General features: G+C 47.5%; 52 protein-coding genes, 7 tRNA genes, 1 other RNA gene and 2 pseudogenes (1 of these 62 running past the window's edge). 53 read left to right on the forward strand and 9 right to left on the reverse strand.

All coding sequences use genetic code 11. The features are described from left to right. The first annotated feature begins 154 nt into the window (after window positions 1-154). From FJQ58_RS12765 to FJQ58_RS12790, 6 genes are all read left to right on the forward strand, one after another. Window positions 155-231, forward strand: a tRNA-Met gene (locus FJQ58_RS12765). Between the two features lie 24 nt (window positions 232-255). Beyond that, window positions 256-331 (forward strand) — tRNA-Val (locus tag FJQ58_RS12770). Window positions 332-366: 35 nt separating this feature from the next. Then, window positions 367-443 (forward strand) — tRNA-Asp (locus FJQ58_RS12775). Between the two features lie 16 nt (window positions 444-459). Continuing rightward, window positions 460-535, forward strand: a tRNA-Phe gene (locus FJQ58_RS12780). Window positions 536-576: 41 nt separating this feature from the next. Then, window positions 577-661, forward strand: a tRNA-Tyr gene (locus FJQ58_RS12785). Between the two features lie 15 nt (window positions 662-676). Continuing rightward, a tRNA-Lys gene (locus FJQ58_RS12790) sits at window positions 677-752 on the forward strand. A 156-nt stretch (window positions 753-908) separates the two neighbouring features. Here the strand turns inward: FJQ58_RS12790 and ssuE are convergent. Then, the gene (ssuE, locus tag FJQ58_RS12795; protein ID WP_139993951.1) at window positions 909-1,460 is read right to left on the reverse strand and encodes an NADPH-dependent FMN reductase; all 552 of its coding nucleotides are present in this window, start codon (window positions 1,458-1,460) and stop codon (window positions 909-911) included. Between the two features lie 189 nt (window positions 1,461-1,649). On the opposite strand from ssuE, the gene FJQ58_RS12800 reads away from it, so the two are divergent. From FJQ58_RS12800 to FJQ58_RS12920, 25 genes are all read left to right on the forward strand, one after another. After that, on the forward strand, window positions 1,650-2,597 hold the full coding sequence (locus FJQ58_RS12800; RefSeq protein WP_139993953.1) for a glycosyltransferase family 4 protein: 948 nt from the start codon (window positions 1,650-1,652) through the stop codon (window positions 2,595-2,597). A gap of 115 nt (window positions 2,598-2,712) precedes the next feature. After that, complete coding sequence (locus tag FJQ58_RS12805) at window positions 2,713-3,852, forward strand: PucR family transcriptional regulator (protein ID WP_139993955.1); 1,140 nt, start codon at window positions 2,713-2,715, stop codon at window positions 3,850-3,852. Between the two features lie 89 nt (window positions 3,853-3,941). After that, window positions 3,942-5,063, forward strand: a complete 1,122-nt coding sequence (locus tag FJQ58_RS12810) for an ABC transporter ATP-binding protein (protein ID WP_139993957.1) — start codon at window positions 3,942-3,944, stop codon at window positions 5,061-5,063. A 149-nt stretch (window positions 5,064-5,212) separates the two neighbouring features. Then, entirely contained in the window at window positions 5,213-5,806 is a 594-nt protein-coding gene (locus FJQ58_RS12815; protein ID WP_139993959.1) for a sigma-70 family RNA polymerase sigma factor, read from the forward strand. Beyond that, window positions 5,751-7,121: a DUF4179 domain-containing protein gene (locus FJQ58_RS12820; RefSeq protein WP_139993961.1), complete on the forward strand. Its 1,371-nt coding sequence runs from the start codon at window positions 5,751-5,753 to the stop codon at window positions 7,119-7,121. The genes FJQ58_RS12815 and FJQ58_RS12820 overlap by 56 nt, the downstream gene beginning before the upstream one ends. Window positions 7,122-7,239: 118 nt before the next feature. Beyond that, the gene (hprK, locus tag FJQ58_RS12825; RefSeq protein ID WP_139993963.1) at window positions 7,240-8,178 is read left to right on the forward strand and encodes an HPr(Ser) kinase/phosphatase; all 939 of its coding nucleotides are present in this window, start codon (window positions 7,240-7,242) and stop codon (window positions 8,176-8,178) included. A gap of 21 nt (window positions 8,179-8,199) precedes the next feature. After that, window positions 8,200-9,204, forward strand: a complete 1,005-nt coding sequence (lgt, locus tag FJQ58_RS12830; RefSeq protein WP_139993965.1) for a prolipoprotein diacylglyceryl transferase — start codon at window positions 8,200-8,202, stop codon at window positions 9,202-9,204. Window positions 9,205-9,221: 17 nt separating this feature from the next. Further along, on the forward strand, window positions 9,222-9,887 hold the full coding sequence (gene ppaX, locus FJQ58_RS12835; RefSeq protein ID WP_139993967.1) for a pyrophosphatase PpaX: 666 nt from the start codon (window positions 9,222-9,224) through the stop codon (window positions 9,885-9,887). Continuing rightward, window positions 9,880-10,413 carry an acyltransferase gene (locus FJQ58_RS12840; RefSeq protein WP_139993969.1) on the forward strand — a complete coding sequence of 178 codons (534 nt, stop codon included), beginning with the start codon at window positions 9,880-9,882 and terminating at the stop codon, window positions 10,411-10,413. Before ppaX ends, FJQ58_RS12840 begins: the two co-directional genes overlap by 8 nt. A gap of 193 nt (window positions 10,414-10,606) precedes the next feature. After that, entirely contained in the window at window positions 10,607-11,830 is a 1,224-nt protein-coding gene (locus tag FJQ58_RS12845) for an ATP phosphoribosyltransferase regulatory subunit (RefSeq protein WP_139993971.1), read from the forward strand. After that, complete coding sequence (gene hisG / locus FJQ58_RS12850) at window positions 11,827-12,471, forward strand: ATP phosphoribosyltransferase (protein ID WP_139993973.1); 645 nt, start codon at window positions 11,827-11,829, stop codon at window positions 12,469-12,471. Before FJQ58_RS12845 ends, hisG begins: the two co-directional genes overlap by 4 nt. Window positions 12,472-12,544: 73 nt before the next feature. After that, window positions 12,545-13,831, forward strand: coding sequence for a histidinol dehydrogenase (hisD, locus tag FJQ58_RS12855; RefSeq protein ID WP_139993975.1), 1,287 nt, complete (start codon window positions 12,545-12,547; stop codon window positions 13,829-13,831). Window positions 13,832-13,894: 63 nt separating this feature from the next. Beyond that, a complete protein-coding gene (hisB, locus tag FJQ58_RS12860; RefSeq protein ID WP_139993977.1) occupies window positions 13,895-14,494 on the forward strand; it encodes an imidazoleglycerol-phosphate dehydratase HisB in 600 nt (199 codons plus the stop codon). Between the two features lies 1 nt (window position 14,495). Continuing rightward, a complete protein-coding gene (gene hisH, locus FJQ58_RS12865; protein WP_139993979.1) occupies window positions 14,496-15,095 on the forward strand; it encodes an imidazole glycerol phosphate synthase subunit HisH in 600 nt (199 codons plus the stop codon). Between the two features lie 272 nt (window positions 15,096-15,367). Further along, window positions 15,368-16,126 carry an imidazole glycerol phosphate synthase subunit HisF gene (gene hisF / locus FJQ58_RS12870; RefSeq protein WP_139993981.1) on the forward strand — a complete coding sequence of 253 codons (759 nt, stop codon included), beginning with the start codon at window positions 15,368-15,370 and terminating at the stop codon, window positions 16,124-16,126. Next, complete coding sequence (gene hisIE / locus FJQ58_RS12875) at window positions 16,123-16,815, forward strand: bifunctional phosphoribosyl-AMP cyclohydrolase/phosphoribosyl-ATP diphosphatase HisIE (protein ID WP_139993983.1); 693 nt, start codon at window positions 16,123-16,125, stop codon at window positions 16,813-16,815. The genes hisF and hisIE overlap by 4 nt, the downstream gene beginning before the upstream one ends. A 41-nt stretch (window positions 16,816-16,856) precedes the next feature. Continuing rightward, window positions 16,857-17,663, forward strand: coding sequence for a histidinol-phosphatase HisJ (gene hisJ / locus FJQ58_RS12880; RefSeq protein WP_139993985.1), 807 nt, complete (start codon window positions 16,857-16,859; stop codon window positions 17,661-17,663). Between the two features lie 118 nt (window positions 17,664-17,781). After that, window positions 17,782-18,732, forward strand: a complete 951-nt coding sequence (locus tag FJQ58_RS12885) for a ribose-phosphate diphosphokinase (protein WP_139993987.1) — start codon at window positions 17,782-17,784, stop codon at window positions 18,730-18,732. A gap of 165 nt (window positions 18,733-18,897) precedes the next feature. Further along, the gene (locus tag FJQ58_RS12890) at window positions 18,898-20,649 is read left to right on the forward strand and encodes a tetratricopeptide repeat protein (protein ID WP_139993989.1); all 1,752 of its coding nucleotides are present in this window, start codon (window positions 18,898-18,900) and stop codon (window positions 20,647-20,649) included. Between the two features lie 20 nt (window positions 20,650-20,669). Beyond that, a complete protein-coding gene (trxB, locus tag FJQ58_RS12895; RefSeq protein WP_139993990.1) occupies window positions 20,670-21,617 on the forward strand; it encodes a thioredoxin-disulfide reductase in 948 nt (315 codons plus the stop codon). Between the two features lie 183 nt (window positions 21,618-21,800). Beyond that, window positions 21,801-22,751, forward strand: a complete 951-nt coding sequence (locus FJQ58_RS12900; protein ID WP_139993992.1) for an ROK family glucokinase — start codon at window positions 21,801-21,803, stop codon at window positions 22,749-22,751. 99 nt (window positions 22,752-22,850) lie between these two features. Next, a complete protein-coding gene (rapZ, locus tag FJQ58_RS12905; protein ID WP_139993994.1) occupies window positions 22,851-23,738 on the forward strand; it encodes an RNase adapter RapZ in 888 nt (295 codons plus the stop codon). A 12-nt stretch (window positions 23,739-23,750) separates the two neighbouring features. Then, window positions 23,751-24,737, forward strand: a complete 987-nt coding sequence (locus tag FJQ58_RS12910; RefSeq protein ID WP_139993996.1) for a gluconeogenesis factor YvcK family protein — start codon at window positions 23,751-23,753, stop codon at window positions 24,735-24,737. A 6-nt stretch (window positions 24,738-24,743) separates the two neighbouring features. Next, on the forward strand, window positions 24,744-25,673 hold the full coding sequence (whiA, locus tag FJQ58_RS12915) for a DNA-binding protein WhiA (protein ID WP_139993998.1): 930 nt from the start codon (window positions 24,744-24,746) through the stop codon (window positions 25,671-25,673). 208 nt (window positions 25,674-25,881) lie between these two features. After that, a complete protein-coding gene (locus FJQ58_RS12920) occupies window positions 25,882-26,151 on the forward strand; it encodes an HPr family phosphocarrier protein (RefSeq protein ID WP_028609180.1) in 270 nt (89 codons plus the stop codon). Window positions 26,152-26,958: 807 nt separating this feature from the next. Here the strand turns inward: FJQ58_RS12920 and clpP are convergent. After that, a complete protein-coding gene (gene clpP, locus FJQ58_RS12925; RefSeq protein WP_169091151.1) occupies window positions 26,959-27,543 on the reverse strand; it encodes an ATP-dependent Clp endopeptidase proteolytic subunit ClpP in 585 nt (194 codons plus the stop codon). Between the two features lie 192 nt (window positions 27,544-27,735). Beyond that, a tRNA-Arg gene (locus FJQ58_RS12930) sits at window positions 27,736-27,810 on the reverse strand. A gap of 333 nt (window positions 27,811-28,143) precedes the next feature. Here FJQ58_RS12930 and FJQ58_RS12935 point away from each other — a divergent pair. The 10 genes from FJQ58_RS12935 (at window position 28,144) to FJQ58_RS12980 (ending at window position 40,188) form a co-directional block, all read left to right on the forward strand. After that, complete coding sequence (locus FJQ58_RS12935) at window positions 28,144-29,193, forward strand: sugar-binding transcriptional regulator (RefSeq protein WP_139994007.1); 1,050 nt, start codon at window positions 28,144-28,146, stop codon at window positions 29,191-29,193. An 88-nt stretch (window positions 29,194-29,281) separates the two neighbouring features. Then, on the forward strand, window positions 29,282-30,286 hold the full coding sequence (gene gap / locus FJQ58_RS12940) for a type I glyceraldehyde-3-phosphate dehydrogenase (RefSeq protein ID WP_076270744.1): 1,005 nt from the start codon (window positions 29,282-29,284) through the stop codon (window positions 30,284-30,286). A gap of 169 nt (window positions 30,287-30,455) precedes the next feature. Further along, a complete protein-coding gene (locus FJQ58_RS12945) occupies window positions 30,456-31,640 on the forward strand; it encodes a phosphoglycerate kinase (protein ID WP_139994009.1) in 1,185 nt (394 codons plus the stop codon). 40 nt (window positions 31,641-31,680) lie between these two features. After that, the gene (tpiA, locus tag FJQ58_RS12950; protein WP_139994011.1) at window positions 31,681-32,439 is read left to right on the forward strand and encodes a triose-phosphate isomerase; all 759 of its coding nucleotides are present in this window, start codon (window positions 31,681-31,683) and stop codon (window positions 32,437-32,439) included. Window position 32,440: 1 nt separating this feature from the next. Beyond that, window positions 32,441-33,982, forward strand: a complete 1,542-nt coding sequence (gene gpmI / locus FJQ58_RS12955) for a 2,3-bisphosphoglycerate-independent phosphoglycerate mutase (protein WP_139994013.1) — start codon at window positions 32,441-32,443, stop codon at window positions 33,980-33,982. 26 nt (window positions 33,983-34,008) lie between these two features. Beyond that, window positions 34,009-35,301 carry a phosphopyruvate hydratase gene (gene eno / locus FJQ58_RS12960; RefSeq protein ID WP_139994016.1) on the forward strand — a complete coding sequence of 431 codons (1,293 nt, stop codon included), beginning with the start codon at window positions 34,009-34,011 and terminating at the stop codon, window positions 35,299-35,301. 131 nt (window positions 35,302-35,432) lie between these two features. Then, window positions 35,433-36,200, forward strand: a complete 768-nt coding sequence (locus FJQ58_RS12965) for a sugar phosphate isomerase/epimerase family protein (protein ID WP_139994018.1) — start codon at window positions 35,433-35,435, stop codon at window positions 36,198-36,200. 97 nt (window positions 36,201-36,297) lie between these two features. After that, entirely contained in the window at window positions 36,298-36,534 is a 237-nt protein-coding gene (gene secG, locus FJQ58_RS12970) for a preprotein translocase subunit SecG (RefSeq protein ID WP_053373228.1), read from the forward strand. Window positions 36,535-36,707: 173 nt separating this feature from the next. Continuing rightward, window positions 36,708-39,728, forward strand: a complete 3,021-nt coding sequence (rnr, locus tag FJQ58_RS12975; protein WP_420799834.1) for a ribonuclease R — start codon at window positions 36,708-36,710, stop codon at window positions 39,726-39,728. A gap of 259 nt (window positions 39,729-39,987) precedes the next feature. Continuing rightward, on the forward strand, window positions 39,988-40,188 hold the full coding sequence (locus FJQ58_RS12980; protein ID WP_028609190.1) for a cold-shock protein: 201 nt from the start codon (window positions 39,988-39,990) through the stop codon (window positions 40,186-40,188). Window positions 40,189-40,266: 78 nt separating this feature from the next. On the opposite strand, the gene FJQ58_RS12985 is transcribed toward FJQ58_RS12980, so the two are convergent. Beyond that, a complete protein-coding gene (locus tag FJQ58_RS12985; RefSeq protein WP_139994022.1) occupies window positions 40,267-40,989 on the reverse strand; it encodes a copper homeostasis protein CutC in 723 nt (240 codons plus the stop codon). A gap of 136 nt (window positions 40,990-41,125) precedes the next feature. Between FJQ58_RS12985 and smpB the strand changes: the two genes are divergently transcribed. Together smpB and ssrA are read left to right on the forward strand one after the other, a co-directional pair. Beyond that, complete coding sequence (gene smpB, locus FJQ58_RS12990) at window positions 41,126-41,605, forward strand: SsrA-binding protein SmpB (protein WP_139994024.1); 480 nt, start codon at window positions 41,126-41,128, stop codon at window positions 41,603-41,605. Between the two features lie 261 nt (window positions 41,606-41,866). Continuing rightward, window positions 41,867-42,231, forward strand: a transfer-messenger RNA (tmRNA) gene (gene ssrA, locus FJQ58_RS12995). Window positions 42,232-42,774: 543 nt separating this feature from the next. Here the strand turns inward: ssrA and FJQ58_RS13000 are convergent. Continuing rightward, the gene (locus FJQ58_RS13000) at window positions 42,775-44,085 is read right to left on the reverse strand and encodes an amidohydrolase family protein (protein WP_139994026.1); all 1,311 of its coding nucleotides are present in this window, start codon (window positions 44,083-44,085) and stop codon (window positions 42,775-42,777) included. A 164-nt stretch (window positions 44,086-44,249) separates the two neighbouring features. On the opposite strand from FJQ58_RS13000, the gene FJQ58_RS13005 reads away from it, so the two are divergent. The 4 genes from FJQ58_RS13005 (at window position 44,250) to FJQ58_RS13020 (ending at window position 47,807) form a co-directional block, all read left to right on the forward strand. Further along, entirely contained in the window at window positions 44,250-44,678 is a 429-nt protein-coding gene (locus FJQ58_RS13005) for a MarR family winged helix-turn-helix transcriptional regulator (protein ID WP_139994028.1), read from the forward strand. A gap of 962 nt (window positions 44,679-45,640) precedes the next feature. Beyond that, window positions 45,641-46,228, forward strand: a complete 588-nt coding sequence (locus FJQ58_RS13010; RefSeq protein ID WP_139994030.1) for a TetR/AcrR family transcriptional regulator — start codon at window positions 45,641-45,643, stop codon at window positions 46,226-46,228. Between the two features lie 386 nt (window positions 46,229-46,614). Further along, window positions 46,615-47,130, forward strand: coding sequence for a hypothetical protein (locus tag FJQ58_RS13015; protein WP_139994032.1), 516 nt, complete (start codon window positions 46,615-46,617; stop codon window positions 47,128-47,130). A gap of 35 nt (window positions 47,131-47,165) precedes the next feature. After that, entirely contained in the window at window positions 47,166-47,807 is a 642-nt protein-coding gene (locus tag FJQ58_RS13020) for a peroxiredoxin-like family protein (RefSeq protein ID WP_139994034.1), read from the forward strand. A gap of 835 nt (window positions 47,808-48,642) precedes the next feature. Here the strand turns inward: FJQ58_RS13020 and FJQ58_RS33190 are convergent. After that, window positions 48,643-48,768: a hypothetical protein gene (locus FJQ58_RS33190; RefSeq protein WP_274382324.1), complete on the reverse strand. Its 126-nt coding sequence runs from the start codon at window positions 48,766-48,768 to the stop codon at window positions 48,643-48,645. 20 nt (window positions 48,769-48,788) lie between these two features. After that, window positions 48,789-49,439: an IS110 family transposase gene (locus tag FJQ58_RS13025; RefSeq protein WP_139994036.1), complete on the reverse strand. Its 651-nt coding sequence runs from the start codon at window positions 49,437-49,439 to the stop codon at window positions 48,789-48,791. Window positions 49,440-49,730: 291 nt separating this feature from the next. Here FJQ58_RS13025 and FJQ58_RS13030 point away from each other — a divergent pair, with 291 nt between their 5' ends. The 3 genes from FJQ58_RS13030 to FJQ58_RS13040 all read left to right on the forward strand — a co-directional run bounded on the left by FJQ58_RS13030 (window position 49,731) and on the right by FJQ58_RS13040 (window position 53,628). Further along, window positions 49,731-51,344 carry a xylulokinase gene (locus FJQ58_RS13030; RefSeq protein ID WP_139994039.1) on the forward strand — a complete coding sequence of 538 codons (1,614 nt, stop codon included), beginning with the start codon at window positions 49,731-49,733 and terminating at the stop codon, window positions 51,342-51,344. 738 nt (window positions 51,345-52,082) lie between these two features. Then, a complete protein-coding gene (locus FJQ58_RS13035) occupies window positions 52,083-52,376 on the forward strand; it encodes a hypothetical protein (protein WP_139994041.1) in 294 nt (97 codons plus the stop codon). A 799-nt stretch (window positions 52,377-53,175) separates the two neighbouring features. Then, window positions 53,176-53,628 (forward strand): hypothetical protein, encoded by a 453-nt coding sequence (locus tag FJQ58_RS13040; protein ID WP_139994043.1) that lies wholly within the window; start codon window positions 53,176-53,178, stop codon window positions 53,626-53,628. A 744-nt stretch (window positions 53,629-54,372) separates the two neighbouring features. Here the strand turns inward: FJQ58_RS13040 and FJQ58_RS13045 are convergent. Further along, window positions 54,373-55,266, reverse strand: a pseudogene (locus FJQ58_RS13045) (IS110 family transposase); the annotation flags it as partial. A gap of 6 nt (window positions 55,267-55,272) precedes the next feature. On the opposite strand from FJQ58_RS13045, the pseudogene FJQ58_RS32935 reads away from it, so the two are divergent. The 3 genes and pseudogenes from FJQ58_RS32935 to FJQ58_RS13060 form a co-directional block, all read left to right on the forward strand. After that, window positions 55,273-55,560 (forward strand): annotated as a pseudogene (locus FJQ58_RS32935) (hypothetical protein); the annotation flags it as partial. A gap of 232 nt (window positions 55,561-55,792) precedes the next feature. Continuing rightward, window positions 55,793-56,266 carry a DUF2975 domain-containing protein gene (locus FJQ58_RS13055; RefSeq protein ID WP_139994045.1) on the forward strand — a complete coding sequence of 158 codons (474 nt, stop codon included), beginning with the start codon at window positions 55,793-55,795 and terminating at the stop codon, window positions 56,264-56,266. Beyond that, the gene (locus FJQ58_RS13060; protein ID WP_139994047.1) at window positions 56,263-56,466 is read left to right on the forward strand and encodes a helix-turn-helix domain-containing protein; all 204 of its coding nucleotides are present in this window, start codon (window positions 56,263-56,265) and stop codon (window positions 56,464-56,466) included. Before FJQ58_RS13055 ends, FJQ58_RS13060 begins: the two co-directional genes overlap by 4 nt. A gap of 361 nt (window positions 56,467-56,827) precedes the next feature. Here the strand turns inward: FJQ58_RS13060 and FJQ58_RS13065 are convergent, their stop codons facing one another. Next, window positions 56,828-57,452 carry the 3' portion of a DNA-primase RepB domain-containing protein gene (locus FJQ58_RS13065; RefSeq protein ID WP_139994049.1) on the reverse strand. Its footprint extends 230 nt past the window's final position, so the window shows 625 of its 855 coding nt (coding positions 231-855); its start codon lies beyond the right edge, outside the window; its stop codon occupies window positions 56,828-56,830.

Below are 57,452 nucleotides of genomic sequence, written 5' to 3' on the forward strand. Positions count from 1 at the left end.
CTAAACACGTTTACTGTGACCCATACATCCGGTAGACAGCAGCAACAAGGCTTCAGCAAGCCTGATCTTTCGTATCCAGTTTTCAGGGCGTAATGTTCTGACTTTGCTAGCGTCCCCGAACGCTGCAATCGACAATCATTCGGGGGACAAGCGTGGCGGTGTAGCTCAGCTGGCTAGAGCGTACGGTTCATACCCGTGAGGTCGGGGGTTCGATCCCCTTCGCCGCTACCATTACCTTTTTTTATCGTAACATCTGGAGGATTAGCTCAGCTGGGAGAGCATCTGCCTTACAAGCAGAGGGTCGGCGGTTCGATCCCGTCATCCTCCACCATAAGTACTTATTCGGTTTTATGACCGGATCCACTTGGAGCTGTGGTGTAGTGGCCCAACATGCCTGCCTGTCACGCAGGAGACCGCGGGTTCGAATCCCGTCAGCTCCGCCATTTTTCTTTAAAGTAAGGCTCGGTAGCTCAGTCGGTAGAGCAGAGGACTGAAAATCCTCGTGTCGGCGGTTCGATTCCGTCCCGAGCCACCACTTTATTTTTCGTTTAATCGACGGAAAATAGGTAATAGTATGGAGGATTAGTGAAGTGGCTAAACACGGCAGACTGTAAATCTGCTCTCTCTGAGTTCGGTGGTTCGAATCCATCATCCTCCACCATTTCCTTTACATCAAGAGCCATTAGCTCAGTTGGTAGAGCACCTGACTTTTAATCAGGGTGTCGTAGGTTCGAATCCTACATGGCTCACCATTTTTTTTCTAAAACAACCATAGCAACCGAGGATCCTAGGATCTTCGGTTTTTTTGATGGATACAGCGCAGGAATGTTAAGTTCATTTTATATAAAAAGGTGCAGACCCCAAAGCAATCCATTGCTTTGGAATCTGCACCTTTTTTTGATTTCGCTCTATTTTGAACGAACCGACAGCTCGCGTACAAGCTCATTGACCGTTTCTGATAGTCGAAGCGTCAATTCTTCATTAATTTCAAATATCGGTGCCTCGTTCGGCTCTTGCGTGCGATTGATTTGTGAATCTACCGCATATACGCCGCCGGCATAAATTTTAGCACCCATAGAAGCCAGTACCGGTTTAAGTGAGTAGTCAATGGACAGCAAGTGGGCAATCGTACCGCCAATAAATAGAGGCGTAATGATTTTCCCGTCAAGGCCTTTTTGCGGGAGCAGATCTAGGAAAGTTTTCAGTACTCCGGTGTAAGAAGCTTTGTAAACCGGGCTTGCAATGACGACGGCATCTGCCCCTTCCACTACCTGGTTAGCTTCAACAATGGCTGGGCTGCCAAAACGGGCGTGAATCAAATCCTCAGCGGGCAAATCAACGACCGTAATAACTTTGACCGTATGCTCTTTAGCAATCAAATTGTTCTCCACATACTGTGTGATCGCATTTAAACGGGATGATGCATTAGGACTACCTGAGATAATAACGATATTGGCCATGGTTACACTCCTCTTTCGCATTCAAATAGTAACTGATTAATATACATTAATCCGATAAATAAACTTTGATTAAATCCTACCACGCCTAAGCCATTTTGGTCAAACTCATATCCTGTGTTTCTTGTATTTTATCGATTTAAGGGAACAATGTATAGATACAGACAAAAATGCGAAAAAGGGGTAGCTGCAATGGTATACGGACTAGCAGCATTAATCAGCTTTGCAATAGTATTTGCTATCGTTCCACCGCTTCGGATGTTGGCGCTGCGGCTGGGCTTTGTGGACCGTCCCAATCATAGGAAAATTCATAATAAGCCGATACCTCTAATGGGAGGAGCGGCTATTTTTGTTGGCTGCGTTGTAGCCATGTTTATTTTTATTGGTTTTACCCCGCTGACCTGGACCATCGTTTCGGGAGGCACCGTGCTTGTTATCGTTGGGCTTATGGATGACGGCGCCAAGGCTAGGGGCAAGGACTTTCCCGTATGGCCACGAGTTATTCTTTATATAGGAGCAGCATCGATTCCGACTTTGTTTCATATCAAAATAGCAGGCATCGCCAATCCGTTCACCGACCAGTTTGTCTCCTTTCCGGATTGGTTTTCGTGGCTAACCACCATGCTATGGGTATTCGGTTTAATCAATATGATCAACTTTATCGACGGGGTAGATGGGCTGGCCTCAGGTGTCTGCACGCTTTCGGCGCTAACGCTCCTTGTAGTGGCCCTCATTAAAGGACAGCCAAGCACAGCGATTCTAGCTGTCATTTTAGCAGGCGTTTGCTTTGGCTTTTTAGTGCATAATTTTTATCCTGCCCGAATTTTCATGGGAGATGCCGGAGCCACTTTTTTGGGCTATACGCTCGCGGTTATTGCTGTAGACGGAACATTCAAGAGAGCGACCTTCATTACACTGCTCGTTCCGCTGCTGGCGCTAGGCCTTCCTATTTTTGACACTGCATATGTTATGCTGCGAAGGCTAATCAGCGGCAAGGGGCTGCATAAGGCAGATAAGCTGCATACTCATCATATTTTGATGAAATGGGGACTTAGCCAAGTACAGACCGTATCGTTCCTGTATTTAATTGCAGCACTGTTCGCGCTGCTGTCAATTATCCTTTTACTAGCGATAAGCTGAATTCGCTTGGCGCTTATGGTACAATGACGGAAAAAAGCGTTATTCTACATAGAAGTGGAAATAAGCTTTTTGTCTTATTCTGCCGCTAACGCTTGAGGAGATTGGAGATAGAGAAATGAGCACGACAGACTGGTTGAAACCGCTGCAGCACATTTTGAACTGTCCGGTACATGCGGTTACGAAATCGATAGCAGAGTGGAGTGAGCTCGTTGGCTCGGCTGCTGGAGCATGGCTGGATGAAAGTACACCATCACCACTGGCAGTAGGACAAAGCATTGAGCAAGGAGACAAAACATGGATGGTTATGGCCATTCACGAAACGGCGGTAGAGGTATTAGAAATTGGGAGCCCCTCGCTGCAAGCAACGGAAAAAGAATTGATCAGCTGGACGCTGCAGTTAAATTTAGGAACAAAGGATAAGAAAGGGCCGGCTATATCCGAGACGGAGAGACATGCGCTTAAGCTGGGGGAATGGATACAGAAGCAGTTGGAGTCGAATGAGCCTGCGTATTCCCTGCCTGATCATTTAACGGTCGGCAACCGTTTGTTTAACGAGATGATTCCTTTTTTGCTGGTTACCGAGCAGCCTGGGACGAAGCAAGCAACGTACACTGAGCTGGAAAAGCTACTTCGTTCTTTCATGTCAGATGATGTTTTATTGATTCCGCTAAAAAGCCAGGAATGGCTCATTTGGGGCTCCATATCCTTGTTAAGGGACGAAGATTCAGACGCCTTCGATGATCAAGAGGAAGAGACGCTTGAGGACAGTTTGGCATCAATCGGATTTGGCTTGCACGAGATGCTGGCTAGCGAATGGATTGGAGAATGCCACCTTGCCGTTGCGGCCCCGACTTCGCCAGCTAAAGGCATGATCGAGACGACAATGCTGCTAAGGGAAACGATCAATCTTGGCCGGAAATTTCATATCGGAACCAACATCCATTTGCCATGGATGCTGCAGTTGGAGCGCTTATTAAATGCTATTCCGGAAGTGCAGCGTTCCAAATATCTCGAGCAGTCGCTCAAAAGGGCGGACCTATTCGTAGAATCGGAAATGCTCAGCACATTGGAAACGTTCTTCTCGCTTGATTGTAATGTTAGTGAGACGGCTAAGAAATTATACATTCATCGTAATACATTATTATATCGGCTAGACAAGCTAAAACAGGAGACAGGCCTTGATGTTCGCCAGTTTAGGGATGCCGTTTTAGTTAAAATTATATTACTATTGTACAAAGTTACGAAAAGAAATTAGTTTTTTTGTAAAGTATGTGCATAGTCACAAGCTCCTGAGTGGGATAAGATATAGGCATATCGAAATTTCTTTCTAGGGGGAAAATTATCATGGCAGGCGTACGTTTAGAAGGCATTTACAAAAAATACCCGGGTACTGACAAAGCATCGGTTACTGACGTTAACTTAGATATTAAAGACAAAGAGTTTCTCGTATTGGTCGGACCATCCGGTTGCGGTAAATCGACAACTCTTCGTATGATTGCAGGCCTTGAAGAAATTTCGGAAGGCAAATTGTTCATCGGCGACCGCCTTGTGAACGACGTTGCTCCTAAAGACCGCGACATCGCGATGGTATTCCAATCCTACGCGTTGTACCCGCACATGAACGTTTACCAAAACATGGCCTTCGGCCTTAAACTTCGTAAATTCAAAAAAGCAGACATCGACAAACGCGTTCGTGAAGCTGCTAAAATTCTAGATATCGAGCATTTGCTTGACCGTAAGCCAAAAGCGCTTTCCGGTGGTCAACGTCAACGTGTCGCTCTAGGGCGCGCAATCGTACGTGAGCCGCAAGTATTCTTGATGGATGAGCCGCTTTCCAACTTGGACGCGAAACTTCGTGGACAAATGCGTGCGGAAATCAGCAAGCTTACAAAACGTCTTGAAACAACAACAATCTACGTAACGCATGACCAAATCGAGGCCATGACGATGGGTGACCGTATCGTTGTTATGAAAGACGGTTTCATTCAACAAACAGCTTCTCCAGAAGAGCTTTACAATCACCCGGTAAACATCTTCGTAGCTGGCTTCATCGGCGCTCCATCGATGAACTTCATCAGCGGTTCCCTTGCAGAGCAAGGCGGCGCGCTTCGCTTCAAAGCAAGCGGCGTTGATGTAGTTGTTCCAGAAGGCAAAGCAGCAGTGCTTCGCTCGAAAGGTTACATCGGCAAAGAAGTGGTTTTGGGTATTCGTCCAGAGGATCTTCACGAAGAGCCAGTATTCCTAGAAGCATCCCCACAAACAATCGTTAACGCGAATGTAGAGGTTGCTGAGAACCTTGGTCACGAAATGTACCTATACCTGAATGGTATCGGCACTGACACAGTTATCGCTCGTGTTGATGGCCGCTCTGGTCTACGTGATGGCACAAGCGTTAAGCTTGCGCTTGACATGAACAAAGTACATTTGTTCGACAAAGCAACTGAACTTAACATTTTCGAAGCTTAATTCATAGTATGGAAGTAGAACGGTCGGATTATCCGACCGTTCTTTTTTTCGTTTTTTGAAAACCGTTTCGCTGCTTTGGCTGTCTAATTCAAAAGAGATGAAGAAACTAGTGAAACAGGCAGTGGGCTGCACGGGGGGAGGAGTCGGAATTGAGCAAGGAGGAGTGGGCCAAGGCAGCAATACAAGGGGATGAGGCAGCATTGCTGCAGCGCATAGAGCTGGATAAGCTCCAATGGTATGCGATTGCTTACTCTTATATGAGAAACGAGACGGATGCGCTCGAGGCCATTCAAGAAACGGTGTGCCGCATATGGATCAAGATTCGTACTTTGCGCGAGCCGCGTTTCTTTACCACATGGTCGATAAAAATATTGATACGTGTATGCATGGATACGAAGAGAAAGCAAAAGAGGGAGCGTCCAACGAAGGTAATAGCAATGCATGACGAGATAAACACGATAGGGTCGGAATCCGCGATTGCAGCGGAACGGCTGGATATGGCTGCACAGGTAAAGCTTCTTCCGGCTAATTATCGAATGGTTATTACGCTTAAATATTATCGGGATATGACAATTCCGGAGATAGCAATGCTGTTGGAGAAGCCGGATGGAACGGTCCGTACTTGGCTTAATAAAGCTTTAAAGCTATTGCGAATGGATATGTCTGCAGCAAAGGAGGAGCTATGGGATGAACAAGCCAAAGGACACAATGCGGGAGCAGTCCCTTTCCGCACTACAAAATGAAAAAGTACAGCTCATTAGGGAGCTTGAAATGATGCCTGAAGCCGCACTCGATGCTGCGATACGCGGAGGTATGGAGAAAGGCAAGAAGCGATCGCTGCGCATTAGAAGGAAAAGATGGAGCATGTCGATGTTTGCGGGCGCATTATGCATGTTTATGCTGCTAACTGGTTTCGTCCGCGTATCTCCTGCTTTTGCAGCGGTCATAAAGGATATTCCGGGACTTAGCGGTTATGTGGATTTGATTCAAGGGGATCGCTCCTTGATGTCCGCGATCGAGAATGAGTTCATACAACCGGTGAATATTTCTGTGGAGGAGAATGGTTATACCTTTACGGTAGAAGGCATTTTGGCCGATCATCAACGTTTGGTCATCTTGTACACGGCGGAAGGGCCGGATATAAATAGGGATACAGAATTGATGAACTACGATTTGAAGACTGGGGAGGGTGGAGAGGTGGCAGCTGCTATCATGTCCTCCCATTATCCTAGTAACAAACAAGTAGCTGAAAGCGAACCGGTACATGATTATTTGGATGTGTTGATGAGTGACGGTATTCCCATGCCGGAACGAATACAATTCAGCCTTCAGTTAGGCGGGCAATGGCTGAAGATCGAGTTTCCCATTGACCATGAGCGCTTTGCGGACATGAGGGAAGATATCAAGCTAAATCAGACGATTATGGTGGGAGGCCAGCGCATTACGGCCAAGGATGCCATTATCACACCGCTGCAAGTATCGATCAGCTTTGAGGCGGACCCGGCTAATGATAAACGCGCCAATCATTTTATCCAGTTACAGTTGGTTGACGAGAAGGGGAGAAGGTATGAAACCAACTCCGGTTTTGGTGATTTGGACCCGCTATTAACTCGCCATTTCAAAAGCAGTTACTTTAAGCGGCCCAAGAAGCTTACACTAGTAGCGGATGGTCTTTACCTCTCTGACTTAAACCTTAGTGTAACTGTAGATACGGATCAAATGAGCACGATTACTTCGCCTGACAACAGACTTAAGCTGATCAGCAAAGAAGAAACCGCAGATGGAATTGATCTGAAGTTCGATCTTCAAGGATTGGATGAAACGAGACAGCAACTGATATATACGCTGTTTAAACATCAAGGACATTTTAGGGACGCCAGCGGGAAAACCTATCCGATTCTCGATACTAGAGGAACCCAGGCGATGTGGAGTGCTTCTGACAATAAAATCAGTTATTTTTACCGAATACCGAAGGCGGATTACAAGCAGCCGCTTACTTTCGACATTATTCAATATCCAGGTTATGTGATGGAGCCGATTAGCATACCGATTAAATGATAAGCAAGGCGCTGGGCAGCGGAGGAAACGTTGCTTTCGGCGCCTTTTTCATTTACGATGAAGACATTGGAAAAAAACATACATACACAAGCCGTTGTCATATGAGGGAGGCCCTACGATGCCGAAGAAAGTGAAAGTGTCTGAGCTCGTCAAGCAATTTCAGCTTGAGATTATAGCTGGCGAGGACGGAATGAAGCGTGCCATTACGGTAGATGATTTGTATCGGCCGGGTCTGGAGATGGCTGGTTACTTCCATTACCATCCAAGTGAGCGGGTACAGCTGCTTGGCCGTACGGAAATATCTTTCCTAAACATGCTCGATAGCGAGGAACGCAAGGATCGCATGGTTCGTCTGTGCAACGAGGATACGCCGTGCATTATTTTGACAAGGGGATTAGAAGCGCCCCAAGAGCTCATTGACCAAACCAACGAGACGAATATTCCTTTGCTTCGCAGCAATGTGGCAACGACGATACTGTCCAGCCGAATCACGGACTTCCTTGAAAGGAAGCTTGCTCCTACAGCTACCATCCATGGCGTTCTTGTCGATGTGTACGGTGTTGGGATGCTGATCACAGGAGGCAGTGGCATCGGAAAGAGCGAGACGGCTCTAGAGCTCGTCAAACGCGGTCACCGACTCGTTGCCGATGATGCTGTTGAGCTTATGCAAACTTCCGATGCGCAATTGCATGGCAGCGCGCCGGAGCTCATTCGCCATCTCCTTGAAATTAGGGGCCTAGGCATTATCAATGTGATGACGCTATTTGGTGCTGGTGCGGTTCGTACGCAGAAACGGATCGGACTTGTGATTAAGCTAGAGAATTGGCAGCAGGACAAGCAGTATGACCGCCTTGGGCTAGACGAGGAGACGACTCGCATTATTGATACCGACGTTCCGCTTGTTACGGTACCTGTTCGTCCGGGCCGGAACTTAGCGGTTATTATCGAGGTAGCCGCGATGAATTTCCGCCTGAAACGGATGGGCTACAATGCGGCCCTACAATTCACAAACAAGCTTACGGAAACGATTGCCGATGATATGGATGAATATGATTGAACCTAAAGGGGATATAAAAGAATGAAGACATTGCTACTCAATCCAATTGCCTTCAGCTTGGGATCAATTGATGTGCATTGGTATGGAATTATTTTGGGGACAGCAGCACTCGTCGGATTGCTGCTAGCTGTGCAGGAAGGCAAGCGCTTTGGCATCAAGCCGGATTTGTTTATGGACCTGCTGCTGCTCGGCGTTCCTTCTGCCATTATTGGCGCGCGGATTTATTACGTAGCTTTCAAGTGGGACGACTACAAGGGCAACCTGATTGATGTGTTCAAAATATGGAATGGCGGCATTGCGATCTATGGCGCCATTATCGGGGCATTCATATGCGGGTTCTTCTATTTCCGTTATAAAGGCTATAGCTTTTGGCGTCTAGTTGATATTTGCATACCGGGCATGTTGGTAGGCCAAATGATTGGGCGTTGGGGTAATTTCATGAACCAAGAAGCTTATGGCGGAGAGGTTAGTGAATCGTTTCTGCGCAATACGCTTCATTTACCGTCGTTTATCGTTGACCAAATGCTCGTGGAAGGCGTCTACCGCCATCCGGCATTTTTGTACGAGTCATTATGGAGCCTAGTTGGCCTTGTTGTGTTGTTCGTACTGCGCCGTCAACGCTTCTTGCGCGCGGGCGAGCTGACAGCCAGCTACTTCATCTGGTATTCGATCGGACGCTTCTTCATTGAAGCGCTGCGGACGGACAGTTTGGCATTTATGGGACCTTCGTGGTTTGCATCATTTATTAATGCCCTATGGTCACCAATGGAAATTCTCTTTAAACAAGGATATTTGGACCCGGCATACGGCAATATCCGGATTTCACAAGTACTGGCTTTGCTTCTCATAGTCGCAGCCATCGTGTTTATTGTTGTACGCCGCAAGACAGGTCTTCCTAAGGCGTACTATCATGATCCAATCGTAACGAGCCGGCCTGATAGAAATGGCGGTTCTGACGCGGCAACGGCTGCGCTGGAGGATTTCTCTTCTTCGAAAGAGGATGCAGGCAGCAAAGGGAAAGAGTAAATTAGGGAGGTTTGGCGATGACGGGCAATATCAAAACCATGCTGTTCGATTTGGACGGCACGATTCTCGACACCAATGAGCTCATTATTCGCTCGTTTATCGATTCTTTGCAAGGCGTGACGCCGGAAGGGTTTGGGAGAGAGCATATTATTCCGAGCATGGGAGAACCCCTTACCGATCAGATGAAACGATTTTCCGGCTTGGAGGATGTCACTCATCTGGTAGCTGCGTATCGTGAGATTAATTTGCGGTTGCATGATGAGTATGTCAAAGCTTTCGATCACGTCAACGATGTTATTGCAAGGATGCACGGAGAAGGCATTCAAATCGGAATCGTAACGACAAAAATGCGCTTAACGACAGAACGCGGTTTAAAATATGTCGGTCTGTATGACTATGTAGACGCTATTGTGACGATTGACGATGTTGTCAATCCGAAGCCCCATGCGGAGCCGGTAAGCAAGGCTATTGGACTTCTTGGTGCAGATCCAGCTTCGACGATCATGGTTGGAGACAGTGTCGTTGATATTGAGTCTGCCCTTGCGGCAGGCGCGATTGCAGTTGGCGTTGCTTGGTCCCTTAAGGGCGAGAAAAAGCTTAAGGATGCGGGAGCGCATCATGTCATTCACGACATGCGTGATCTTTATTCATTTGTTGGATTGGAGCGAGAGACGCTTGCGTAATGTTGAACGGTATCCAGTGGAAGGACCAAACGCGCTTTGGCAAGTATATTCGACGGTAAGCCGAGTGAAGTCGGTTCGCAATTTTATTTGCATTCAGCTGGCGCGTTATTGTCCGATTCTTCCAGTGAAAAATTGGATTTATCGCCGCCTGCTTGGCATGAAGGTCGGAGAGCACACGGCTTTTGCGCTTATGGTCATGGTTGATGTCTTCTTCCCTGAACGCATTTCGGTCGGCAATAATACGATTATCGGATACAATACGACGATTCTGACGCATGAATACTTGATCAAGGAGTACCGGCTCGGCAATGTCGTGATTGGATCGAATGTCATGATTGGGGCGAACACGACGATTCTGCCAGGCGTAACGATCGGTGATCATGCGATCGTCGCTGCGGGGTCTCTCGTTCACAAGGATGTGCCGGCTTACGCTTTTGTAGGCGGCAATCCTATGCGGGTGATTAGAAGCAGCGAGCTGGTCGTACCAACGGAGCATGATGAGAGCGTACGCAATATTATAAATTAAAGGCTGTGCCAAGCTCCTTCCGCGCGAGTTCGTTTCGCAGCTGGACGGGGCTTTCTTTTTGAGGTAAAATGGGACGTTATTGTCTTGACGAAGCGAAGCTATTCATGCTAATATTACGACTAAACTCTTTAATTTGTTAGTATGGTAACATGGTAGCACTTTAAACTACTAAAGTAAATGAAGGTGATCAAGCATGTCTAAACCAAAAGTATTCGAGAAGCCGATAGGCGTTAAAGATTATTTGCCAGGTGCAGTCGCGAAGCTGCGCCATATTGAGCGTCAAGTTCTAGCCTGCATGCAGGGCTGGGGCTATGAGCAAATTATAACACCGACGATGGAATATTATGATACGGTCGGCGTCGCAAGCTCCACATCCGATCAGAAGCTGTTCAAGCTGCTTAACAATAGGGGTACTACGCTTGTGCTGCGCTCGGATATGACCGCGCCGATCGCGCGAGTGGTCTCTTCCCTATTGAAGCAAGCGGAATTCCCGCAGCGCTTGTCTTATCATGCCAACGTATACCGTGCGATTGAAGAAGAAGCGGGCCGCGAGGCGGAATTTTTCCAAACGGGCGTAGAGCTTGTTGGCGATTCTTCCGCGGAAGCGGATGCGGAGGTTGTTGCTCTTGCAATCGCGTCATTAAAAGCTGCGGGTGTTGAGCGCTTTAAGATAGCGATCGGGCATGTCGGTTTCCTTAACGGCTTGATGGAGGAGTCACTGCCAGGACGTCCGGAAGCACAGGAGCAGCTTAAGAGCTGTCTGCTGGGCCGCGATTTTGTCGGTTATCGCAAGCAATTGCGCGAGCTTGATATCGAGGAGTCGGTGCAGGCCGAGCTTGAAGGCATCTTGCGTTTGCGCGGTGGCCAGGAGATTTGCGATCAAGCGCTGCAGCTCAGCGTAGATGCCAATGCACGGGCATCGATTTCCCATCTTTGCGAAATATGGGATGTGCTCAAGGCGTACGGCGTATGTGAGCATGTGCTGATCGACCTGACGATGATTGGCGATTTTTCTTATTATACAGGCATGACTTTCGAAGGTTATGCAGCGGATCTAGGATTCCCGGTTGTGAGCGGCGGACGCTATGATAATTTGCTGGCTCAGTTCGGCAGGCCGGCACCGGCAACGGGCTTTGCCCTTAAGACGACGCGTATATTGGAGCTGCTAGGCGACCATGCAGAGCTTGAGCCTGAGCGTACGCTTGTCGTTTACGATACAGCAGGGCGCGGCGAGGCGCTTGTCAAAGCCCAGGAGCTGCGCACGGAAGGCATTAATGTAGTAACGGAGCGCTCGGAAGGAAGAAATGAGGCGCTTGAGCAAGTGAGCGTTAACGGATCAGAGAAGCCTTTCACCTATAAAGGGGTCGCGTATACGAGCATGCTCACGTTTATGAATAAAGGAGGCAGCGCCACATGAGCGGACAACCAAAGGAAATTTTGAAAGTGGCGATGCCAAAGGGACGTATCTATAAGGTGGCATCGAAGCTGTTCCGCGAAGCGGGACTGCCGATTCCAAGCGACTTTGATGATACGCGCAAGCTGATTATCGAGCTGCCGGAGGTGGGCATGGAGTTTATTATGGCCAAACCAGTTGATGTTCCAACCTATGTGGAATATGGCGTAGCGGATATCGGCATCGTCGGTAAAGATGTGCTAATGGAAGAGAACAAGGACGTATACGAGCTGCTGGATCTTGGAATTGCCAAATGCCGCATGTCGGTCATCGGCATGCCAGACTGGAAGCCCACGATGAACCCGCGCGTGGCGACGAAGTATCCAAACGTAGCATCTGCGTATTTCCGCGAGCTCGGCCAGCAGGTGGAAGTGATCAAGCTTAATGGTTCCATCGAGCTTGCTCCTATGATCGGCCTGGCAGATCGAATTGTCGATATGGTAGAGACCGGCCAAACCCTGCGCGAGAATGGACTGGTGGAGATGGAGTCGATCTTCGGCATCACGAGCCGTCTGATTGCGAACCGGGTAAGCTACCGGATGAAAAATGACGTTATTCAGAGCTTGTGCGACCGGTTGTCGGCTACGCTTGCTACTCGGGTTTAGCTTGAAGCCTTGGTGTGGATGATATGTATACGATGAAAAAATAAATAGTTTGGGTTTGGAAGGAGCGGATAGCATGCGCATCATGCGGGCGGAGCAGTTTGGATTGAAGCGCGAGGTGGAGTATGGAACACCGGAGCAAAATGAGGCGGCCTTAAGGATCGTCGCAGACGTAAAGGCCGAAGGGGATGCGGCATTGCTGCGGTATACGGAGCAGCATGACCGAGTGAAGCTGGACGCGGAATCGCTGCGCGTGACGCAGGAGGAGATTCAAGCGGCGTATGAGAAAGTTGACGCCGCGTTTCTCACGGCGATTCGCGAAGCGGCCGTGAATGTTCGGGTATTCCACGAGAAGCAGATGCGGACCTCGTGGATGGACCTGCAGCAGGACGGAACGCTGCTCGGGCAAATCATGCGACCGCTGAAGCGGGTCGGCGTATACGTGCCCGGAGGCAAGGCGGCTTATCCGTCGTCCGTGCTGATGAACGTCATTCCGGCACAGGTAGCCGGCGTGCCGGAGATCGTCATGGTGACGCCGCCAGCAACCGGCGGCACCGCAGGCATCGACCCGTATATTCTCGTTGCCGCTGCGGAAGCGGGCGTCAAGGAGATGTACCGGGTCGGAGGCGCACAAGCCATTGCCGCGCTTGCGTACGGCACGGCCAGCATTGCCCCGGTCGATAAGATCTGCGGACCGGGCAATATTTACGTGGCGCTGGCGAAGCGCGCCGTGTTTGGCGCCGTCGATATTGACAGCATCGCCGGGCCAAGCGAGATCGTCGTGCTTGCTGACGATTCAGCGGATCCCGCGTACGTAGCCGCGGACCTGCTGTCGCAGGCGGAGCACGACGAGATGGCTTCGGCGATTCTCGTTACGCCGTCGCAGCAGCTTGCGGAAGCGGTCGCTGCCGAAGTGGAGCGCCAGCTGTCCACGCTGCCGCGCCAAGAGATCGCGCGCAGCTCGATCGACAGCTACGGCGCTGTATTGCTCGTCGATTCTCTGGAAGCGGGCATTGACGTCGTTAACCAGCTTGCGCCTGAGCACCTTGAGGTGCTGACGGTTGATCCGATGCGCCTGCTCGGCTACATTCAGAACGCAGGAGCGATCTTCCTCGGGCCTTACAGCTCGGAGCCGGTAGGCGATTATTTTGCCGGACCAAATCACATTATCCCGACCAACGGCACGGCAAGATTCTCATCGCCGGTCAACGTTGACGATTTTCTGAAAAAATCAAGCTTGATTTACTATAGCAAAGAAGCGCTGCTCGCCAACGGAGAGAAAATCATGACGTTGGCTCGCCACGAAGGGCTTGAAGGACACGCCCGTGCGATCGAGATTCGTCTGGAGAAGGAACGCGAGTAGACGCTTGACGATATAAGAAGCAACTGTACTTAACTAAACTTATCGCAGGAAGAAGGAATAAAGATGTCGGAGAACCAAGTACGCGAAGCATCGGTAGCGCGCAAGACGAATGAGACGGACATTAAGCTTACCTTTACAGTAGACGGATCGGGCCAGACCAAGCTTGATACGGATGTGCCTTTCCTTAACCATATGCTTGACCTCTTCACGAAGCACGGCCAATTTAATTTGGAGCTGGAAGCACGCGGCGATATCGATATCGATGACCACCACACGGTAGAGGACATCGGGATTTGCATCGGCCAGACGCTTCGCGAGGCTCTTGGCGACAAGCGCGGGATCAAGCGTTATGCCAGCGTGTTCGTGCCAATGGACGAAGCGCTTGCGCAGGTTATTATCGACGTCAGCAACCGTCCGCATTTTGAATATCGCGCAGAATATCCTTCATCGCAGGTAGGCAGCTTCTCGACGGAGCTCGTTCACGAGTTTCTGTGGAAGTTAGCATTGGAAGCCCGCATTACGCTTCACGTTATCGTTCACTATGGCCAAAACACGCATCACATGATTGAAGCGGTGTTCAAGGCGCTTGGACGTGCGCTGGATGAAGCAACGAGCATCGATCCACGCGTGACAGGAGTACCTTCGACGAAGGGAGTGCTATAGGATGATTGCCATCATCGATTATGGCATGGGCAACCTGCACAGCGTAAGCAAAGCAGTGGAGCGGCTCGGCTATGAAGCCGTTATTACGGCAGATCCCGCGGTGATCGCGGCAGCGGACAAAGCGATCCTTCCAGGGGTAGGCGCTTTTGGCGATGCGATGCAAAACCTTCGCGAGACGAAGCTGGATGAGGTGGCGAAAGCTTATGCAGCCACCGGTAAGCCAATGCTCGGCATTTGCCTTGGCATGCAGCTGTTGTTTAGCGAGAGCGAGGAATACGGTACGAACGAGGGCTTGAATTTGCTTCCCGGCAAGGTTGTACGCTTCGCAGGCGATTACAAAATTCCGCATATGGGCTGGAACAAGCTATCGTTCCTGCAAGGCGAGTCGCCGCTATTCAGCGGTTTGACAGAGGGGCATGTCTATTTCGTCCACTCCTTCCATGTGAAGCCGGAGCTTTCCTCCGATTTGCTGGCAACGACGGATTATTATCAGCAGGTCACGGCTATCGTGGGGCGCGGCAATGTGTACGGCATGCAGTTCCATCCGGAGAAGAGCGGAGAGCTGGGTATGCAGCTGCTCGGCAATTTTTTGAAAATATAGGGAAGTATATCATTCGTCATACGACCTCTATATTTCTCGGAATGAAACGCGCTACATGACCAAAGGATGGCGATCGCCGTTTCATCTTGAAATATAAGAATTATAAGTTTGTTAGCTTATAAAGGGCTTATATTTCACCGTTAAAGCTGCTCCAGCGTCTAAAAGACGCCGAAGGCGTTTTGCTAGAACTTGCGATTAGCGCGCTTCTATAGGAGCTGCGGCATTGGAGATAGAGATTAAGCCTGGCTAACGGGCATAAAGGAGAGGGCAACATGCTGGCAAAACGTATTATTCCTTGTTTGGACGTGAAGGACGGCCGCGTGGTGAAGGGCGTCAACTTCGTAAACCTGCGCGATGCGGGAGATCCCGTCGAGCTGGCGGCTACTTACGACCAAGAGGGCGCCGACGAACTTGTGTTTTTGGACATTTCGGCTTCCGTTGAGGGGCGCGCCACGATGATCGAGGTCGTCAAGCGGACGGCAGGCGAAATTACGATTCCGTTCACGGTAGGCGGCGGCATTTCTCATGTCGATGACATGAAGCGTCTGCTTCGTGCGGGCGCGGACAAAATCGGCATTAATACGGCGGCTGTCTTGAATCCGGCCTTAGTGAAAGAGGGCTCGCGCAAATTCGGCTCGCAGTGCATTGTCGTGGCGATTGACGCCAAGTTCAATGCAGAGTGGGGCGAGTGGGAGGTCTATACGCACGGCGGGCGCAAGACGACAGGAATTAAGGCGCTGGAATGGGCGCGTGAGGTTGAGCGACTAGGCGCGGGCGAGATTTTGCTCACGAGCATGGATGCGGACGGAACGAAGGATGGCTTCGATATTAAGCTGACGCAAGCGGTATCCGATTCGCTCGGCATTCCGGTTATCGCATCGGGCGGAGCGGGACGGATCGAGCATTTTAACGATGTGTTCCAGCAGGCGCACGCGGACGCTGCGCTGGCTGCGACCATTTTCCACTATAAAGAGATGACCATCCGCGAAGTGAAGGACGATTTGCGGCTGAAGGGAGTAGAAGTACGATGACCGAAAACAACCAAAGTGAGCTCATCTCCAGCATTAAGTGGGATGACGCGGGACTCGTGCCTGCCATCGTTCAAGATGCGCAAAGCAAAGAAGTGCTTATGATGGCGTATATGAATCAAGAATCACTGAAGCTTTCGGTAGAGTCCGGCGTAACTTGGTTTTGGAGCCGTTCGCGAAATGAGCTATGGAACAAGGGTGCTACAAGCGGCCACACGCAGCGCATTACCTCCTTGGCATATGATTGCGACGGCGATACACTGCTCGTCAAAGTAGAGCAGAAGGGGCCGGCTTGCCACACGGGACGCTACAGCTGCTTCTTTAATTCCGTTCAGGTAGCTGGAAACGAAGCAGCTTCCTCAGACACAGCAGCAGCGTCAGCAGACCGCTTCGCTACGCTCGGACAGCTGGAGAGCGTGATTGCCGAACGTTACGCAGAGCGCCCCGAGGGCTCTTACACGTCGTACCTGTTCGATAAAGGCGTGGATAAAATTTTGAAAAAGGTTGGCGAGGAAGCATCGGAAGTTATCATCGCGGCCAAAAATAAAGACAACGACGAGCTTCGCAGTGAAACCGGCGATCTTATTTTCCACTTGATGGTGCTGCTTCGTGAACGCGGTTTGCCGCTGGATGATGTCATCAGCGAGATTCATAGCCGCCATGGCAAACCGACAACGAACAAAATGAGATAGCGGAAGCATTCAAAATTTTAAAGAGAAAGGCCGGTATCCCTATGTTTATCGATTACCATACCCATCATGCCCGCTGCGGCCATGCGGTTGGCGAGCTGGAGGATTACGTACGCAAAGGAATAGAGATTGGGCTTGTGCAGCTTGGTCTCTCCGACCATATGCCGCTGCTCCACGTCGATCCTGCTACGTATTACCCGGAGATGGCGATGCCGATGGATGAGCTTCCCCGTTATGTGGAAGAATGCCTAGAGCTGAAAGAGAAATATAAAGGGCAAATCGATATCCGCGTGGGCTTGGAAGGCGACTATATCGAAGGCAGCGAGGAGAAGATTGAGGCGATTGTTAAAGCGTACCCGTGGGATTACGTCATTGGATCGGTTCATTTTCTCGGTGAATGGGATATTACGGATTTCAGGCAGACTGCAGGCTGGGAAGGCCGAGACCGCATGGGGGTTTACGAGCAATACTACAGCAATATCGCCAAAGCGGCGGCAACCGGATTTTATGATTATATCGGTCATATTGATGTCATTAAGCGATTTGGCTATGCGCCGGAGGGCGATGTGACCCATTTGGAAAATGCTGCGCTGGAGGCTGTCAAGCGCCATGGCTTGGCTATCGAGCTTAATGCTTCGGGTTTGCGCACGCCTGCAGCTGAGATGTTTCCTAGCCGCCGGATGCTGGAATATGCAAAGGATTTGGGCATTCCTCTCACTGTGGGTTCGGATGCTCACCAGCCCGAAAGGCTCGGCCAATATCTTGATCAAGCCTACGCATTGCTGAAGGATATCGGTTATTCGCAGCTAGCGACATTTAATTGTCGAAAATTAGTGATGATTGATTTTTGAAATATCGTAAATTCCATGTATAATATAGATGATCAATCAAGCCTTGTCGAATGATCCGGCAAGGACGAGTACTTGTTCCGTAAAATAATTAATTGGTTTTAACGCTCAGGAGGGTATCATGTTAAGCGACAAGGTGCGTATTTTTTCGGGTTCGTCTAATCCGGTATTGGCTCAGAAAATTAGTGCAGAGCTTGGTCTGACGCTAGGTGCGATCAAGATGTCCCGTTTCAAAAGCGGAGAGATTTACGTGCATTACGAGGAAACGATTCGGAATTGCGACGTATTTCTAGTGCAATCATTCTCGCATCCCATTAACGAGCATTTTGTCGAATTGCTTGTGATGATCGATGCGGCGAAGCGTGCTTCCGCCAGAACGGTTAACATCATCATGCCGTATTACGGTTATGCGCGCCAGGAGCGCAAAGCGGCACCACGGGAGCCGATTTCAGCTAAAATGCTGGCGGATGTGCTCACGACTGTTGGAGCGAACCGCGTAATCACAATCGATCTTCATGCTCCGGCTATTCAAGGTTTCTTCAACATTCCGGTCGATCATATGACTGCGCTTGATCTTATCAGCGATTACTTGAAGTCGAAAAACATCAAGAACCCGGTTGTTGTATCGCCGGATGCAGGACGTGCTTCAACCGCGGAGAAGCTGGCGAACTACTTGGATACATCGTTTGCGATTATGATTAAGAAACGCCCTGCGCACAACGAATCGGTTATTACACACGTCATTGGGGACGTTGAAGGCCAGACTCCAATTATTATCGAGGATCTGATTGACACCGGCTCTACGATTGTGAACGTTGTGGAAAGCCTGAAGGAGCGCGGCGCAGAGGATGTTTATGTATGCGCAACGCACCCGTTATTCTCCGGCTCGGCCATTGAGCGTTTGGATCATCCCCATATTAAGGAAGTCATCGTTACGGACTCCATCAGCTTGCCGGAATCGACGCCGGAACGTTTCAAAGTGCTCTCTGTCGCTCCGCTTCTAGCGGAAGCTACGCGCATTATTTTAGAGGGTGGCTCCATCAGTACTTTGTTCAAAAGCAGTGGCGTATAAGTATCCTAACGGGATGCGGAGTATGCAAAATGAATAGCAAGGCTGCGGGAAATCGCGGGCGGTGCATTTGCCGTCCGCGATTTTCCCACATATTCTTTCGTGTTCGGATGGGTATGGCTATGGTATAATCGTAGAAAATCGGAAGTAACGGGAGGTGCCTTGCGGATGAAAGAAAAGAAGCGTGTTGTCGTAGGTCAACAGACGAAAGTCATACCGGTCCAGTGGGACGCCACGTTTTTCTTCGAACGTGCGGTTCAGTCGCTCGATCGTTTCCATTATGACAAGGCACTTAAATATTTTCGTCGCGCCGTCGAATACGAGCCGGAAAACCCGGTAAACCATTGCAATATGGCCGGCATCCTATCGGAAATGGGCAATTACGAGGAATCGAACCGGATCTTGGGATGGATTGTGGATGAGCTTGATCCGACGATGACGGAGTGCCATTTCTATATGGCGAACAATTTTGCCAACATGGAGCAATATGAAGCGGCTGAGGGCTCGCTGATTCGCTATTTGGAAGAGGATTCCGAAGGGCAGTTTCTTGATGAGGCAGAGGATATGATGGACCTGCTGCACTATGAGCTGGAGCGTCCTACGCGTCTGACCAACATCAAGTCGCGCGAAGGCATGGTGGAGCATGATTTGGCGAGAACGCTGCTTGAAGAAGGAAAATTTACAGAAGCTGTGCGCATTTTAGAAAAAATTATTGAGGGCCAGCCCGATTTCTTGGCTGCCCGAAACAATTTGGCGCTAGCTTATTACTATATGGGCATGTTCGATAAAGCGATGGATACCATTCATGAGGTACTTGACCTAGAAGCGGGCAATTTGCACGCCCTTTGCAATTTGGCTATTTTCTATCAGCACAAAAATGATGAAGAAAGCCTGCGTCCGCTTGTGGATCTGTTGGCAAAGACCGTGCCGTTTCATCAAGAGCATGTGTTTAAACTGGCAACCACAATGGGCATCTTAGGAGAGCATGGAGCTGCTTACCGTCACTTCACCAGACTGCTGAAGGACTCAGAGCTGACCCAGGACCCAAGCCTGTTTCATTATGCGGCCGTGGCTGCATGCAACATCGGGCGTTTGCAGGAAGCGGAGCGCTTATGGAAACAGACGATCAAGCTGGATCCGACTTCAGGCATTCCACATTATTATATGGAGCAGCTCGAGCTTGTCCGCAGCGGACAGCACACAGGTTCCATTAGCTACCATTATCATTTGCCGTTTGAGGAGCAGTTCAAGCTGTGGGAAAAGTCGTCTGACGGCATCCCTGACCACCTCAAGCGTGATCCGCTCGTACGCTCGTCGTTTTTCTGGGCGCTTCGCCATGGCGATCAGCATACGAAGCTGCAGGTCATTCAGGCGCTCGGCATGATCGCCGACAGCGAAGTGAAGGACGTCCTGCAGACGTTCCTCCTGGAGCGGGATGAGGATGATTACTTGAAGCGTATTGCGATCTTCGTTCTTCGTACGATGGGTGTACAAGAGCCATTACGGATAGTGCTGGAAGGGAAGGAAACGGTTATTGAGCCGAATCGGGTTCCTTCGAGGCTGCCCGTATGGGAAGATAAATGGCAGGAAGTCGTGGAGACGGCTCTTGGCCGGATGAGCAAGCAATATGATTTGGTTCAGCAGCATGATCTGATGACCTTGTGGGTGGAGTTTTTGTCACGAGTGTATCCGGACGTTCCGAAGCTGACGAAGCCGGAAGGCTGGGCAGCAGCGTTAGAATATTTGACAGCGAAAATGCACAGGCGTGCGATTTCATACCATGAGGTGTCGCTGCGTTACGGGACATCGATTGCGACCGTAAGCAAAAATGTCAAAATGATTGACGAGGTTTGCGGCATTAAAGAGAAGATGAAATCACTTAGCTCTGTGTTTGCGGCACAGGAATTGCAGGACGAATAAACTTTTACGAGGTGAATGTGATGTACAAATCCATAATTATCGGAACCGGCCCTGCCGGACTAACAGCAGCAATTTATTTGGCCCGTGCGAACATGAGCCCGCTTATTATCGAAGGACCAGAGCCGGGCGGACAATTGACAACGACGACCGAAGTTGAGAATTTCCCTGGTTTTCCGGAAGGCATTATGGGGCCAGAGCTGATGACCAACATGCGCAAGCAAGCGGAGCGCTTTGGCGCTAAGTTCATCACCGGCTGGGTCAACAGCGTGGATATGTCCGAACGTCCATTCAAGCTCCAAGTTGAAGGTCATGGAGAGCTAGTTGGAGAGAGCATTATTATCTCTACGGGGGCATCGGCTCGTTACCTTGGCATTCCCGGAGAGAAAGAAAACGTCGGCCGTGGCGTAAGCACATGCGCGACGTGTGACGGCTTCTTCTTCCGCGGCAAGAAGATCATCGTAGTGGGCGGCGGAGATTCGGCGATGGAGGAAGCAAATTTCCTTACGCGCTTCGCAAGCAACGTTGAGTTGGTTAACCGCCGCGACGAGCTTCGCGCTTCCAAAATCATGCAGGACCGCGCTCGCGAGAATGAAAAAATCAGCTGGAGCCTCAACCGTACACCGGTTGAAGTCGTGGCTGGCGGCATGGGCGTTACTGGCTTGAAGGTTCGCGATAACGTAACGGGCGAAGAGGATGTAATTGAGACCGATGGCGTATTTATCGCGATCGGCCATACACCGAATACGAAGTTTCTGGCTGGCCAAATCGATACGGATGAGCATGGCTACATTGTTGTGAAGCCAGGCACATCCGAAACGAATGTCCCTGGCGTATTCGCTTGCGGCGACGTACAGGACAGCAAATACCGCCAAGCAATTACGGCGGCGGGAAGCGGCTGCATGGCGGCGCTGGATTGCGAAAGATACCTTGAGGGCGCCATTGTTCATGACTGGAGCCAATCGCTTTAATCGTTTGCTAAGGCAGCATAAGATACGGAAGGGGCTATACCAGCAGAGCGATATGCTTGACGGTATAGCCTTTTCAATAGCCGAGAGCTGCACATTTGCCCGAATTGCGCTATCTTGACCAGAGGGTTAAGGTCGCTTATAGTGTTACAGAGAAGATTAACATATTGATGAGGTGGACTAGTGATGTCTGAAAAGATTTACGTTGGAGTCGATGTCGGCGGGACTGCTATTAAGGTAGGCATTTGCAATGCGGAGGGACAATTGCTCCAAACGTATGAAGGGCCGACGGAAGCGAGTAAAGGAACGGACACTATCCTTCAAAATATTGCAAAATATGCACAGCAGATCGTAACCGAATCTGATTTTGATTGGGAAAACGTTGATGGAGTTGGCGTTGGTATTGCCGGTTTCCTTGACATTCCGAACGGCATTGTCAAATTTGCGCCAAACCTGAAGATTGAAAACGTCAATTTGAAGGCTTATTTGGAGCAAGAGCTGAATAAAACAGTAAAAGTAAACAATGATGCGAATGTTGCTGCACTCGGTGAAGCATGGGGCGGAGCAGGCAAGGGCATTGACCATTGCGTATGCTACACGCTTGGCACAGGCGTAGGCGGCGGCATTATTATAGAAGGCAAGATTGTAGAGGGCTACATGGGTATGGCCGGCGAGCTTGGCCATATGGCTATCGTGCCTGATTTGGAAGCTATTCAGTGCGGTTGCGGCAAAATGGGCTGCTTGGAGACGGTATCCTCGGCTACGGGTATTATTCGCATGGCAAATGATGCCGTTGAGCGCGGCGATCGTACATCACTTGCGCAAGTGGAGAATATTATGGCTAAAGATGTTCTGGATGCGGCAAAAGCAGGCGATGAAGTTGCAACACGCATCGTGAATCGCGCAGCTTATTATTTGGGCAAATCGATGGCGATGATCGCAATCGTATTGAATCCGCAATATTTCATCATCGGCGGTGGCGTGTCCAAAGCAGGCGATTTCCTATTCGACCAAATTCGCGAAGTATTTGAGAAGTACACACAGGACCAAGCGAAGGAAAACGTGAAAATCGTTGCGGCAACGCTTGGCAACAATGCTGGCGTAGTTGGCGCAGCTGGTCTCATTCTAAGAGGATAGTTTAAGAGGCTATCCATACGAAGCAGGTTTGCTTATGCAAACCTAAGCTTGCCCTTACGAAGTAGGTTTGCTTACGCAAACCTTTTAGGAGGTTTATTCATGGAAACGGCGGCAACAGTAGCGAAGCTTGTCATTATTACCGGGATGTCTGGCGCAGGCAAGACGATTGCTGTCCAAAGCCTGGAGGATCTCGGTTTTTTCTGCGTAGATAATTTACCACCCGTTCTTATTCCTAAATTTGCGGAGCTGATCGAGCAATCGAACGGCAAAATTGGAAATGTAGCGCTCGTGATTGATTTGCGCGGACGTGAATTTTTTACGGCATTGTCCGAGTCGCTTGCCTATATCAAGGAGCATTATACGCTCAGCTGTGAAATCCTATTTTTGGATGCTACGGATGCCGTGCTTGTCCAGCGATACAAAGAGAGTCGTCGCCGTCATCCGCTAGCACCCGAGGGTATGCCACTTGAGGGAATAAAAAATGAACGCCGACTGCTTGAGGATCTGAAAGGCTGGGCCTCGCAGGTTATCGATACGAGCATTTTAAAGCCGGCACATTTGAAGGAACGGATTATTTCCCATTTTACGAATCTTGAGCAAAACAGTCTATCGATCAACGTAACTTCCTTCGGCTTTAAATACGGCATTCCGATTGATGCTGACCTCATCTATGACGTCCGCTTTTTGCCCAATCCGCACTATGTCGAGCATTTGCGCCCGAATACCGGTCAAACCCCCGAAGTGTACGAATACGTCATGAAATGGCCTGAAACACAGCAGTTTTTAACCAAGCTGCTAGACATGCTCCAATTCCTTATTCCGCTTTACCGCAAGGAAGGGAAAAGTCAGGTTGTAATCGGCATCGGCTGTACAGGCGGAAAGCATCGATCCGTTGCGATATCCGAATATCTGGGACGCATGCTCGGCAGCAGTGATACGGAGCGAGTGCGTGTCACTCATCGCGATGCCGAACGTGACAAGCATTGACGGGGTGAGAGAATGCAGAGTAGACATAAGATACTGAGACGTCCGAAGATCGTCGTCATAGGCGGCGGTACCGGACTCTCGGTCATGCTTCGGGGGCTTAAGGAGAAGCCGCTGGATATTACGGCAATTGTTACGGTTGCCGATGACGGCGGCAGCTCTGGTATTTTGCGAAATGAACTGCAAATACCGCCGCCTGGCGATATTCGCAACGTGCTTATGGCATTAGCCGATGCGGAGCCCTTGCTCACCGAGGTGCTGCAATACCGGTTCAAGACGGTGCCAGGCCTTGCCGGGCATAGTCTTGGGAATCTCATGCTCGCGGCGATGACGGATATTTCCGGTGATTTCGTTACGGGCATACGCGAGCTTAGCCGTGTTCTGGCCGTACGCGGCCGAGTGCTTCCAGCAGCAGGGCAGGCGATTGTTCTGAAAGCGGAAATGGAGGACGGTTCGTTTGTTACAGGCGAATCGATGATTCCGAAAGCAGGAAAGATTATTAAGCGAGTGTTTCTTGAACCTGCTGACGTGGAGCCGCTTCAAGAAGCGGTTGAGGCGATCGAGCAAGCAGATGCGATTCTGATCGGGCCTGGCAGCTTGTATACGAGCATTATTCCAAATTTGCTCGTTCCCAAACTTGCCAATGCCATCGTGGAATCGGAAGCGGTAAAGCTGTTCGTTTGTAACGTCATGACGCAACCAGGCGAAACCGACAATTATTCGGTAGGCGACCACCTGGATGCGATTCACGCTCACATCGGGCATCATCTGTTTGATTATGTTATCGTAAATGATGGGGAGATTCCGCCCCAAATCGAGAGTAAATACGCAGAGCTTGGCGCAAAAGCGGTCCATTTGGACCTTGATGCCGTCACCCAGAAGGGTTATGAAGTCATTGCGGACCGGCTTGTATTATTTCGTACGTTTCTTCGGCATGATGCCGAACGCTTAAGCCATCATATTTATAAATTAGTTGAGAACTGGATGTTACGAAAGAGGTGATACATCATGTCGTTTGCGGCACAAACAAAAAAAGAGCTGACTTTAATCGAAGCGGACAGTTGTTGTGAGATCGCGGAATTATCTGCGCTCATACGAATGAATGGTTCGGTCAGCGTATCCAGCCGCAAAGTCGTTTTGGACATCTCAACGGAAAATGCTGCTATAGCCAGAAGGATTTATTCCCTGCTCAAAAAGCATTATGAGGTGCATGTCGAGCTGCTCGTCCGCAAAAAGATGAGGCTCAAAAAAAATAATGTGTATATCGTGCGTATTCCTGCCGGCGTACAGGAAATACTGAGTGAGCTTAAGATTGTTTCCGAGGGCTTTATGTTTAATCTCGGCATTGATAAGGAAATCATTCGCAAGCCATGCTGCAAACGGTCTTATTTGCGTGGAGCATTCCTTGCAGGCGGATCTGTTAATAACCCGGAAGGCTCCTCTTATCATCTTGAGATCTCGTCGATGTATCAGGAGCATTGCGAATCGTTAGTGGATCTTGCCAATAAATTCGATCTCAATGCCAGATGCATTGAGCGGAAAAAAGGTTTTATCTTCTATATCAAAGAGGGCGAGAAAATTATCGAGCTTCTCAACATTATTGGCGCGCATCAAGCCTTGTTCAAATTTGAGGATGTCCGAATTATGCGCGATATGCGCAATTCGGTAAATCGCATAGTCAATTGCGAAACGGCGAACCTGAATAAGACAATCGGGGCCGCTTTTCGGCAAATTGAGAACATAAAGCTGCTGCAGCGTGAGGTAGGACTGGACAGCTTGCCTGATAAGCTTAAGGAAGTTGCAGAAATCAGATTGCAGCATCCCGATATGAATTTGACAGAAGTCGGCGAAATGCTCAAGGGAAAGGTCAGCAAATCAGGTGTAAACCACCGTTTGCGCAAAATCGACGAACTTGCGGAAAAAATCCGCGGCGTCTGAGCTTTTTTCCTAGTGCATCAGCTGGTATAATGATATAATAATTCAAAATGACTTTATTTAAAAAGATAAGAATGCCAAGCATCAACGCAGACGCTCACTTATCTTTGACCGGGAAACGAGCTTTTGCAGCCAGAAGACGGTAAAACAGAGCCGTTAACGTTTGTGCCGCATGCTAATGATTGAGTAAAATATAGGGGGTATGGTTTCCATGACAAGGCTTCCGGTTGTTGTTCGTCTTAAGACGGGACTTCATGCAAGACCTGCAGCATTATTCGTACAAGAAGCGAACAAATTTTCCTCCGAAGTATTTGTAGAGAAAGACGACAAAAAAGTGAACGCAAAATCCATCATGGGTATTATGAGCCTAGCGATCAGCTCCGGCACTGAAGTATCCATTAGTGCAGAGGGTTCGGACGCAGAACAGGCTGTAAACGCTTTAGTCGCTTTAGTAAGCAAAGAAGAGTTGGAGAACCAATAATTCATTCGCAATTAAACAAAAGCCGTCCAAGGTCCTGGAGACCTGGGGTGGCTTTTTTTAATGTTGTTGGCTGCTGTTGTAGGTCTTTAGGTGAACGGCAAGCTGCAGTATTACAGCTGATGTTAATCTGTCAGTCGTGCGTCTTGAGAGCTAATGATGCTTTGGGGGAGAGGGGGATAGAGGAAGGGAGGAAAGAAGACAGAAGACAAAGAAAAATTGGCAATGTACTACGATTTTCATAATTTAGCAGGAAAAACTCCCACTAAAGGAACCTCGACGGAAGCTTGAACTACATTAACAGGAAATTTTACCGTTAATATTAGGAGTAAGGCATGAGAACGGTTGAATCGGATCAATTAACAGGAGGAATTCCAGTTAAACTCTAGATAATGCTTATATGACCAGATATAACGGGATTTTTTCCTGTTAATTGAAAGTTGGAAAAGAAAATGCTCTTTTCGATTAACGTAAATGATGACGTAAACGGCGAAGGATACGAGCCACAGTACACATTTTTGGTGGGAAACTGAAAATAGTGCAAAGTACATACTAAATCAAACATGACCAAAGAAGCTCATTAATCGTTTTCAACAAAATCCGCATCGCACACACAACCCTCGAATTGGTTTTTCTATATAACACATCAAACATCGTAAATAGCAAAGTTCAAATACCAACACACTCATTGCTAAGTCCTCGTACGCCCAGAATCAGAGTTAACTATTCAAATGTACCGCTGCAAACAAAAACGGGGCATTCCCTTGGTCTATGCAGACCTTGGAAATGCCCCGTTTCGTATGTTGCTGGTTATGCTAGCTTCTCGATTACTTTATCGACCAAGCCGTATTCTTTGGCTTCTGCCGCGCTCATGAAGTAGTCGCGGTCCGTGTCCTTCTCGATGCGCTCAAGCGATTGCCCGCTGCGCTCCGCAAGGATGCCGTTCAGCTTGTCGCGCATGCCGATGATGCGTTTCGCGCGGATAGCGATATCGCTCGCTTGTCCTTCTGCCCCGCCAAGCGGCTGGTGAATCATAACTTCGCTGTTCGGAAGCGCGTAGCGTTTGCCGATGGCGCCTGCCGTAAGCAGGAAAGCACCCATGGAAGCTGCCATGCCGACACAGATGGTGGAAACATCCGGTTTAATGTATTGCATCGTATCATAAATAGCCATGCCTGCCGTAATCGAACCGCCTGGGCTGTTAATATAAAGAGAAATGTCTTTCTCTGGGTCGTCTGCGGCCAGGAAGAGCAATTGAGCGATGATGGAGTTGGCCACCACGTCGTTTACACCGGAACCTAGAAAAATAATGCGGTCTTTCAACAGGCGAGAGTAAATGTCATACGCACGCTCACCCCGATTGTTTTGCTCAATAACCATAGGAACGAAATTCATATCCAACGTAAGCCCCCTCCTCAATAAAACAATGAATGGTTAAATCGTATTCTCATAATAACGGATGAAAAAGCAAAAGTCAAAGATAGTCAAACAAGTCTGTTTGGAATAAAAAAAACCGCTCCAGTGTATAGGAACGGTTCTTATGTATCAATATAGGAGTTGCAAGCCGAGTCGGCTAAAAGTTTGTTGTGGCGCGCCCGCAAGGAATCGAACCTAGATCTCAGCCTTCGGAGGGCTGCGTCATATCCATTGGACCACGGGCGCAAATTGTATAAGGTGTAGGTCAACAAGCTGGAAAGGCTATTGTTTCTGCGGATATTTATAGGAACGGTTTACTGATAAGCCAGTACCTTCCGTCATTTGAAAATAGTCGCAAAAATTATTATATGATAATTAAGTTTCTAAAGCAAGGGGAGTTGTAAAATTAAATTTGTGAAAAATGTGACCGTAATCGTTTTCATGAGCAAAACTGCTCTTGCTTCCTTCGCTTATTTCCGATAAACTAAAGGTGGGACTTGAAATGATACCGCGGGACATTATCAGTCCAACGTAGGTTGAACCGAATACGCTATAGGCCGATGGAGTGAAGGATGAGAGATGCGTCAGATCGTTGAACTGCAGCAGCAGCTTGTACCGGATCTGCTCGACGTCATGAAGAAACGGTATTCGATATTGCATCGAGTGATGCTGTCGGATTTAATCGGGCGTCGTACGCTGGCGTCGGCATTATCGATGACGGAGCGAATGCTTCGGGCGGAGACCGATTTTCTGAAAACGCAAGGCCTGCTCGAGATTCATTCGGGGGGCATGCGAATTAGCGATTCAGGCAAGCAATTATTAGAACAGCTCGAACCCTTCTACAAGACCATGTTCGGCTTATCCGAATTGGAAGAAACGATCCGCAGCCATTACGGCTTGACACAGGTCGTCATTGTAGCAGGTGATTCGGAGATTTCCGCACAGACGAAGCGAGAGCTGGGTCGTGCCGGAAGCCAGGTGCTCAGCAAGCTAATGCAGCCAAGCGACGTTGTGGCTGTTACAGGCGGAACGACCATCGCGCAGTTGTCGAGCCAACTGAATAGCTCCTCGCAGCTTAATACGAATCTATTCGTACCGGCCAGAGGCGGCCTAGGAGAGAGCTTGGACTATCAGGCCAATACCATTGCTTCTATGATGGCAAAGCGCACAGGAGGGCAATACAGGCTTCTGCACGTACCTGACCATCTAGGGCAGGAAGCATTTGCCTCCATCATGCAGGAACCGAACATTAAAGAGATTGTGGATGTTATCCGCAGTGCTCGCATCGTCGTACACGGAATCGGGGATGCTATGGTGATGGCAAGGCGCAGGCGGCTGGATCAACAAATTATAGACGCCATGGAAGCGGAAGGTGCGCTCGCAGAATCCTTCGGGTTTTATTTTGACCGGAAAGGCGCGGTCGTGCACAAAATGCAGACGGTGGGGTTACGGCTAGAGGATATTGTTAACACTGAAGTTGTTATCGGCGTAGCCGGCGGGAAGAGCAAAGGCGAAGCTATAGCGGCGATTATGCGCTTTGGGCATAACGATGTTCTCATCACAGACGAAGCAGCAGCTTTAGAGATGGTAGCCTTAATCGAGCAAGAGAAAAGCAATGCGGAATCATGATGATTTGCTATCAGCAGCTTATACGTAACTGGCAAAACATCTTGAAATATATAAAATAATCTTTTAAATCGCTTAGGAGGAAACAAAAATGGTAAAAGTTGGTATTAATGGTTTTGGTCGCATCGGCCGTAACGTATTCCGCGCAGCACTGAACAACCCTGATGTTCAAATCGTGGCAGTAAACGATCTTACGGATACTGCAACTCTGGCACATCTTCTTAAATACGATACAACTCACGGTCAACTTGACGGTACTGTTGAAGCAAAAGAAGGCGCGCTTATCGTAAACGGACGCGAAATCAAAGTATTTGCAGAGCGCAACCCAGCTGACCTTCCTTGGGGCTCCGTAGGCGTTGAAATCGTAGTTGAATCCACTGGTATTTTCACAGCTAAAGAAAAAGCTGAGCTTCACTTGCAAGGCGGCGCTAAAAAAGTTATCATCTCCGCTCCAGCAACGAACGAAGATATTACAGTTGTTATCGGCGTTAACGAAGATAAATACGACGCTGCGGCACATACCATTATTTCCAACGCTTCTTGTACTACAAACTGCCTAGCGCCTTTCGCAAAAGTATTGAACGACAAATTCGGAATCGTTAAAGGTATGATGACTACTATTCACTCATACACAAACGACCAATCCGTACTTGACGTTCCACACAAAGACTTGCGTCGTGCTCGCGCAGCTGCTGAGAACATCATTCCTTCTTCCACTGGCGCAGCGAAAGCTGTTGCACTTGTTCTTCCTGAGCTTAAAGGCAAATTGAACGGTATGGCTATGCGTGTTCCTACGCCTAACGTATCCGTAACTGACCTTGTTGCTGAGCTTAAAGTTAACGTAACGGTTGAAGAAGTTAACGCAGCATTGAAAGAAGCTGCTGACGGTCCTCTTAAAGGCATCTTGAACTACAACGAATTGCCGCTTGTTTCAAGCGACTACAATAGCGACCCTGCTTCTTCCACAATCGATGGTCTTTCGACTATGGTTGTTGAAGGCAACATGGTTAAAGTTATTTCTTGGTACGACAACGAGTGGGGCTACTCGAACCGCGTAGTTGATCTTGCTGCTTACATTGCTAGCAAAGGTCTGTAAGCAAAGAAGGCGGACGGACCGCGGCTTTCGCGCATGCGGAGCAGAGGTCTATGGTTTGCGGCTTCTAGAGTCGTAAATCATGAGGGCGTTTCTTCTTTGAAGGAACGCCCTTCTTTTTTTTGTCCTATATCTATACCGTTTCATACCAATTATCCGGGAGGTTTCATTGATGAATAAGAAAAGTGTACGTGATGTTGCAGAGCTGGCTGGTAAACGGGTATTTGTTCGCGTTGATTTCAACGTGCCGCTCGAAGATGGTAAAATTACAGATGACAAACGTATCCGCGAAACGCTTCCAACGATTAACTTCCTAATCGAAAAAGGCGCTAAAGTTATTCTTGCAAGTCACTTGGGCCGTCCGAACGGTCAAGTGGTTGAAGAGCTTCGCCATACGGCTTCTGCAGCTCGTCTATCCGAGCTTCTTGGCAAGCAAGTAACTAAAGCTGACGAAGCAATCGGCGAAGCGGTAGAAGCGCAAGTAGCGGCTTTGAACAACGGCGACGTTTTGCTTCTTGAAAACGTACGTTTCTACGAAGGCGAAGAGAAGAACGATCCGGAATTGGCAAAAGCATTTGCTAAGCTTGCTGACTTGTTCGTTAACGACGCTTTCGGCGCTGCTCACCGCGCGCATGCATCGACAGAAGGCATTGCTCATATTCTTCCAGCTGTATCCGGCCTTCTTATGGAGAGAGAGCTTGAAGTACTAGGCAAAGCTTTGAATAACCCTGAGCGCCCTTTCACAGCTATCGTAGGCGGCTCCAAAGTGAAAGACAAAATCGCGGTTATCGACAAAATGTTGGAAATTGCCGACAACGTCATCATCGGCGGCGGCTTGTCTTATACCTTCTTCAAAGCGCAAGGCCACGAAATCGGCAAATCGCTCGTAGACAATAGCAAGCTTGATCTTGCTCTTGAGTTCATCGAGAAAGCTAAAAAGCTTGGCAAAAACTTCTTGATCCCTGTCGATATCGTAGTTACTGACGATTTCAGCGCAGACGCTAACACGCAAATCGTTGACGTAGACAGCATTCCTGCTGATTGGGAAGGCATTGACATCGGACCTAAAACACGCGAGCTTTATGCTGACGTGATCAAAAACTCCAAGCTGGTTGTTTGGAACGGGCCGATGGGCGTATTTGAAATCGAGCCATTCTCGCATGGTACACTAGCCGTTGCTAACGCATGTGCGGAAACAACAGGCTACACAGTGATCGGCGGCGGCGATTCCGCAGCAGCGGCTGAGAAATTCCACCTGGCTGACAAAATGGACTTCATCTCGACTGGCGGCGGCGCTTCCCTTGAGTTCATGGAAGGCAAAGTGCTTCCAGGCGTTGTAGCTCTTAACGATAAATAATAGCTCTACCCAAATAACATATTTTTGAGGAGGATTATGCATGAGCAACAGAAAACCGATTATCGCTGGTAACTGGAAAATGTTCAAAACAGTATCCGAGGCTGTCACTTTTTTCTCCGAAGTGAAAGGCAAAGCTGAGGTTGACGGCGTAGAGAGCGTAATTTGCGCGCCTTACACAACGCTTCCGGCACTTGTTGAAGCGGCGAAAGGCACTTCGATCGCAATCGGAGCGCAAAACGTACACTTTGAAGACAACGGTGCATTCACTGGTGAAATCAGCGGCGTGATGCTGAAGGATCTTGGTGTAAAATACGTGATTATCGGCCACTCAGAGCGTCGCGCATATTTTGCAGAATCTGATGAGATCGTGAACAAAAAGGTTCATGCTTCCTTCAAAAACGGCTTGCTGCCAATCGTCTGCGTAGGCGAGAAGCTGGAAGAGCGTGAAGCAGGACAAACGAAGGATGTTTGCAAGGTGCAAACGGAAGCGGCTTTCCAAGGCGTATCCGCAGCGCAAGCAGCTGAAGTTGTTGTGGCATACGAACCAATCTGGGCAATCGGCACGGGCAAATCTTCGACTTCCGAAGATGCACAAGACGTGATCGGCTACATCCGCGGCGTCATTGCAGGCCTTTATGACCAAGCAACGGCAGATGCGGTTCGCATTCAATACGGCGGCAGTGTTAAGCCTAACAACGTTGCTGAATATATGGGTCAAGCGGACATCGACGGCGCACTTGTCGGCGGCGCAAGTCTAGAGCCTGCATCCTATATCGCACTGGTCGAGGGGGCCAAGTAATATGGCTTCTCCAAAACCTGTAGCGCTTATTATTCTTGACGGTTTCGGTTTGCGCGATGATGTTGTCGGCAACGCCGTAGCACAAGCAAACAAACCGAATTACGACCGTTACTGGTCGACTTACCCGCACACGACACTAACGGCTTCCGGCGAAGCCGTTGGTTTGCCGGAAGGTCAAATGGGCAACTCCGAAGTTGGCCATTTGAACATCGGCGCAGGCCGCATTGTGTATCAGGACTTGACGCGTATCAGCAAATCGATCCGTGATGGCGAGTTCTATGAGAATGAAACGATTCTTGGCGCAGTTCGTCATGTGAAAACAAACAGCAAGAAGCTTCACCTCTACGGCTTGCTCTCTGACGGCGGCGTACACAGCCATATTGAGCACCTGTTCGCTTTGCTGGATTTGGCAAAGAAAGAAGAGCTTGAGGAAGTGTATATCCATGCATTCCTCGATGGCCGCGACGTGTCTCCAGACAGCGCCAAAGGTTACCTTGAGCGTCTGCAAGCGAAGATCGAAGAGGTTGGCGTAGGCCGCATTGCAACGGTTCAAGGCCGCTATTATGCGATGGACCGCGACAAGCGCTGGGAGCGTACGGAGAAATCCTACCGCGCCATGGTTTACGGCGAAGGCCCGCAATACTATGATCCGATTCAAGCGGTAGTTGAATCCTACGAGAAATCGGTTTATGATGAATTCGTTATGCCAACGGTCATTATAGACGGGGAAAACAAGCCAGTTGGCCTTGTGGAATCCGAGGATGCGGTTATTTTCTTCAATTTCCGTCCTGACCGCGCGATTCAATTGTCCCAAGTGTTTACCAATGAGGATTTCCGCGGCTTCGACCGTGGCGAGAATCATCCGGTTAACCTGTATTTCGTCTGCTTGACGCTATTCAGTGAAACCGTAGGCGGATTCGTTGCGTATTCACCAAAGAACCTGGATAACACGCTTGGCGAAGTTCTCGTGCAAAACAACAAGACACAATTGCGTACGGCTGAAACGGAAAAATATCCGCATGTTACGTTTTTCTTTAGCGGCGGACGCGATCATGAGCTTCCAGGCGAAACACGCGTACTCATTAATTCCCCTAAGGTTGCAACGTACGACCTACAGCCGGAGATGAGCGCGTATGAGCTTGCCGCGTCTACGGTTCGCGAGATTGAATCAGACAAGCATGACGCAATTATTCTAAACTTCGCCAACCCTGATATGGTAGGGCACTCCGGCATGCTGGAGCCTACGATCAAGGCGGTAGAAGCGACAGACGAATGCCTGGGCAAAGTAGTGGAAGCTGTGCTTGCCAAAGGCGGAGTTTGCATCATTACGGCTGACCATGGTAACGCTGATATGGTATTTGACGAGAATGGCCGTCCGTTTACGGCGCATACGACAAATCCCGTTCCGCTTATCGTAACGAGAGCAGGCGAGACGCTTCGCGAAGGCGGTATCCTTGCTGACATCGCTCCGACGCTGCTTGATTTGCTCGAACTGGCCAAACCGAAAGAAATGACTGGCGTTTCCTTGATTAACCCCAAATAAAACCTTTAAAAGGAGTGTTTTCTCTCATGTCAATTATCGTTGATGTATATGCACGCGAAGTGCTGGATTCCCGCGGAAATCCAACAGTAGAAGTAGAGGTATCCCTTGAGTCCGGCGGCAAAGGCCGCGCAATCGTTCCATCCGGCGCTTCCACAGGCGCTTACGAGGCTGTTGAGCTTCGTGATGGCGACAAATCCCGTTACCTTGGCAAAGGCGTTCTAAAAGCCGTTGAAAATGTAAACACAGAAATCGCTCCTGAAATCATCGGTCTTGACGCTCTTGATCAAGTGGCTATCGACCGCAAAATGATCGAGCTTGACGGTACTCCTAACAAAGCAAAGCTTGGCGCTAATGCAATCCTTGCTGTATCGATGGCAGTCGCTCGCGCAGCTGCTGACGCTCTTGATGTGCCTCTTTACACTTACCTTGGCGGATTCAACGCTAAAGTGCTTCCAGTACCAATGATGAACATCATCAACGGCGGCGAGCACGCGGATAACAACATCGACGTTCAAGAATTCATGGTTCTTCCTGTCGGTGCTGAAAGCTTCAAAGAAGCGCTTCGTATCGGCGCTGAAATTTTCCACAACCTGAAAGCTGTATTGCATGACAAACACCTTAACACAGCTGTAGGCGACGAAGGCGGCTTTGCTCCTAACCTTGGTTCAAACGAAGAAGCAATTACAACAATCATCTCCGCAATCGAGCGCGCAGGCTACAAGCCAGGCGTTGACGTATTCCTCGGTATGGACGTTGCTTCTACTGAATTCTTCAAAGACGGCAAATACGTGCTTGCAGGCGAAGGCAAATCGTTCACACCTGCTGAATTCGTTGACCTTCTTGCTTCATGGGCTGACAAATACCCAATTATCACAATCGAAGACGGTTGCTCCGAAGACGATTGGGATGGTTGGAAATTGCTTACTGAGAAGCTTGGCGGTAAAGTACAATTGGTTGGTGACGATCTATTCGTTACGAACACAGAGCGTTTGTCCGACGGTATCGACAAAGGCGTGGGCAACTCGATCCTAGTTAAAGTTAACCAAATCGGTTCGCTTACTGAAACTTTCGATGCAATCGAAATGGCAAAACGCGCTGGTTACACAGCAGTTATCTCTCACCGTTCAGGCGAGAGCGAAGACAGCACAATTGCTGATATCGCTGTTGCAACAAACGCTGGTCAAATCAAAACAGGCGCTCCGTCCCGTACGGACCGCGTTGCAAAATACAACCAATTGCTTCGCATTGAGGACCAACTAGGTTCGACAGCTCAATATGCTGGCAAATCGGCTTTCTACAACTTGAAAAACTTTAAATAATACGCGTGAAGCGTGTAGGAAAGAAGGGTATGCCCCAGGGCATACCCTTCTTTTTCTTTACAGGCATAGAACACTTATAAACGTAGGACATTAAGAGCAGAAAAAGCATGAATCGATTAGGCGGTGCTCGGATGGCAAAACCAGTGATAGGCCTTCAATTGTATTCCGTTAGAGACCAGACAGAAATTGATTTTCTAGGCACATTAGAGAAAGTGGCCAAAATCGGCTATACAGCCGTCGAATTTGCGGGTTATTTTAAAACGCCGGCCATTGAACTGAAAAGCAAACTGAAGGAGCTGGGACTAACGGTTCCTTCAGTTCATGTGCCCATTAACTTCAGCAATACGAAGCAGATGGAATCGGATTTTGCGGGACAGATCGAATATGCGAAAGAGCTAGGCGTGTGCTACATTATTACGCCGTGGGGGCCGCTGCCGGAGCAGCCAACTATGGATAACGTGAAATATTTAACGGATGTGCTGACGAAGTGCGGGAAGCAAGTAAAGGACGCGGGGATGAAATACGGTTATCATAATCATGATTTTGAGTTTAAGCTGGTCGAAAAGCAGCCTATCATTGATCTTGTCCTGAAGCAGGTGCCTGCGGAACTGATGGTGATGCAGTTTGATTTGGGCTGGTTGCACATGGCCGGATATAAAGCAGCCGATTATTTACAAAAACATAAAGGAAGAGTGCCGCTTGTGCATCTCAAGGATTTTTCCAAGGGCAGAAAGGATGCAGAGCTTGGAAAGGGCGAGGTTGGTTATGAGCAGCTGTTAAGCACCGCCGATCTATCTGGCATAGCCTGCATGATCGTGGAGCAGGAGCAGTTTGAATGCGGATCGCTTGAGAGCGCGAAAAATAATTATGTGTTTTTGCAATCGCTTGGGTTTGCATAATGCTGGCATTGTGGCTTGTCCTATTGTAATTTGTGCCCAGCTATGGTACACTCGATTTACGTGTTTTTACGGAGCTCCTATGCTGGAGGTGGAATAAATGGAAATCTTATTGAAGATCGTGCTCGTTATATTTTCTGTCGGCCTAATTGCTGTCGTATTGTTGCAAAAAGGTAAGAGTGCAGGTTTGTCCGGAGCAATCACGGGCGGCGCTGAGCACCTGTTCGGCAAACAGAAAGCGCGCGGTTTGGATTTGTTCTTGCAGCGTTTGACAGTTGTTCTTGCAGTTGGCTTCTTTATATTGGCGCTTGTTGTTTCTTACTTCGTAAAACAATAACTGACACACACGCAGAAAGCGAGGATATTCCTCGCTTTTTTTGTATTTTCAACAGATTCGCGGATGCGGGGCTTCCATTTCGTGTATACTACATGGTATATGGAAATCTATCAACCTGCTGCAAATGACGCCAGAGCGCATGGGCAGGTTTATGAGGAGAAAAAATTATAATGATCAACTACGAGCAGGAACTGCTTGATTTTATGAGAGAAACGGCTTACAAGCCGATGACGTACCAAGAGCTGGAGAAGCATTTTGGTATCGTAGATGCAGCGGAGTTTAAGGAGTTCCTTAAACTGCTGAATCAATTGGAGGACTCGGGAAAAATCATTCGTACGCCTAACGACCATTATGGCGTGCCGGAACGGATGAACTTGCTGCGCGGCAAGCTGCAATCGCATGCCAAAGGCTTTGGGTTCCTAATCCCGGACGAGAAGGACCACGGGGATGTGTATTTGCATGCGAATGATTTGAAGAGCGCGATGAATGGAGACACCATCCTTGTTCGTGTTACGACAAGAAGCGAGCATGGCGGCCGTATGGAGGGTGAGGTTGTGCGCATCGTTGAGCGCGCAGTCACGCAGATTGTCGGAACGTTCGAGGATCACGATGTCTATGCTTTCGTTGTGCCGGATGACAAACGGATTAACCGGGATATTTTTATTCCGAAGGGTGGCTACCAAGGAGCTGTATCCGGCCAGAAGGTAGTCGTGAAAATCGTTTCCTATCCGGAAGGCCGTTCGGCGGCCGAAGGGGAAATTGTCGAAATTTTGGGACATAAGAATGACCCGGGCGTAGATATCCTGTCCATCATTCGCAAGCACCAATTGCCGGAAGGCTTCCCGGAAGAAGTCATGGCCGAAGCGGAAGCTGCGCCTGACTCCATTACCGATGATGAGATTATCCAGCAGGGTAGACGCGACTTGCGTGGAGAGGTTATCGTGACGATTGATGGCGAGGATGCCAAGGATTTGGACGATGCGGTCCATGTGAAGCGCCTGGAGAACGGCAATTATTTGCTAGGAGTTCATATCGCTGACGTAGGCTACTATGTAAGGGAGAATTCGCAGCTCGATCAAGAAGCCTATCAGAGGGGCTGCAGCGTTTATTTGGTTGACCGCGTTATTCCGATGCTACCGCACCGCCTATCGAACGGGATCTGCTCGCTCAATCCACAGGTTGACCGCCTGACGCTGTCATGCGAGATGGAATTCGATGCGGATACTCTAAAACGAGTGCGTCACGATGTGTTCACGAGCGTCATCCGTACGAAAGAGCGGATGACCTATACGAACGTAAAAAAAATACTGACGGCGAGCGAAGAAGAGCCGCAAACCGAGCTCAAAGAGCGTTATGCGGATTTACTGGATACTTTCACCCTGATGGAAGACCTTGCCATGCGTCTTCGCTCGAAGCGGATGAAGCGCGGTTCGATTGATTTTGACTTTCAGGAGTCGAAGGTCATTGTAGATGATAAGGGCAAAGCGGTAGATATTATTAAACGCGAGCGTTCCGTAGCCGAGCAAATCATCGAGGAGTTCATGTTGGTCGCTAATGAAACGGTTGCCGAGCATTTTCACTGGCTCCGGGTTCCGTTCCTTTACCGGATTCACGAGGATCCTACTCAGGAAAAGCTGCTGAACTTTGTGCAATTTGCAGCTAACTTTGGCTATACCGTTAAAGGCAAGGGCAACTCGATTCATCCGAAGGCGCTGCAAACACTGCTTGAGGACATTCGCGGCACGAAGGAAGCGACCGTGATCTCAACGGTCATGCTTCGTTCAATGAAGCAGGCGAAATATGATGCGGAGAGCCTTGGGCATTTCGGCCTTGCCGCCGAATTCTACTCCCATTTCACATCGCCGATTCGACGTTACCCGGATCTAGTAATTCACCGGGTCATTCGTGAGGTGCTAGAAGGCAAAGGCCAACTGACTCAAGCGCGTCATGAAGCATTGACGGCAAGGATGCCGGAAATTGCGCAGCATTCCTCCGAGCGCGAACGCGTAGCGGTAGATGCAGAGCGCGATACCGAGCAGCTTAAGAAATGTGAATTCATGTTGGATAAGGTCGGCGAAGAGTTTGAAGGCATCATTAGCAGCGTAACGAGCTTCGGCATGTTCATCGAGCTGGACAATTCCGTGGAAGGCTTGATTCGTTTGAGTGATATGTCGGACGACTACTACAACTTCCATGAGCAGCATATGATTTTGGTCGGCGAGCGGACTTCGAAAATATACCGGATTGGCGATGAAGTAAAAATTCGCGTGACTCGCGTCAGCATGACGGAGCATACGATTGATTTTGAGCTTGTGGATATGAAGCCGCGCAGCGGCAAGGGCATTCCAAGCAGCTTCGGCGGCAAGAAGCGCGGCGGCTTCGGCGAACGCGCCGGAAGCAGCGACCGTGGCGGTCGCGGTGGCAAAGGCCGCGGCGAAAGCTCGGATGGCCGAAACCGTGGCGGCAAAGGGCAAGGCGGTACAGGTCGCGGAGGCAGCGGATCTGGTGTAAGCGCGGATGACCGGAGTCGTGGTGGGAATGAACAAAACAGCGCGGGTCGCGGAGGCAGTGGACCTGGAGCAGGTGCGGATGGCCGGAGTCGTGGCGGGATTGAACAAAACGGCAAGGGCAGCGCGGGCGGCCGCGGTGGCAAGGGCCGCGGCGGGAAAGGGCGCCGCGACAGCTTTAGCAGCGGAGTCGACCGCAGCGTAGTCGGCATTGTCGAGCAAGCCAACCCGTGGCGGATCGATGCCCCTGATAGCGGGCGCGGCGCCAAGCGGCGCGGCCGGGGTGGCGCAGGCGAAGCCGGCGCTGGCGTAAGCGGCGGCGGAAATGCGCCGGCGGAGCGTGGGCTAGGGCAAGAGGCGAATACGTCGCCGGGCCAAGGCAGTGAGCAGTCGCGCGCAGGCGGACGCGGCGGGCGCACGGATATGTGGGGCCTGCCCATCCGCAGCAGCGGCGGGCCAGGCGGCAATGGCCGCGGTGGAGCCGGGAAGTGGCGGAACGAGGGTAGTGGCGGAGGCGCTTCGAAGCGGAAGCGTACTTCGGAGAGCGGCGTGTTTAACGGGGAGCAAAGTGCTGCTGCTCCTATAGTAGAAGGTAGCGCTGCAAGCCCTGAGAAAAGCAAGCGGAAGAGGAAAAACAAGAGCGGTGGCAACGCTACAGCGGCCTTCGTTCGCAAAAACGGCAAATAGAAAATAATGGCGGCGATTTCCGTTCCGATACAGAATTGGAAGTCGCCGCGAACTGGGCAAAATGGGAAAATATATTTAAGCTCGTCACTTGCATTTTAATTCTGGGTATAGTACACTCTAATCAATCGATAATATGAACCTGAATTCACATATTGAAAAGGGTGTCATTATAGTCATGAAACCCTTTCCAATGTGTGAATTTTTTGTTTAAAGACAAACCAGGCGCATATTAATATTATTTTTTTGGAGGTTTTTACACATGCAACAAGGTACAGTTAAATGGTTTAACGCAGAAAAAGGTTTCGGCTTTATCGAAGTTGAAGGCGGCAACGATGTATTCGTACATTTCTCCGCAATCACTGGCGAAGGCTTCAAAACTCTTGAAGAAGGACAACGCGTAGAATTTAACGTTGTTCAAGGCAACCGTGGACCACAAGCAGAAAACGTTGTAAAGCTGTAGTAGCTTACGAACGTTAATAAAACCGCCTTTAGCCTTCGGGCTGAGGGCGGTTTTTTTGTACGCGAAAATATCTTAGTTCTAAAGGAATGGCTCTAAGGCTTGGCGTGCTTGCATCACGAGAGAACCATCTATAGGCGAGTGTATACCTCCGGTTCTAACTCCTGTTCCAAGATGTACGGCACTTGCTCCTGTTGCCGATATGAAGTCTGGGAGGGATGCAACGGAAAGCCCGCTGCCAGGCATAATGGTTATGCCACGACCGCTGCTTAGCTCAATCAGGCTTTTGATTTGGCCAACCGCATCTAACACACTAGGCTGTCCTCCAGAGGTTAATATCCATTTGATTTGGGGATACTTCATGAGTGTAAATAATGCTTCTTCTTGATCGGCCGCTTCATCAAAGGCCCGATGAAAAGTAACAGGGCGGTCACCAGCAGCCTCCAGCAATCTCTCCAAGCTAGAGGTGTCAATCATGCCATGCGCGTCCAGCGTGCCAAGAACAAAAGCGTGGACGCCTAGAGAGCGCATTTTTGCTATTTGCTTGACCATTTCGCTAAGATCAGCCTTGTCATATACAAAGGAACTGCTATGTGGTCTGACCATCGCATGTACGGGAATCATTTTAGGGTTAGAATTGGTTTGTTCAAGCTTTTTCAAAGCATCAAGCACAGAGGTGATTTGTGGCTCGCTGGGGCTAAGACCGCCCTGATCAAAAGCAGAGATAAGCTCTACGCGATCTGCGCCGTGGGTGACAGCTGTAACCGCTTCATCCGCTGTCGTAGCAATGATTTCAAGAAGCATGGCTATTCTCCTTTTGGATATCAGGCTTTCGGATAGGAGCACTTGAGCGCCGCCTTGATTTCCGTTCTTAAAGTTGTTACAATGAACTCCAATAGTGCAACCACTATTTTAGCTTATTTGAGTCGAGGTGACTAGCATGGGTAAGAAAAGTGACGGCAAGCAGCTCGCCCAGAACAAGAAGGCTTCCCATGACTATTTCATTGAGGAAACGTTCGAGACAGGCATGGTGCTGTTAGGTACAGAGATTAAATCGATTCGAAATGGCCGGGCGAACATCGGCGATGCTTTTGCCACGATCCGCAACGGAGAACTGTTTATTCACAACATGCATATCAGCCCATTCGAACAAGGGAATATGCATAACCCAAGCGATCCAACGCGGGCGCGCAAGCTGCTTATGCATAAGGCTCAAATCCACAAGCTTCTTGGCTTATCTAAGCAAGAAGGGTATGCGATTGTGCCATTGAAGATTTATATCCGCAATGGTTTTGCCAAGCTGTTAATTGGGCTGGGTAAAGGTAAGAAGCAATACGATAAACGGGATACAGCAGCCAAGCGTGATGCTCAGCGTGATATCCAGCGTGTCCTGCGCGAGAAACAAAAGGTCGCACGCTAAGCTCAGTTTTCCATGGGAGATAACAGCCAATGTTGCCAATAACAAATGTGCACGAAAGCTGTCCTTCGTGGTATACTAAGTAAATAGCAACGGCAACACAACAAAGCAAGTGCATTTCGTGCTAGACAATCGGACAGCCTGACAGAGTTTTTCTGACAGCAGCTGATCCTTAATCCTAAAGCTTCAATTGAGCTAAACGTTAGTGCTTCCCACTATGACTTTCTGTCACATTGGCCAGTAGCTAACCGTTTATGCAAAATTGGGGGCGTTTATGGATTCGACGGGGATTGGACGAGCGCGGGTTGCGGGTAGCAGGGAGTCGTCTGCTTCATCAACGCTAAAGCCTATTAAACGGCAAACAACAAACAAACTACGCTTTCGCAGCCTAAGAAACTGTGTGCGTGCTTCTACCCAGCATCGTCCATGTGACTGGATTAGGGGCTAACAAGTAGTGGAATACGCTGTCTCATCTCCGCCTGCGGTGAGCTGAAGAAGACAATCAGGCTGACCCAACGTATAGCCGGTTACGGGGCGATACTCGGGTGACATCAAAACTGTGACTACACCCGTAGAAGCCTGTGTGGCGTGATCTTCGGACAGGGGTTCAAATCCCCTCGCCTCCACCAAACCATGAAAAACCCGACCTCGTGAGGTCGGGTTTTTGCATTTGTAATATTTGATAATGCGAATCTGTAGTTGAGTTAAGCAGGATTGTTACAACAATATATGATAATTTATTTATAAGCAACGCGACGATACTTAATGGAGGCTACCTCTTGAAGCGAATAGGACTTAGATTTTTTGCTTTGTTATAGGTCTTTTTTATCGGTAACCTTATTCTAATCGCGATATTTAAACCGGATTTGGAAGTTAGTACATCATTTTTAGTCGCATTTGGTGCCTAAACTGTCGTGGCGTTAGTTGAATATTACTTATTGAGAAAGAGACGCAAAGTTGATGATTGAGCTGCTGACGGAAGACCTTAGTTAAAAACAAAACGACAGCAGCAGTCAAGTAACCTGAAGTATTTGATTGCACCTGGAGGAACATTGATTTGGCCGTCGTTCCTGAAATGAGGAGTTGGATAAATAGATTAAAGTCGAAGAGGGATTGTAATCTGAAGTCCCTCTTGTTAAATATTTTTCGGTAAGCAAGGGCATAAGCTGGTTCTAACTTTGTTGCTGCGAACCATTAGACCACACGAATTTGATCGACAAGGTATCCGATATATTAGCGGTCGGATCACCGTTTATCAGAATAAGATCAGCACGCGCACCTTCGGTAATCAGACCGCGATCATGTAGACCAAAGCAACGGGCCGGTTTGGTAGTAGCCGATTGAAGAGCTTCAATTGGAGTGAACCCCGCCTTCACCAGCAGTTGCATTTCGTGGTGGACACTGGCTCCATGAGCAAGGCCACCAAGGTTCGGAACGGGAACCGGTGCGACATCCGTCCCTACAAGAATATCAACTCCGGCATGGTGAAGATCCATCACATTCTTAAAGCTGTTCTCCATATTGCCTTGTGGGAACGTATTGAAGCTTGAGTTCAAAATATCGATCCATTCCGGAGTTAATTTGGAATGAACTCGTGGATCATTCGCTAATTCCGAAGCTGGATTTCCAATAATCGATGAGTTCAACACCAAGCACGGTGTAACAAAAGCTCCAGACTCAGCTATGGATTTAACTAATTCGGACGTGCCCTCGGGTCTGTCGATAAACAAGTGCCCTAAACCGTCGACTCCTAAATTAATGGCTTCTTGCGATGAATGAGCCGTCAAGACGTGAGCGATGACCAGCTTATCGAACTTGTGGGCTTCTGTCACGGCTGTTCTTAGTATCTCATCGCTTAGTACAGGCAGGCCAGGAGCCCCCATGACAGTTCCTTCTTCGATCATGATCTTAATATAGTCGGCTCCATTCTCCACCTGGGTATGCACATGTTTGATCGCTTCTTCAACCGTCGTCACTTGCGGTATTTCTTCATGATCGTGAGCGTATGCGGCCAACATTGCTTCCCTGTCTTCCTCCGATAATTTCTCAAGCTCCTTTAATACGAATTCCGGTATTTCATCTCCATCAGGCAGTAATTCATCTGGGTGTCCACCAGGAGCGGTAATCGCTGTACCAGCAGAACGGACATCCGCGATGTCATCCACATTTTTCAGCTGAATTTCGCGCCCTCTTTTAGTAAAATCGCCGTTCATTTCGAGTTCTGTTGTAACGCCGAATTTTAGGGCATCTCGTAATCCGCCAATTGAGGTATGGACATGTGCATCAATCAGACCAGGTATTAGTGTCGCATTTTCTCCATCGATAATCGTTGCATCGGCTGGAATGTCTCCGCCCACTGAAATAATGGACTCCCCTTTAATGACAATATGTCTGGGATCAATAATTTGATATCCATCAAAGATTCGTACATTTGTAATCGCCGTAATTTGTTCTAACGCAGCATTTTGATTTACTTTCTCCATTTTAATTCCTCCCAATGTGTTTGCAATTCAATACATCGAAGTATAACTGTTAGGAATCTAACTGTAAACGAACTAAGGTTTATTTGACAAGCCTGTAGGATCACTGTATATTTTAGCTACTTACAATTAGATTCCTAACAATTATAGAGGGGACTTGGACGATCATGCATTCCCGAAAAGATACGCCTTATATGGATTTGTTTCAAATCATCGGTCTTAAGTTAAAGAAAAGAGCGGATGAGAGTATAAAAGAACTAGGATTAAGTTCTCAACAAGGAAAAGTAATCGATTATATTTATAAGAACCAAAATAATCATATTATTCAAAAGGATCTTGCAGATCGGTTTCATCTGCGTGGGGCAAGCATTACAAGCATGCTTCAAGTTCTAGAGCAAAAAGGGTTCATTGAGCGTAAAATCCCGGTCAATAATGAACGGCAAAAAAATATATATGTATTACCAAAAGCGGTTGAATTAATTGAAGGTTTTAATGACTCATTCCAAAAAGTGGAGGATGAAATCGTTCAAGCTCTTGATGACGAGGAGAAGCGAGTCTTAAAGAAATTGCTGATCAGAATTAATGAGCGCATTTAAAGAAGAGGATTTCCGATGAGATTATGGGAATATTTATAACAATAACATGTTGTATATTTTTACTTTTACTTTGGTGGTCATTTAATATGGTCGATACTCCAACCCCAATGGATCCGTGACTGATTGTTTATAAAACTTTATAAAGCTATGGGACACAATAGCCCAATAGAAAATTGAAGGCTGCCCAAATACGGATTCGATAGCCCTCATTACGCTAAAGAAGAACATTAATTGAATGGCAATAGCGGCAGTCTAAGACATTATTTTTCAAGTCTTGGTCTGCCGCTATTTCTTATAATGGATCAGTCTAAAACTTAATTTTAGAAAGCTGAAGATTCTTCAATTTAAAAACCGCGGTAATTCAACGACTCCAGTCTAATACTTTATTTCGTATTATTAGGCCAACCAGAAATCTCTGGTTAACCTAATAATACGAAAAAAGTATTAAGCAGAATAGTGAAAGTGTATTCTAAGCGCAAATAAAGTGAAGAACTCGGTCGTCTGCTTCAGCAAACGGCTTCAGAGGCCCTCTGCTCCGCGACGAATCAGATCATAATCCTGTTTCTTTTGGACGTGCCGGGCGCTGCGATTGGCAGTCGTAGTCACGATATCCGCTTCTAGGTGAAGGAAAAACCAGCACGAGCCATTCAACTAATGGGATATTAAAGATATACGAACCGAGATGCAATAAGTGAGTTCCGCGGAACATTAGTTAAAGAGAAACAGCGGCAGTCAGTCTAGGGCATTTATGCATCCTAGAGTACCGCTATTCTCTTTAACTGTACCCAAAAGTTGACATCGTAGAAGACAGGAGGGAGGACCTCATCAGCGACTTTCTTAGTTCACTTACGAACCAAGAGTAACTATCTGGACTGCGCCAGAATTTTATGCTTAAATACCGACCTTTGTATACCACGACTATGCCATTTGACAACCTACCTACTATATGGTAGGTTAATGGTATGAAAAATTTACTTAGTACCTCCGATAACATTTTGGCTTGTGCGCGTAATCTGATCATCGCTGGCGGCTACAACGGTTTCAGTTATGCCGACATCGCTGATGTGGTTGGGATACGGAAGGCTAGCATCCATCACCATTTCCCAAGCAAGGTCGATCTGGTCCGAACGCTAGTTGCGAGGTATCGGAAAGAAGCTGAAATAGGGATGGCTAATATCGAGCTTCACGTATCCGATCCGCTCGAACAGCTTCGGTCCTACGCCGGTTATTGGGAAGCCTGTATCGCTGACGCCAGCGCTCCTTTTTGTGTCTGTGCGTTGTTGGCAAGCCAGCTACCGGTCCTGCCCGAGGAAGTTGCTCTAGAGGTTCAGGCGCATTTCAGTTATTTGTCGACGTGGTTGACATCCGTGCTGGAGCGCGGTGTGCAGCACGAGCAACTTCAACTGACGACAACCCCTCGTATCGAAGCCGAAACGTTCATGGCGACGGTTCACGGCGCGATGCTTTCGGCGCGGGCTTATGGCGATCCGAAGATATTCGGCGTCGTGACAGGCCCGCTCTTGGAGCGACTCGCTTCACGATTCCCTTGAGCTGAAATTTTCGATGGCAATAGTTGCAGTCATGTTCAAGATGAAGGGAGGTCAACCATAACCCTATTGAGGATAAGATGGCTATTTATGAACTAATCAAATCTCATCCGCCAAGCGCCGATAAAGGGCATGACGACTACACATTTTGTCAGCCTGCCCTTGTCGATTCGCGGAGCGATATCACGAGTGCCAAGGGGTGAAGTTTGAAGTAGCTTTCAAAATTTATCTTTATAAACTACCTATTAGTAGGTATGGTGAGATTATCATTATTGCTGGTTATACAGCATTAAGCACGTTTTATTTCCTTGTTCCAGCCCGTGGATGACCTTAAGCCTGCCAAAACAGAACAAATAACCCCTGTCCTTAAGGACTGGAAGGAGACAATTATGTTTGGAATTTCATCACTCGGCTGGGTGCATACCCTCAGCAGCTTGCCCGCCATTCCGCTCGCTATATATATGTTTGCTCGCTACGGACGGATAGTGCCTCGGTCAAAGCCTGGTGTAGTCTACTTCTTTTCAATGCTGATTGGCGCAATCACAGTATTCCCCATCGCACATCAGTCGGTCAGCTATGTCATTGGTACGGCAACGATCCTTCTGCTGCTCGCCGGATACGGCATAGGGCGTGTTTCGATCTTTGAGCGTTCAGGCAAGTACCTAGAAACAATCTTTCTTAGCCTGACGGCGTTTCTGCTGATGCTGCCGACCGTTACCGAAACCCTGACCCGTGTTCCGAATGGCCACCCCATAGTCGCTGATTTGAATTCGCCTATTCTACTCGGCGCTCAGGGCATTCTATTCTTCATTCTCATCGTTGGCCTAACAGCCCAAATCATCCATTTGCGAAGGAAAAACAGGCTCAAGGCATTCACCTCGCCAGCTGAGATGTCTGCCGAATGAAGTATTATTATCTAAGAAAAAAGGAGCTGCAAGACATGTCATTAACTCAGGCTTTAGCGGAAGCCAAACAAGAATTTATCGCGCATACCCCTTTGGAGATTCAAGCGGAGATGTTTCGCCAGATCCGTGAGCAGCACGAATCTGGTTTTGTTTACGGCCGACAGGAGGGGCAGAGGGCAAAGGATTTTATACTCAAGAATGCTTTGGGAAAAACGATTAGTCTTTATGAAGAACTGTCTAAAGGACCTGTTGTTCTGACTTTCTACCGGGGTGGATGGTGCCCGTTCTGCAACAGTCAGCTTAAGGCCTATCAGAAGCTACTGCCGGACATCCAAGCTCTTGGTGGCCAGTTGATCGCGATCAGCCCGCAAAGCCCGGACAACACGCTTTCCCAACAGGAGAAGGAAGAGTTGACCTTCCAAGTGCTTAGCGACGCACACGGTCTTGTGGCCGCTTTCTATAACATTCTTTACGAAGTTCCAGATTACATTAAGAACATTATGAAACAAATTGGCATGGACTTGGCGGAATACAACGCGACGAACCGCTGGATCCTGCCGATTCCTTCCACCTTCATGATCGACGAATCCGGCATTATCCGTTCAGCCTACGTGAATCCGGACTTTATGCAGCGGTTGGATCCGGACAATATTCTGTATGAATTGAGAAAGCTTTAATTGTTGACTTCAACTTTCGCAGCTTCAAACATAGCCTAACCCTTGAAGCAGTATTCATAGAACCATTTTATATGGCAGACACGCTACGCTAACGGGAAACGCTAGTTCAGCGAACTATGTAGCAATCCAATATTTCCAGCACGTACGGGTATTTTAGTCTTTAAGAAAAGGTTTTTGCATTGAGAATGTAATCAGAAAAAATTCTGTATATAAAGGGAGGCGAGGCCCCTCGCCTCCACCAAACCATGAAAAACCCGACCTCGTGAGGTCGGGTTTTCGCGTTTTTATTTTTGTTAAGGCAAACTTTGATGAGCTAATGGGTAGAATTCTTTAGCTTTAATTGTTTTTTTCAGAGAATTATAACTTGATTGCGGTATAATTTGTTAGATAATACATATTTTAAAAAAATCTTACTGACTAATAATTAATTACAAATATTCTATTGGGGGAGACCTATGACTGATATAACTTTAGACAATATCAAAATTACAGTAGACTCCAATGACACTGATTACAATCAGGTATGTAATAATTTATATGAGTACAATGTTTGTGCAACAAATGGGTTGCTCAAAAAGCCTGGCAAGGATATTAATTTATATCTCGATGCCCTTTCATTCATTCCTTCGTTACGCCTATCTGGTGGGTGGAGGCCGGTTATCCTAACGGTACAGGTCTGTGCCCTTTTTTTTTAACGCAATCCGGTACTCCGTGCAGTCTTGAGATCCCGCGAATAAGCCAGTATTCATGCTAATTGAGAAGTGGTTAAGCAGCTCGTTTCATAGGGAGAATTCGATTTTCAGCCTCAATGACCTGGAGTTGCTCCATGGCTAGATCATATTCGGCTAGTAGCTGTTGCAATTTGAAGCTTGTAGGCTTTCTCGGCATGCTTGGCACCGAATGAGCGGGCGGCAAGAGCCAGCTCTTCGCCAGCTCTTCGTTCACTACTGTGCCTCTTCATGACGGTTTTCCAAACGTCGACTACCTGGCAAGCGGTGAGTTTTTGAAGGTCGGCAGGCGTAGGGAAAGGCGCAGAGTGGCAAGTGAACCGGAGCCAATGAGGTGCTTATATACCTGCCGCAGCTCGGGGAACACAATGTCGACCCAACGGTGGATCTGGTTTTTGACGCTAACGAGATGATGGGCGATTGTTTCCCGGTTTACTATGAGCACGCGTAATTCCATGAATTCTTTACGGGTCTCTTTGATGAAAGTGTAGTAGCCGTTTTTCACCATGTCGGCAATGACAAAGGCATCTTTAATGTCGCTTTTGGATGGTGTATTGTCACGGTTTTCCTTGTTCCTTTTGACGAGATGAGGATTCACCAATGCGACCTCGAAGCTGCGATTTCTGAGCCAGGCAGCGAGGCTAAGCCAGCAGTGGCCGGTTGGTTCCATGCCGATGATGCTGTCGTTTAGTTGGTGCGTTTCCTGCAAATCTTTTATCCACTGCAGCAGTAGGCTGAAGCCGGCATCGTTGTTGGAGAAGTGAAGCGGAGTGCCTAGCAGAATGCCACGGAAGTTGATGGCGCGAGCAACGTGGGACTGCTGGGCGATGTCGATACCGACGACAAGATGCTGGATTGAAATGTATTCAAGCAGTTGATTTTGTTTGGGCTTGAGCTTTAAAATTCAAGATAGAGCGACCTCCTTAAGATGGCTAAAGGGCTATGACCCGTGACTACCCCATCTTACTGGAGGCGCTCGTTTTTGTGCAAAGCGCAAAATTAACGCTATACAGGAATCCTAACGGGCAGGATAGCTCAATAAAGTTACTGGTTACCATATAAATAACTTAGTTTGTTTAATATACAAACTAAGTTACAATTGCTATTCTATTGGTAAGTGCTTTCATCATCTCAACACAAGAACCCTTATGCTATATTCGGTTCAATTTCAAATTCAGAGAGGAGCAACGCCATCATGGATCAAAATATTAAACAAGCGATAATCAGGGGAGAAACCTCGCTTGGCATCGAATTTGGATCCACACGAATTAAGGCTGTACTTATTGATTACAATTTTGAAACAATCGGTACCAGCACCTATGAGTGGGAAAATCAATTGATCGACGGCTATTGGACTTACCATCTCAATGAAATGATTAACGGGTTGCAAGAAACCTATCACCAATTAAAGCAAAAGGTTGAGAATAATTATGGCGTAACACTGCAAAAAATCGGAACAATCGGATGTTCTGCCATGATGCAGGGCTATATTGCACTTGATCAAGCAGGGGAACTATTGGTTCCATTCCGTACATGGCGCAATACCACAACGGGTACAGCTGCATCGGAGCTAACCGAGACATTCCAATTTAAAATTCCTCAACGCTGGAGCATCGCACATTTGTATCAAGCGATTTTGAACGATGAAGAGCATGTCAATAACATAAATTATATTACGACTTTGTCGGGTTATATTCATTGGCTGTTGACTGGCAGCAAGGCTCTTGGTATTGGGGATGCCTCTGGTATGTTCCCAATCGATGAATCTGCACAGCAATATAATGAGAATATGGTGAAGCAGTTTGCCGATTTAATTGCCGATAAAGACTACCCGTGGAAACTTAAAGATATTTTACCTAAAGTTTATACTGCAGGTGAACATGCTGGATATCTCAATGAAGCTGGTGCTCTACTATTAGATCCATCAGGCAGCCTGGAAGCAGGTATTCCGCTATGTCCTCCAGAAGGCGATGCCGGAACAGGGATGGTCGCTACGAATAGTATCAAAAAGCGTACCGGCAACATATCCGTAGGTACGTCGGTTTTTGCCATGATTGTACTGGAGAAAGATTTATCCACGGTGTACCCTGAGATTGACATCGTCACTACACCTGATGGTAGCCCTGTCAGCATGGTTCTTGCTAACAACTGCTCTAGCGATATTAATGCATGGCTTGGCTTGTTCCGTGAATTTTATGAAGCTATGGGGCTGAAAACCGATATGAACCATTTATTCAGCGTCCTGTTCAACAAAGCGCTGGAAGCAGACGCTGATGGCGGTGGCTTGCTGAGCTATGGCTACTATGCAGGTGAGAACATTACCGGGCTTGCAAAAGGTCGTCCGCTGTTCGTTCGTTCTCCAGAAAGCCGCTTCAATCTGGCTAACTTTATGAGAGTACAGCTGTTTACCGCGTTTGCTGCACTAAGGCTCGGGATGGATACTTTGACACAGAAGGAGCATATAACGATTGACCGTATTTTGGCGCATGGCGGATTGTTCAAAACGTCGCTAGTCGGTCAAAAAATGTGTGCCGCAGCACTGAATGTTCCTGTTTCGGTCATGTCTACAGCTGGTGAGGGCGGTGCATGGGGGATGGCAATTTTGGCATCCTATATGGTTAATAAGGAGCAGCACGAGGGCTTGGCTGATTACCTTACCACTAGAGTGTTCAACGATGCAGAAGGACAAGAGGTTTATCCTGACAGCGCAGATGTGAATGGCTTTGCCTTGTTTATGGAGCGTTACACGAAAGGGCTGGCAATTGAGCAGGCAGCGGTAGATCATTTTGTAGAAAATTGGAAGAAATGAGAAGCACGAAAAATGTAGGGATTATTGTCTCTGATCGCTTGGGTGTCCGATGACGGATTTAAAGGGAATGTTAGTGTCAGAGGTAAATGACACTAACATTCCCTTTAACCGACGACGACGTCGAGGAACGTACCTCCGGTGTGATACTTCTCGCCGGTCTCGATGTTAACCATTGTGTAGCATTTGAAGTAATCATACATAGATTTCGGGAATTGTAGGGGACATACAGGATTGAACTAACTGGAAACGATTGCTGAACAAAGTTAGGCTAATTCTAAGGTGATGAGAAGCTATGCGGCTTCGCCAAACATTCTTAACATCACACTCCGGCGAATTGTGGTTTTGCACAGCCACGTTTCGCCTTCAACAAACCATGAAAAACCCGACTTCGTGAGGTCGGATTTTTGCGTTTTTATTTTGTTAAGGTAAATTTTTGTTGTGCTAACGGGCAACATAGCGTGATACGATACGGAAGTATTTACTAACAATTTCTGTACATGCTATATTAGCATGGTTGATTCATGGACCTCTTTGAAGGAGTTAAGAAATAAATGAAATCTACGATTATTCAAGCGATTTTGTTTTCAATTTAAATGCATTTAATTGGCATAGATGTTGCTTATTTATATTTAGAGTATTTAAACAGATACAAACTAAACCAAGGTTACTTTGCTGCAGATTATGGACTTCAAGATTCGGGCAGCATTCCTATTATGAATAATACGAGGTGTGATTGTAATGGATGATAATATGTATCCAGAGAATTACTTTGAACACTACATCTTTAGTTTTTCTAGCACAGGACAAACATCAGATATTATTGGATTCGAGAATTTAGCGAGGTTGTATATAGATATTGAAGGCTCTGACACGTTTTCATTTTTGATAGACGAAATTCAGTTAATTAAGGAAAATGATGATTGGTCTTACTTTGATAAAATAGCTAGAGATTTTGATATTAAAGATTTAACTACTAATAAACTAAAGGAAATGGCCGATGTAGCAATCACAGTTTCTATGGAAATGACTTAGTTGGAATTTAGTATTACTGGATGTTAGCTGCATTGATTTGTTAGTTAAATAAAAGTTAAGAAGGTCTATACCTTTGAACTCATAGGCGGGTTAGCAACCGGCGGTGATTATGAGGTAGTTGAACTTAATGGTTTTTTGTGAATTCATTTCTTATCGGCAATACATGTTCAATAACGGATGTAAGTAATAAGTACAGTATAGCCAACAACCAATGTAAGAGCATGAGTGAATTTACAGATGTTTTTTGCAGGCCTTTTCAATTTGAGCGGGGCCTTCATCACATCTAGAGAGTGTCCGATTAGATATCGTAATTGAAACCGATATTGATTACATTTATTCAGCTAACGGGACACGATGGTTCAATAAAAATACGGAAGCAGCCGACCACAATGATCGGCTGTTTCACTATGCTATACCAGCTAATAGCTTGTCAAGATTACCAGAAAAGTCATTCTAGATCAGGTGTTATAGAAAAGAATGAGCATGCCAAATAACCCTCCAATAAACCAGAAAGAACTGGTTGATCTCATAATACGAATGGGTAGGTTAATGGAATGGTCGGTAGCTTTTTTCGCTAAAAGTAAACATGAAAACGTTATAGTTCTGATATTATTTAGATAGCCACAATTGACTTGAAAAGGAGACGAGGTTTCCTTATGCGGATAGATTTTCGAGTAAATCATGACGATTTTGATAAACATATTGATTTTACGGAAGCGCAAGTATTTTTCTCTTCACCAATTGAGCGAATGTGTACGTTCCAAGCTTGGGGGATTGCANCCAAGCTTGGGGGATTGCAGTGCTAAGTGAATCTCCTCTAAATAAGGAACTAAAAAAACATGTTGGACAAGAAGTGGGCAACTATAACAGTTATTCGTCTCTATATAAAGAACTAAAGAAGCATCTGGAAGTTGACGGGGATATTTATGTTGCTGGAATGGTTTCGGTAATATTTCCTAATGTAGAGGCAGGAGTCATTGAAGTTGCACTCTTTAAAGAAAGTGGCGAAGGTTTTTTATACGGACCAGAGGGTATTGTACGAGTTACGCGGAGTTGGGGAAATACCATTTCATCTAGTAAGAAGGAGTATTACATCGATTTTATATCAGACTGGCCTTTTGGAAGCGGTAATCTACGGATTTACGCTGAGAATGAGTTTATACATTCGATTGATGTGAAGGACTGCATTCCTCTTAGTTGGTATGTAGAAAATCCAGAGAAGTATGCGTATCAGACGAGGGTAGGAGATTAAGCTAACTGGCAAGTTAGTTTAACACGCCGTAATTTATATAGAGTTTCAATTAAGGAGGTATGTTGAATTAACAGAAGGAGATGGAGATATTACGGAGCAACTTATCTTATTGGTTACATAATTTCAATTTATGGAACGGGCATTCCTCAGTGGTACTACTTAATTCCAGTAAAAATAGTGGCCTGTTGTTTTATGCTGATTGGTGGGAGTTCTATATATTATATGGCGGAAGAAAAACTTCATTTATTATTGGCTTTCTATAAGTCATTAAAGTATATCGCAGTTTCATTTGCAATCTTATTCGTCTTTGCTTTGATACAGCATATTTTTGATATTAACTTATCTGCAATAGTAGGAATTTAATAGTTTAACTTGTTGAGCTCCCTCGAAATGATTCAGTTTCCTCACTCAGACTCATGAATTCGCAGGATTTCATCCTGTAGTTAAGTTGAAGAGGAGGATGATGTAGGAGCCGGTGGTTGGGAGATGGAGATTTGGGCATGCGGAAGTAAAGGTAATTATGAATCACCCATATTGTTCCATAATGCGCGCGTCTCCACTTCGCCCTAGCGATTCTCACTCCCACGTCTCAACGGGTCATAGCCTTTTCATTCCTTCGTCACATCTAACTACGGGGTGGAGGTCGGTCTTTCTAACGGAACGGGTCCGAGCCCTTTTGTTCAATGTCTCCCGATACTCCGTGCATCTTGTCATCCTGCGAATGCATCAGCTGGTGAGGTCTAATTAAGCTGCCTGTGGGAATACCTTTAACGGCTCGTAAGAAGTATTGTTTTTAGCTAAAGCTACGAGCATTCGTGCTGCTTTAGCGCATAAATTCATGATGGACTTCATCTTCTTCAGTTTCTTCTCCTCTACATTAAAACGATGTGCTGCTCGAATTTCTGGATTTGTCATGACCATACTCAGGGTCATAAGATAAAGAAAATGACGTAAGCGTGGTCGGCCGCGTTTACTGAGAACCATCTTTCCTCTCCGTTTCCCTGAGCTATCCACGGCTAGATTTGTTACATTGATGCCCCGTATTTCAAGTAGTTTTTGTGCATAGGGAATACGCACAAGAATGATACGGAGCTCTTGCTCAATTTGTTCAAGCTGATGCTGGGCTAGGACATATTCTTCGAGCAACTGCCCAAGAAGCTTGTACGCGCGAAGTGCTTGAGTAGTGCCTACACTGGTCTTTGCAAGTGAAATGAGCAGTTCAGCACGTTTAACACCAGCATGACGTTTAGCATATTGCTTCCAACCGATAAGAACTTGTTCTGTAGTTAGCCGACTGATCTCTTTCGGTAGTGGAAAGAGCCTGAGCGTTGCGATTGCACTGGTGCACGTAAGAATTTTAAAGACCTGTCGAAGTTCAGGAAAAAAAATATCTACCCAGCGATGGATCTGAGTAACCGCAGCATTGAGGCGTTTTGTAATTGTTTCTCGATTTGCCATAAGAATACGTAGTTCCTCGTAATCTTCGGGGTGGAAACGAACAGGGGAGTAGTATCCGTTTTTGACCATGTCAGCAATGACTAGTGCATCCTTATGGTCGCTCTTAGACGGTGTGTTATCCCGGTTTTCTTTGTTCTTTTTGACGAGATGAGGATTTACCAAAACGGGTTTAATGCCTTTGATTGAGGAGTCAACGTGCTACGAGCGCTGCTATTTCGAGTCATGATGCCGTTGGTGGCAAAGAATCGCGCCTTTAAAGCATTACATCAGTACTACACCAAACGGCCATCCAATCCATTGAAAAAGATGCAATCGCTCATAGCGCTTTGCGGCAAGTAAATACGAATTCTCTTTGGTGTCCTGAAAAAGGGGCATCGGTTTAGTGAAGAAAAGATGTTGCAGGATATCCCACGGTTCACGGAAGTGTCGTTAGCAATGCTTGTCATGTGCGAAAGAAAATCGTTCAAAATCTAAGGAATAAGCGTATTTAAGAGGAAAACGATCCTTCATAGAGGGAGGATCGTTTAATCATTTTCGCGATTAACTTCAATTAGCGGATTCATAAATATGTCCGTATCTCGGCTCAAATTTGAAGGAGGAAAAAATATGCCGTATGGCTTCTCATTAGGTTCAAGCGAATGAAACAATGTATTTTTATTGTAAAACGATAAATAAAATGATAAAATCAAAAAAAGAGGTGAAATAGATGAAAAAAGAGACGCTTTTTTTAAAAGTTGTTCTGGTTGTTATGGCAATTCCTGCATTAGTGATGTGTTTTTATGGACTCCCAGCGATGGCGCATAGTATGATGCCGGATTTCCCGGATATTAAAGTTTATCTTTCCGCTTTGGCTGCGTATGTGGCGTCTATTGCATATTTATTTACGCTACTTCAGGCATTTAAGCTTCTCAGGTACATTGACACAAGTACCGCTTTTTCGCAAACCTCTGTTTTAGCGCTTAAGAAAATAAAGCAAGCAGCGGTTGTCGTATCACTCATGTTTGCATGTAATCTCCCGCTTTTCTACTTTGTAGCTGACGGTGCTGATGCACCAGGCGTCATGGTCATCGGGCTAATGATAACCTGTGCGCCAATCGTAATCGCAGTATTTGCAGCAGTTCTTGAGAAATTGCTCAAAAACGCGATCGAGCTCAAAGAAGAACAGGAGTTGACCGTATGATAGTGGTTAACATTGACGTCATGCTTGCGAAGCGGAAAATGAGCGTTACTGAGTTATCGGAGAAAGTTGGCATTACAATGGCGAACCTGTCGATACTTAAAAACGGAAAAGCGAAAGCCATTCGAATCTCAACACTCGAATCGATCTGCAAAGCTCTCGATTGCCAGCCAGGAGATATCCTCGAATATCGTCAGGATTGAATAAAATAAAAAACGGCCGTACGTCGCAGATGTAAGTAATGATGAAGAGTTCGAAAGCTATATTAATCCTTACGGCTACATAACCTTCGCCTTTGATGTTAACGGCAATATGACACTATACCATAAGAATAACTTAATAATAATAATGCTTGCTCATGACCATTGTTTAATGTCGGGTGACAATACACCGTTTATGAGACAGGTTATTTTAAATTAAAGATACAGTTTTTCATTACGCTAACGGAGAACGTTAGTTCAGCAAACCACTCGCCTCCACCATGTGTAACCCCGACCGCAAGCGGTCGGGGTTTTTGTTATCTTAAATATGCCGTTAACTGTTCTAACCTTTGTTTTATATAACTTATTGAATGGGCTCTAATGCCAGAGAGTGAATAATTTCCTCTTGGGAAAAAGGTTTTTTCCTTCCCAATTGTTTAACTCTTACCATAAAGGGGCTTCCAGGATTTTTCATATGGAAAAAGCCAGGTATGCGCATCACTCTCGAAAGATTGGTTATCATGGGATCAGAGCTGAATTTTTTGGCTAAAGCTTTTTGAATTGGAACGAATTTGCTTACGGTTCCGCCTTGAAGGGTCCAATAGATGTGATATCCGTTTTTAGTTTCGATAATCATCGTATCCTTGATTTGAGTCTTGAATTTTTTTAGAAACGCATTTTTTAATTTCGTTACTCTTTGTTTTTTTCGCAGAGCTAGAAGGTGGTATTTACCTTGTTTAGTTTTTTTAACGGTAATGGATAGAAGTTGTTCTGCGGGGTCAGATTGAATGGATTCAATCATCTGCTTCACTTGTTCTTTTGTGTCTAAATGCATGGAGATTTTGTTTAGGTCTACATCAATGAACTGCGCTCTTATTTTTCTGAAATCACTAGTCCTTGTTTCTCGGTAATTGATCTCCATAAAAACGGCATAGCCTCTTTTATTTTGAGTGAGAACATGTATGGGTTTATTCCTCTTGGAGAAAAGA

Source organism: Paenibacillus paridis (assembly GCF_006345825.1).
Lineage (GTDB): Bacteria > Bacillota > Bacilli > Paenibacillales > Paenibacillaceae > Pristimantibacillus > Pristimantibacillus paridis.

What these genes read in the sequence shown, in the direction of transcription:
- FJQ58_RS13010 (WP_139994030.1), top strand. Translation starts at nt 45,641, where the DNA reads ATGAAAAATTTACTTAGTACCTCCGATAACATTTTGGCTTGTGCGCGT.
- hisJ (WP_139993985.1), top strand. Translation starts at nt 16,857, where the DNA reads ATGTTTATCGATTACCATACCCATCATGCCCGCTGCGGCCATGCGGTT.
- FJQ58_RS12920 (WP_028609180.1), top strand. Translation starts at nt 25,882, where the DNA reads ATGACAAGGCTTCCGGTTGTTGTTCGTCTTAAGACGGGACTTCATGCA.
- FJQ58_RS12910 (WP_139993996.1), top strand. Translation starts at nt 23,751, where the DNA reads ATGCAGAGTAGACATAAGATACTGAGACGTCCGAAGATCGTCGTCATA.
- lgt (WP_139993965.1), top strand. Translation starts at nt 8,200, where the DNA reads ATGAAGACATTGCTACTCAATCCAATTGCCTTCAGCTTGGGATCAATT.
- FJQ58_RS12935 (WP_139994007.1), top strand. Translation starts at nt 28,144, where the DNA reads ATGCGTCAGATCGTTGAACTGCAGCAGCAGCTTGTACCGGATCTGCTC.
- FJQ58_RS13015 (WP_139994032.1), top strand. Translation starts at nt 46,615, where the DNA reads ATGTTTGGAATTTCATCACTCGGCTGGGTGCATACCCTCAGCAGCTTG.
- gpmI (WP_139994013.1), top strand. Translation starts at nt 32,441, where the DNA reads ATGGCTTCTCCAAAACCTGTAGCGCTTATTATTCTTGACGGTTTCGGT.
- eno (WP_139994016.1), top strand. Translation starts at nt 34,009, where the DNA reads ATGTCAATTATCGTTGATGTATATGCACGCGAAGTGCTGGATTCCCGC.
- hprK (WP_139993963.1), top strand. Translation starts at nt 7,240, where the DNA reads ATGCCGAAGAAAGTGAAAGTGTCTGAGCTCGTCAAGCAATTTCAGCTT.
- smpB (WP_139994024.1), top strand. Translation starts at nt 41,126, where the DNA reads ATGGGTAAGAAAAGTGACGGCAAGCAGCTCGCCCAGAACAAGAAGGCT.
- hisB (WP_139993977.1), top strand. Translation starts at nt 13,895, where the DNA reads ATGTCGGAGAACCAAGTACGCGAAGCATCGGTAGCGCGCAAGACGAAT.
- FJQ58_RS13060 (WP_139994047.1), top strand. Translation starts at nt 56,263, where the DNA reads ATGATAGTGGTTAACATTGACGTCATGCTTGCGAAGCGGAAAATGAGC.
- secG (WP_053373228.1), top strand. Translation starts at nt 36,298, where the DNA reads ATGGAAATCTTATTGAAGATCGTGCTCGTTATATTTTCTGTCGGCCTA.
- FJQ58_RS12885 (WP_139993987.1), top strand. Translation starts at nt 17,782, where the DNA reads ATGTTAAGCGACAAGGTGCGTATTTTTTCGGGTTCGTCTAATCCGGTA.
- FJQ58_RS13055 (WP_139994045.1), top strand. Translation starts at nt 55,793, where the DNA reads ATGAAAAAAGAGACGCTTTTTTTAAAAGTTGTTCTGGTTGTTATGGCA.
- FJQ58_RS12845 (WP_139993971.1), top strand. Translation starts at nt 10,607, where the DNA reads ATGTCTAAACCAAAAGTATTCGAGAAGCCGATAGGCGTTAAAGATTAT.
- hisF (WP_139993981.1), top strand. Translation starts at nt 15,368, where the DNA reads ATGCTGGCAAAACGTATTATTCCTTGTTTGGACGTGAAGGACGGCCGC.
- FJQ58_RS12800 (WP_139993953.1), top strand. Translation starts at nt 1,650, where the DNA reads ATGGTATACGGACTAGCAGCATTAATCAGCTTTGCAATAGTATTTGCT.
- rapZ (WP_139993994.1), top strand. Translation starts at nt 22,851, where the DNA reads ATGGAAACGGCGGCAACAGTAGCGAAGCTTGTCATTATTACCGGGATG.
- FJQ58_RS12890 (WP_139993989.1), top strand. Translation starts at nt 18,898, where the DNA reads ATGAAAGAAAAGAAGCGTGTTGTCGTAGGTCAACAGACGAAAGTCATA.
- hisD (WP_139993975.1), top strand. Translation starts at nt 12,545, where the DNA reads ATGCGCATCATGCGGGCGGAGCAGTTTGGATTGAAGCGCGAGGTGGAG.
- FJQ58_RS12980 (WP_028609190.1), top strand. Translation starts at nt 39,988, where the DNA reads ATGCAACAAGGTACAGTTAAATGGTTTAACGCAGAAAAAGGTTTCGGC.
- FJQ58_RS12965 (WP_139994018.1), top strand. Translation starts at nt 35,433, where the DNA reads ATGGCAAAACCAGTGATAGGCCTTCAATTGTATTCCGTTAGAGACCAG.
- FJQ58_RS33190 (WP_274382324.1), bottom strand. Translation starts at nt 48,768, where the DNA reads ATGAAGAGGCACAGTAGTGAACGAAGAGCTGGCGAAGAGCTGGCTCTT.
- trxB (WP_139993990.1), top strand. Translation starts at nt 20,670, where the DNA reads ATGTACAAATCCATAATTATCGGAACCGGCCCTGCCGGACTAACAGCA.
- FJQ58_RS12985 (WP_139994022.1), bottom strand. Translation starts at nt 40,989, where the DNA reads ATGCTTCTTGAAATCATTGCTACGACAGCGGATGAAGCGGTTACAGCT.
- whiA (WP_139993998.1), top strand. Translation starts at nt 24,744, where the DNA reads ATGTCGTTTGCGGCACAAACAAAAAAAGAGCTGACTTTAATCGAAGCG.
- FJQ58_RS12820 (WP_139993961.1), top strand. Translation starts at nt 5,751, where the DNA reads ATGAACAAGCCAAAGGACACAATGCGGGAGCAGTCCCTTTCCGCACTA.
- FJQ58_RS13000 (WP_139994026.1), bottom strand. Translation starts at nt 44,085, where the DNA reads ATGGAGAAAGTAAATCAAAATGCTGCGTTAGAACAAATTACGGCGATT.
- FJQ58_RS13020 (WP_139994034.1), top strand. Translation starts at nt 47,166, where the DNA reads ATGTCATTAACTCAGGCTTTAGCGGAAGCCAAACAAGAATTTATCGCG.
- FJQ58_RS13030 (WP_139994039.1), top strand. Translation starts at nt 49,731, where the DNA reads ATGGATCAAAATATTAAACAAGCGATAATCAGGGGAGAAACCTCGCTT.
- tpiA (WP_139994011.1), top strand. Translation starts at nt 31,681, where the DNA reads ATGAGCAACAGAAAACCGATTATCGCTGGTAACTGGAAAATGTTCAAA.
- FJQ58_RS12945 (WP_139994009.1), top strand. Translation starts at nt 30,456, where the DNA reads ATGAATAAGAAAAGTGTACGTGATGTTGCAGAGCTGGCTGGTAAACGG.
- ppaX (WP_139993967.1), top strand. Translation starts at nt 9,222, where the DNA reads ATGACGGGCAATATCAAAACCATGCTGTTCGATTTGGACGGCACGATT.
- FJQ58_RS12900 (WP_139993992.1), top strand. Translation starts at nt 21,801, where the DNA reads ATGTCTGAAAAGATTTACGTTGGAGTCGATGTCGGCGGGACTGCTATT.
- hisIE (WP_139993983.1), top strand. Translation starts at nt 16,123, where the DNA reads ATGACCGAAAACAACCAAAGTGAGCTCATCTCCAGCATTAAGTGGGAT.
- FJQ58_RS12805 (WP_139993955.1), top strand. Translation starts at nt 2,713, where the DNA reads ATGAGCACGACAGACTGGTTGAAACCGCTGCAGCACATTTTGAACTGT.
- clpP (WP_169091151.1), bottom strand. Translation starts at nt 27,543, where the DNA reads ATGAATTTCGTTCCTATGGTTATTGAGCAAAACAATCGGGGTGAGCGT.
- hisG (WP_139993973.1), top strand. Translation starts at nt 11,827, where the DNA reads ATGAGCGGACAACCAAAGGAAATTTTGAAAGTGGCGATGCCAAAGGGA.
- FJQ58_RS12810 (WP_139993957.1), top strand. Translation starts at nt 3,942, where the DNA reads ATGGCAGGCGTACGTTTAGAAGGCATTTACAAAAAATACCCGGGTACT.
- ssuE (WP_139993951.1), bottom strand. Translation starts at nt 1,460, where the DNA reads ATGGCCAATATCGTTATTATCTCAGGTAGTCCTAATGCATCATCCCGT.
- FJQ58_RS13035 (WP_139994041.1), top strand. Translation starts at nt 52,083, where the DNA reads ATGGATGATAATATGTATCCAGAGAATTACTTTGAACACTACATCTTT.
- FJQ58_RS13005 (WP_139994028.1), top strand. Translation starts at nt 44,250, where the DNA reads ATGCATTCCCGAAAAGATACGCCTTATATGGATTTGTTTCAAATCATC.
- hisH (WP_139993979.1), top strand. Translation starts at nt 14,496, where the DNA reads ATGATTGCCATCATCGATTATGGCATGGGCAACCTGCACAGCGTAAGC.
- gap (WP_076270744.1), top strand. Translation starts at nt 29,282, where the DNA reads ATGGTAAAAGTTGGTATTAATGGTTTTGGTCGCATCGGCCGTAACGTA.